Annotated in this window: 53 protein-coding genes and 6 pseudogenes; 45 read left to right on the top strand and 14 right to left on the bottom strand. The window is 47.4% G+C overall.

The genetic code is table 11. From position 1 onward, the window contains the following. From V7126_RS07585 to V7126_RS07600, 4 genes and pseudogenes are all read left to right on the top strand, one after another. Window positions 1-175, top strand: a pseudogene (locus tag V7126_RS07585) (ABC transporter substrate-binding protein); the annotation flags it as partial. Then, on the top strand, window positions 172-1068 hold the full coding sequence (locus V7126_RS07590; protein ID WP_438823798.1) for a carbohydrate ABC transporter permease: 897 nt from the start codon (window positions 172-174) through the stop codon (window positions 1066-1068). The pseudogene V7126_RS07585 and the gene V7126_RS07590, both read left to right, overlap by 4 nt. A gap of 6 nt (window positions 1069-1074) precedes the next feature. Beyond that, window positions 1075-1971, top strand: a complete 897-nt coding sequence (locus tag V7126_RS07595) for a carbohydrate ABC transporter permease (protein ID WP_046130182.1) — start codon at window positions 1075-1077, stop codon at window positions 1969-1971. 13 nt (window positions 1972-1984) lie between these two features. Beyond that, a complete protein-coding gene (locus V7126_RS07600) occupies window positions 1985-2815 on the top strand; it encodes a PfkB family carbohydrate kinase (protein WP_046130181.1) in 831 nt (276 codons plus the stop codon). Here V7126_RS07600 and V7126_RS07605 read toward each other — a convergent pair. Beyond that, window positions 2806-3534 carry a GntR family transcriptional regulator gene (locus tag V7126_RS07605; RefSeq protein WP_046130180.1) on the bottom strand — a complete coding sequence of 243 codons (729 nt, stop codon included), beginning with the start codon at window positions 3532-3534 and terminating at the stop codon, window positions 2806-2808. The two genes, V7126_RS07600 and V7126_RS07605, sit on opposite strands and share 10 nt — an antisense overlap. 110 nt (window positions 3535-3644) lie before the next feature. Between V7126_RS07605 and V7126_RS07610 the strand changes: the two genes are divergently transcribed. Then, a complete protein-coding gene (locus V7126_RS07610; protein ID WP_046130179.1) occupies window positions 3645-4736 on the top strand; it encodes an ABC transporter ATP-binding protein in 1092 nt (363 codons plus the stop codon). Between the two features lie 48 nt (window positions 4737-4784). Here V7126_RS07610 and V7126_RS07615 read toward each other — a convergent pair whose 3' ends face one another. Together V7126_RS07615 and V7126_RS07620 are read right to left on the bottom strand one after the other, a co-directional pair. Beyond that, window positions 4785-5600 carry an endonuclease I family protein gene (locus V7126_RS07615; RefSeq protein ID WP_335497415.1) on the bottom strand — a complete coding sequence of 272 codons (816 nt, stop codon included), beginning with the start codon at window positions 5598-5600 and terminating at the stop codon, window positions 4785-4787. 103 nt (window positions 5601-5703) lie between these two features. Continuing rightward, entirely contained in the window at window positions 5704-5904 is a 201-nt protein-coding gene (locus V7126_RS07620) for a hypothetical protein (RefSeq protein ID WP_052948506.1), read from the bottom strand. A 231-nt stretch (window positions 5905-6135) separates the two neighbouring features. Here V7126_RS07620 and V7126_RS07625 point away from each other — a divergent pair, with 231 nt between their 5' ends. Beyond that, window positions 6136-7536, top strand: coding sequence for a YfcC family protein (locus tag V7126_RS07625; protein WP_046130177.1), 1401 nt, complete (start codon window positions 6136-6138; stop codon window positions 7534-7536). Window positions 7537-8224: 688 nt separating this feature from the next. Beyond that, window positions 8225-9421, top strand: coding sequence for an MFS transporter (locus tag V7126_RS07630; RefSeq protein ID WP_175075389.1), 1197 nt, complete (start codon window positions 8225-8227; stop codon window positions 9419-9421). Between the two features lie 98 nt (window positions 9422-9519). Here V7126_RS07630 and V7126_RS07635 read toward each other — a convergent pair whose 3' ends face one another. Continuing rightward, window positions 9520-11121 (bottom strand): PucR family transcriptional regulator, encoded by a 1602-nt coding sequence (locus tag V7126_RS07635; protein WP_175075388.1) that lies wholly within the window; start codon window positions 11119-11121, stop codon window positions 9520-9522. A 178-nt stretch (window positions 11122-11299) separates the two neighbouring features. Here V7126_RS07635 and allC point away from each other — a divergent pair, with 178 nt between their 5' ends. The 3 genes and pseudogenes from allC (at window position 11300) to V7126_RS07650 (ending at window position 15178) form a co-directional block, all read left to right on the top strand. Further along, window positions 11300-12550: an allantoate deiminase gene (allC, locus tag V7126_RS07640; protein WP_046131655.1), complete on the top strand. Its 1251-nt coding sequence runs from the start codon at window positions 11300-11302 to the stop codon at window positions 12548-12550. Window positions 12551-12564: 14 nt separating this feature from the next. Then, window positions 12565-13818, top strand: coding sequence for a pyridoxal-phosphate-dependent aminotransferase family protein (locus V7126_RS07645; RefSeq protein WP_046131654.1), 1254 nt, complete (start codon window positions 12565-12567; stop codon window positions 13816-13818). After that, window positions 13815-15178: pseudogene (locus V7126_RS07650) on the top strand (allantoinase). The gene V7126_RS07645 and the pseudogene V7126_RS07650 overlap by 4 nt, the downstream one beginning before the upstream one ends. A 43-nt stretch (window positions 15179-15221) precedes the next feature. Here the strand turns inward: V7126_RS07650 and V7126_RS07655 are convergent. Beyond that, on the bottom strand, window positions 15222-15809 hold the full coding sequence (locus tag V7126_RS07655; protein WP_046131653.1) for a TetR/AcrR family transcriptional regulator: 588 nt from the start codon (window positions 15807-15809) through the stop codon (window positions 15222-15224). Window positions 15810-15899: 90 nt separating this feature from the next. Here V7126_RS07655 and V7126_RS07660 point away from each other — a divergent pair. From V7126_RS07660 to yunB, 6 genes and pseudogenes are all read left to right on the top strand, one after another. Continuing rightward, window positions 15900-16450 (top strand): annotated as a pseudogene (locus V7126_RS07660) (hypothetical protein). Window positions 16451-16573: 123 nt separating this feature from the next. Next, on the top strand, window positions 16574-17425 hold the full coding sequence (locus tag V7126_RS07665; RefSeq protein WP_046131651.1) for a DUF72 domain-containing protein: 852 nt from the start codon (window positions 16574-16576) through the stop codon (window positions 17423-17425). 18 nt (window positions 17426-17443) lie between these two features. After that, window positions 17444-18262, top strand: a complete 819-nt coding sequence (locus tag V7126_RS07670; protein ID WP_046131650.1) for a sulfite exporter TauE/SafE family protein — start codon at window positions 17444-17446, stop codon at window positions 18260-18262. A gap of 24 nt (window positions 18263-18286) precedes the next feature. Then, on the top strand, window positions 18287-19657 hold the full coding sequence (locus V7126_RS07675; RefSeq protein ID WP_335497418.1) for a bifunctional metallophosphatase/5'-nucleotidase: 1371 nt from the start codon (window positions 18287-18289) through the stop codon (window positions 19655-19657). Window positions 19658-19730: 73 nt separating this feature from the next. Next, window positions 19731-20036 carry a YunC family protein gene (locus V7126_RS07680; protein ID WP_046131663.1) on the top strand — a complete coding sequence of 102 codons (306 nt, stop codon included), beginning with the start codon at window positions 19731-19733 and terminating at the stop codon, window positions 20034-20036. Window positions 20037-20106: 70 nt separating this feature from the next. Next, window positions 20107-20868, top strand: coding sequence for a sporulation protein YunB (gene yunB, locus V7126_RS07685; protein ID WP_335497420.1), 762 nt, complete (start codon window positions 20107-20109; stop codon window positions 20866-20868). 27 nt (window positions 20869-20895) lie between these two features. Here yunB and V7126_RS07690 read toward each other — a convergent pair whose 3' ends face one another. Next, window positions 20896-21879: a M23 family metallopeptidase gene (locus tag V7126_RS07690; protein ID WP_335497422.1), complete on the bottom strand. Its 984-nt coding sequence runs from the start codon at window positions 21877-21879 to the stop codon at window positions 20896-20898. A 256-nt stretch (window positions 21880-22135) separates the two neighbouring features. On the opposite strand from V7126_RS07690, the gene lipA reads away from it, so the two are divergent. Then, window positions 22136-23032: a lipoyl synthase gene (gene lipA, locus V7126_RS07695; RefSeq protein WP_046131646.1), complete on the top strand. Its 897-nt coding sequence runs from the start codon at window positions 22136-22138 to the stop codon at window positions 23030-23032. Window positions 23033-23083: 51 nt separating this feature from the next. Here the strand turns inward: lipA and V7126_RS07700 are convergent, their stop codons facing one another. Then, a complete protein-coding gene (locus tag V7126_RS07700) occupies window positions 23084-23683 on the bottom strand; it encodes a YhcN/YlaJ family sporulation lipoprotein (RefSeq protein WP_335497424.1) in 600 nt (199 codons plus the stop codon). Window positions 23684-23787: 104 nt separating this feature from the next. Between V7126_RS07700 and V7126_RS07705 the strand changes: the two genes are divergently transcribed. Genes V7126_RS07705 through V7126_RS07715 form a run of 3 tightly spaced genes read left to right on the top strand, consistent with a single transcriptional unit; the run spans window position 23788 to window position 25317 of the window. After that, window positions 23788-24063 (top strand): YutD family protein, encoded by a 276-nt coding sequence (locus V7126_RS07705; protein WP_003184977.1) that lies wholly within the window; start codon window positions 23788-23790, stop codon window positions 24061-24063. A 24-nt stretch (window positions 24064-24087) separates the two neighbouring features. Beyond that, window positions 24088-24528 (top strand): DUF86 domain-containing protein, encoded by a 441-nt coding sequence (locus V7126_RS07710; RefSeq protein WP_046131644.1) that lies wholly within the window; start codon window positions 24088-24090, stop codon window positions 24526-24528. A gap of 18 nt (window positions 24529-24546) precedes the next feature. Beyond that, window positions 24547-25317, top strand: a complete 771-nt coding sequence (locus V7126_RS07715; RefSeq protein WP_335497455.1) for a TIGR01457 family HAD-type hydrolase — start codon at window positions 24547-24549, stop codon at window positions 25315-25317. Window positions 25318-25367: 50 nt separating this feature from the next. Here V7126_RS07715 and V7126_RS07720 read toward each other — a convergent pair whose 3' ends face one another. Continuing rightward, entirely contained in the window at window positions 25368-25868 is a 501-nt protein-coding gene (locus V7126_RS07720; protein ID WP_046131642.1) for a phosphatidylglycerophosphatase A family protein, read from the bottom strand. A gap of 135 nt (window positions 25869-26003) precedes the next feature. Between V7126_RS07720 and yutH the strand changes: the two genes are divergently transcribed. The 6 genes and pseudogenes from yutH (at window position 26004) to V7126_RS07750 (ending at window position 33648) form a co-directional block, all read left to right on the top strand. Continuing rightward, window positions 26004-27011, top strand: a complete 1008-nt coding sequence (yutH, locus tag V7126_RS07725) for a spore coat putative kinase YutH (RefSeq protein ID WP_046131641.1) — start codon at window positions 26004-26006, stop codon at window positions 27009-27011. A gap of 97 nt (window positions 27012-27108) precedes the next feature. Further along, window positions 27109-28069, top strand: a pseudogene (locus V7126_RS07730) (2-hydroxyacid dehydrogenase). 229 nt (window positions 28070-28298) lie between these two features. Beyond that, window positions 28299-29600: a homoserine dehydrogenase gene (locus V7126_RS07735; protein ID WP_046131639.1), complete on the top strand. Its 1302-nt coding sequence runs from the start codon at window positions 28299-28301 to the stop codon at window positions 29598-29600. Next, window positions 29600-30658 (top strand): threonine synthase, encoded by a 1059-nt coding sequence (thrC, locus tag V7126_RS07740; protein WP_046131662.1) that lies wholly within the window; start codon window positions 29600-29602, stop codon window positions 30656-30658. Before V7126_RS07735 ends, thrC begins: the two co-directional genes overlap by 1 nt. After that, window positions 30655-31573, top strand: a pseudogene (gene thrB, locus V7126_RS07745) (homoserine kinase). The gene thrC and the pseudogene thrB overlap by 4 nt, the downstream one beginning before the upstream one ends. 104 nt (window positions 31574-31677) lie before the next feature. Continuing rightward, window positions 31678-33648, top strand: a complete 1971-nt coding sequence (locus tag V7126_RS07750; protein WP_046131637.1) for a S9 family peptidase — start codon at window positions 31678-31680, stop codon at window positions 33646-33648. Window positions 33649-33689: 41 nt separating this feature from the next. Here V7126_RS07750 and V7126_RS07755 read toward each other — a convergent pair. Then, a pseudogene (locus V7126_RS07755) lies at window positions 33690-33952 on the bottom strand (NifU family protein). Window positions 33953-34110: 158 nt separating this feature from the next. Between V7126_RS07755 and V7126_RS07760 the strand changes: the two are divergent. Beyond that, window positions 34111-34440 carry a YuzD family protein gene (locus tag V7126_RS07760; protein ID WP_046131636.1) on the top strand — a complete coding sequence of 110 codons (330 nt, stop codon included), beginning with the start codon at window positions 34111-34113 and terminating at the stop codon, window positions 34438-34440. Between the two features lie 95 nt (window positions 34441-34535). Further along, a complete protein-coding gene (locus V7126_RS07765) occupies window positions 34536-34808 on the top strand; it encodes a hypothetical protein (RefSeq protein ID WP_046131661.1) in 273 nt (90 codons plus the stop codon). A 21-nt stretch (window positions 34809-34829) separates the two neighbouring features. Here the strand turns inward: V7126_RS07765 and V7126_RS07770 are convergent, their stop codons facing one another. Then, window positions 34830-35318, bottom strand: coding sequence for a phenolic acid decarboxylase (locus tag V7126_RS07770; protein WP_065894769.1), 489 nt, complete (start codon window positions 35316-35318; stop codon window positions 34830-34832). 244 nt (window positions 35319-35562) lie between these two features. Here V7126_RS07770 and V7126_RS07775 point away from each other — a divergent pair, with 244 nt between their 5' ends. From V7126_RS07775 to V7126_RS07785, 3 genes are all read left to right on the top strand, one after another. Next, window positions 35563-36669 (top strand): Rap family tetratricopeptide repeat protein, encoded by a 1107-nt coding sequence (locus V7126_RS07775; protein ID WP_046131660.1) that lies wholly within the window; start codon window positions 35563-35565, stop codon window positions 36667-36669. 5 nt (window positions 36670-36674) lie between these two features. Next, window positions 36675-36893 carry a hypothetical protein gene (locus V7126_RS07780; protein WP_202049493.1) on the top strand — a complete coding sequence of 73 codons (219 nt, stop codon included), beginning with the start codon at window positions 36675-36677 and terminating at the stop codon, window positions 36891-36893. Window positions 36894-36956: 63 nt separating this feature from the next. Continuing rightward, the gene (locus V7126_RS07785; RefSeq protein WP_335497458.1) at window positions 36957-37550 is read left to right on the top strand and encodes a dienelactone hydrolase family protein; all 594 of its coding nucleotides are present in this window, start codon (window positions 36957-36959) and stop codon (window positions 37548-37550) included. Between the two features lie 206 nt (window positions 37551-37756). Here V7126_RS07785 and V7126_RS07790 read toward each other — a convergent pair whose 3' ends face one another. Further along, a complete protein-coding gene (locus tag V7126_RS07790) occupies window positions 37757-38824 on the bottom strand; it encodes an NAD(P)/FAD-dependent oxidoreductase (protein ID WP_046131632.1) in 1068 nt (355 codons plus the stop codon). Window positions 38825-39096: 272 nt separating this feature from the next. On the opposite strand from V7126_RS07790, the gene V7126_RS07795 reads away from it, so the two are divergent. From V7126_RS07795 to V7126_RS07815, 5 genes are all read left to right on the top strand, one after another. Further along, on the top strand, window positions 39097-39333 hold the full coding sequence (locus V7126_RS07795) for a YuzB family protein (protein WP_046131631.1): 237 nt from the start codon (window positions 39097-39099) through the stop codon (window positions 39331-39333). A gap of 164 nt (window positions 39334-39497) precedes the next feature. Then, entirely contained in the window at window positions 39498-40352 is an 855-nt protein-coding gene (gene dapF / locus V7126_RS07800) for a diaminopimelate epimerase (RefSeq protein WP_046131659.1), read from the top strand. 76 nt (window positions 40353-40428) lie between these two features. Further along, window positions 40429-40794: a HesB/IscA family protein gene (locus tag V7126_RS07805; protein ID WP_046131630.1), complete on the top strand. Its 366-nt coding sequence runs from the start codon at window positions 40429-40431 to the stop codon at window positions 40792-40794. Window positions 40795-41024: 230 nt separating this feature from the next. After that, a complete protein-coding gene (locus V7126_RS07810) occupies window positions 41025-42056 on the top strand; it encodes a tyrosine-type recombinase/integrase (RefSeq protein ID WP_335497461.1) in 1032 nt (343 codons plus the stop codon). 157 nt (window positions 42057-42213) lie between these two features. Then, window positions 42214-42981: a helix-turn-helix domain-containing protein gene (locus V7126_RS07815; protein ID WP_335497463.1), complete on the top strand. Its 768-nt coding sequence runs from the start codon at window positions 42214-42216 to the stop codon at window positions 42979-42981. A 113-nt stretch (window positions 42982-43094) separates the two neighbouring features. Here V7126_RS07815 and V7126_RS07820 read toward each other — a convergent pair whose 3' ends face one another. After that, the gene (locus V7126_RS07820; protein ID WP_335497465.1) at window positions 43095-43301 is read right to left on the bottom strand and encodes a bacteriocin immunity protein; all 207 of its coding nucleotides are present in this window, start codon (window positions 43299-43301) and stop codon (window positions 43095-43097) included. 25 nt (window positions 43302-43326) lie between these two features. After that, window positions 43327-45210, bottom strand: coding sequence for a T7SS effector LXG polymorphic toxin (locus tag V7126_RS07825; RefSeq protein ID WP_335497467.1), 1884 nt, complete (start codon window positions 45208-45210; stop codon window positions 43327-43329). 295 nt (window positions 45211-45505) lie between these two features. On the opposite strand from V7126_RS07825, the gene V7126_RS07830 reads away from it, so the two are divergent. Beyond that, the gene (locus V7126_RS07830; protein WP_335497469.1) at window positions 45506-46627 is read left to right on the top strand and encodes a Rap family tetratricopeptide repeat protein; all 1122 of its coding nucleotides are present in this window, start codon (window positions 45506-45508) and stop codon (window positions 46625-46627) included. A gap of 221 nt (window positions 46628-46848) precedes the next feature. Here the strand turns inward: V7126_RS07830 and V7126_RS07835 are convergent, their stop codons facing one another. After that, window positions 46849-47094, bottom strand: a complete 246-nt coding sequence (locus tag V7126_RS07835) for a helix-turn-helix domain-containing protein (RefSeq protein ID WP_326081145.1) — start codon at window positions 47092-47094, stop codon at window positions 46849-46851. Between the two features lie 612 nt (window positions 47095-47706). Here V7126_RS07835 and V7126_RS07840 point away from each other — a divergent pair. From V7126_RS07840 to V7126_RS07875, 8 genes are all read left to right on the top strand, one after another. Further along, window positions 47707-47907 (top strand): hypothetical protein, encoded by a 201-nt coding sequence (locus V7126_RS07840; protein WP_335497472.1) that lies wholly within the window; start codon window positions 47707-47709, stop codon window positions 47905-47907. Further along, the gene (locus V7126_RS07845; protein ID WP_048350435.1) at window positions 47904-48242 is read left to right on the top strand and encodes a hypothetical protein; all 339 of its coding nucleotides are present in this window, start codon (window positions 47904-47906) and stop codon (window positions 48240-48242) included. Before V7126_RS07840 ends, V7126_RS07845 begins: the two co-directional genes overlap by 4 nt. Continuing rightward, window positions 48239-48781 (top strand): hypothetical protein, encoded by a 543-nt coding sequence (locus tag V7126_RS07850; protein WP_335497474.1) that lies wholly within the window; start codon window positions 48239-48241, stop codon window positions 48779-48781. Before V7126_RS07845 ends, V7126_RS07850 begins: the two co-directional genes overlap by 4 nt. Before the next feature lie 457 nt (window positions 48782-49238). Next, on the top strand, window positions 49239-49466 hold the full coding sequence (locus tag V7126_RS07855; RefSeq protein ID WP_048407078.1) for a helix-turn-helix domain-containing protein: 228 nt from the start codon (window positions 49239-49241) through the stop codon (window positions 49464-49466). Between the two features lie 101 nt (window positions 49467-49567). Then, complete coding sequence (locus tag V7126_RS07860; protein WP_048407079.1) at window positions 49568-49939, top strand: DUF134 domain-containing protein; 372 nt, start codon at window positions 49568-49570, stop codon at window positions 49937-49939. A gap of 64 nt (window positions 49940-50003) precedes the next feature. After that, on the top strand, window positions 50004-50816 hold the full coding sequence (locus tag V7126_RS07865; RefSeq protein ID WP_048407080.1) for a hypothetical protein: 813 nt from the start codon (window positions 50004-50006) through the stop codon (window positions 50814-50816). An 86-nt stretch (window positions 50817-50902) separates the two neighbouring features. Then, window positions 50903-51103: a hypothetical protein gene (locus tag V7126_RS07870; RefSeq protein ID WP_048407081.1), complete on the top strand. Its 201-nt coding sequence runs from the start codon at window positions 50903-50905 to the stop codon at window positions 51101-51103. Between the two features lie 114 nt (window positions 51104-51217). Further along, the coding region (locus tag V7126_RS07875; RefSeq protein ID WP_335497477.1) for a BRO-N domain-containing protein at window positions 51218-51681 on the top strand (464 nt) is incomplete at its 3' end.

A 51681-nucleotide genomic window follows, 5' to 3' on the forward strand; every position in this document is an offset into this window, starting at 1 on the left:
GCTCGAGGCCGTCGGCAGCCTCAATAAGGCAAAGGGGATGGTCGCATGGTTTGACATGGATGTTGACGCGGAAATCGCAGATGCTTATTTAATGAACGTTCAAAAGATGCTCGGGGGCGATATGACGCCCGGGGAAGTCATGAAAGAGGTGCAAAAAGCGGCAAAATCTAAATGAATGGAGTGAAATGCTTGGTTAATCGGAGTCGGTGGCTACCCTTTGTCTTTTTGTTTCCGGCTTTGCTGTTTCTTTTGTTTGTCTATATTCCGATATTGCAAAACATTGTGTTGAGCTTTTTTCAATGGAGCACGTTTGAGCCGCAAAAGGCGTTCATCGGTTTCGGCAACTACATCCAGCTGTTTCAAGATCCGGTATTTTTTCAAGCGCTGAAAAACAATGCCCTGTATGCCGCCGTATCCATCGTATTTCAAGTAGGCGGCGGATTGATCACGGCCGCCATCCTTGAGGACCGGCTGCTGAGAAGGAGCTCTCCTTTTTTCAGAACGGTTTTTTTCCTTCCTGTCGTCATTTCCATGACGGTTATCGCTTTATTATTCGATTTCATCTATAATCCCGATACTGGTTTGCTGAATCAGTTCTTGCAGGCCGTCGGACTCGATCAGTGGACGAGAGCCTGGCTCGGTGACAGAGAAACCGCGATGCTTTCCGTCATTTTCGTTTCCCAATGGCAGTCCGTCGGCTATATCGCCATGCTTTATATTGTGGCCATTCAGAAAATCCCGTCCGAGCTTTACGAAGCGGCGCTTCTTGACGGTGCAGGGAAAGTCAGGACGTTTTTTGCGATCACCGTGCCGGGGACGAAAGAGATGTCATTTGTCGCCGTCGTGATGACGCTGACGGGTGCTTTTACCGTATTTAACGAGCCGTATATTTTGACGGGCGGGGGCCCTGGAAATGCCTCAGAGGTGCTAAGCACGTTTTTGTATAAAGCGGCATTTTCAAAAGACATGATGGGCTATGCCTCAGCGATTGCGACCGTGATTTTATTGATAACGCTCAGCCTTTCCATCGTCCAGATGAGGCTGTTCAAAACGGGAAAGGGGGACTAAAAAATCATGCTGTCAGAAAAAACGGAGGCGTTTGTTCCTGAAGCTGCGCCGAACAGGGGCGTGAAGACCGGAAGCCGGAGGAAAAAGCGGCATGCCGGAGTGCCCGCGGTATACTTATATTTGCTGCTGTATACGGCAGCCGTCAGCTATCCGTTATTGTGGATGGTGATGAGCTCGCTGAAAAGCTCTGATGATATTTTTGAGCACAGCTGGTCCCTTCCGAAAGAATGGCATTTTGAAAATTATGCGGCCGCCTGGAATCAGGGGATATCGGCTTATTTTATGAACAGCGTCATCGTGACGTTTTTGACATGCGTGATCACCGTATTTGTCAGCGCATGGGCCGCCTACGGTCTCGCGAGGTTTGAATTTAAAGGAAAAACAGCGGTTTTTATTCTTTGTCTCGGCGGGCTGATGCTGACGCCCCAGATCAGCATCGTTCCCCTTTATTCGATCATTCAATCGCTCGGGCTCTACAATACGTATTGGGCGCTGATATTGCCGTATGCGGCGTACCGGATTCCGTTTACGGTCATTTTGATTCGTTCGTATTTTTTGTCGATCCCGAAAGAACTTGAAGAAGCGGCTTATATTGACGGCTGCACAAGCTTCGGCGTATTTTTAAAAATTTTCTTGCCGATGGGTCTGCCGATCATGCTGACATCGGGTATTTTGACGGCTTATCATACATGGAACGAATTTATGTTTGCGATTATTTTTATTGATGATGAGAACTTTAAGACGATCCCTGCCGGACTCATGCAATTCAGGGATGCTCTTTCGACGGATTGGGGCGTGCTGCTCGCCGGGCTGACGATTTCAGCTGCACCGATCGTCATTCTGTTTTTGTTCATGCAAAAGTATTTCGTCCGCGGCATTGCCGGCGGAAGCGTAAAAGGCTAAGGGAGGAATGGATGTGCAGTTGCTTGCGATTGGTGACAATGTCGTCGATTATTACGAAGATCAGGATATGTTCTATCCCGGAGGAAATGCGCTAAATGTCGCCGTTCTTTCAAAACGGGCGGGGGCCCGTGCTTCATATATCGGCATCCTTGGCAATGATGAAACGGGAGATCATGTATTACAGGTTTTGAAGCAGGAGGGAATCAACATCAGCAGAATCCGGCGCGCACACGGACAAAACGGAATGGCCGTCGTCAAGCTGAACGAACACGGCGACAGGGTGTTCGTCCGTTCAAACAAAGGCGGCATCCAGTCTGAGCTCGGTCTGATATTGACCGCAGAAGACGCCGCTTTCATCGCGCGCCACGATGTCGTGCACACGAGCGTGTACAGCCGGATCGAGCACGCGCTTCCCGAACTTTACCGGCTTGCTGCCGTTTCATTCGATTTTTCGACAACGCATGACAGGGAGTACATGAAACGGGTTTGCCCTCATTTGACATATGCTTTCTTCTCGGGGAGCGGTTTGACAAAGGAGGAATGCCTTCTCCTGCTTGAAGACGCAAGCCGGTTTGGCGCTGAGACGGTATGCGTGACAAGGGGAGAAGAGGGCGCTGTTTTGCGCCGGGGAGGAGATATCGCCGAACAGCCTGTCGTTCCGGTGCAGGCGATTGACACGCTCGGGGCGGGGGATTCCTTTATCGCAGGTTTTTTGACGGCTTATATGAACGGGAGCAGCCTGGAAAAGGCTCTTGGCAGAGCAGCCGAAGCCGCGGCAGACACATGTCTGACATACGGGGCTTTCGGCTGCGGACGCCCTTTTTCATTGAAGGATCATGCCTGAGAGCTGTTGATCGTGAATGTGACGCGGTTCGTATGCATCAGAAACAACGAGCAATAAATGGGGTCGTCTTCTGCGCCGTAGGCGACTTTATCAATTTCAAACAGCGCATCCCCGATGTCGCATGCCAAATGCTTGCTGTCTTCCGCTTTGGCAAAGACGACGTTTAACAGCTTTGTATTGTAAGCAGGGCTTACTTGATATTCGGTTTTTAAGATGTGGTGCATGGACACGGAATCGCTGATGAAACGGTCGATATCGGGAAACCGGCTGAGCGGATAGTGCGTGATATCAAATGTGAACGGCATGTCATCGTTGAACAAAATCCGCTTCAGCTCGAGCACAGGACTTTCCGGCGGTAATTGAAGCCTTTTCGCAATGTGCCGGGGGGCTGCTTTTTTCTCAGCGGAAATGACTTTATGCCTCGGAGTTTTCCCGGTTGACATCATATATTCGGAATAGCCGTTTACGGCAACCAGCTCCCGTTTCATTTTCGGGCTTTTTACGAAAGTCCCTTTTCCTTGCTGCCGTGTTAGATAGCCTTCTTCGACAAGATCGGAAATCGCTTTTCTGACGGTAATGCGGCTGACATTATAGATTTCGCAAAGTTCATTTTCAGCGGGCAGCTTTTCCGACGGCGAATAGATGCCCCGCTTGATATCGTCTGATATGATTTGTTTGAGCTGAACATACAGAGGTTTGGAACTATCGTTATTTAACAAAATGAACGTCCTCCTTCACGTATTCACCAATATTATAATGTATTATTACGTTATAATACAATTCGCTGATGACAGAGACGTAAAAATTGCTGCAAAAGGAGAGGGTATACATGGCTTCACTAACGTTTTGCCACGTCCATAAGAAATGCGGGCCAGAGCATTACGCTTTAAAAGATTTTCATTTAGAAGTAAAGGATAAAGAATTTCTCGTCATCGTCGGTCCCTCCGGATGCGGAAAATCGACGGCGCTCAGAATGACGGCCGGATTGGAAAAGCTGACAGAAGGAGAGCTTTACCTCGGGGATGAGCTGATGAATGACGTGCACCCGAAAGACCGCGATATTGCGATGGTCTTTCAAAATTATGCCCTGTATCCGCACATGACCGTGTTTGACAATATGGCGTTCGGCCTGAAGCTGAGGAAGTTTTCAAAAAAGCAAATCGAAAAGCGCGTTAATGAGGCTGCTGAGATCCTGGAGATCGGCCATTTGCTAAAAAGGAAGCCGAAAGCCTTATCAGGCGGCCAGAGACAACGGGTTGCGCTCGGCAGGTCGATCGTCCGCGAGCCCCAGGTATTTTTAATGGATGAGCCCCTGTCCAATTTGGATGCCAAACTGAGAACGGCAATGAGAACGGAAATCAGCAAGCTCCATCAGCGGCTTGAAACAACGGTCATCTATGTTACCCATGATCAGACAGAAGCGATGACGATGGGCGACCGGATTGTCGTGATGTACAACGGGGAAATCCAGCAGGTGGCAACTCCGCACGACATTTATCACCATCCGGCCAATCAGTTTGTCGCAGGCTTTATCGGCTCGCCCGGCATCAATTTTCTAAAGGGAGTCATCGAGGAGCAGAATGGTGAGTTGTTTTTCGCCAATTCGGAAATTCGTCTTCGTATCCCGAAAGAAAAAAGCGGTCGGTTAAAAAGAAAAGGCTACATCCGGAAGGAAGCGGTTCTCGGTATCCGGCCTGAACATATAAAAGAAGGGCAACCGGACGGGACAGGCTTTCAAGCGAAGGTCGAGTTAAGCGAAAATATGGGGCCTGAACAATTTCTGCACGCCGCAATCGGAGAAGCGCAGTTCGTTGCAAGGCTTGACGGAGAAAGAAGCCTTGCCCCCGGAGAGGTGATCTGTCTGTCCGTCAGCATGGAGCATGCCGTCTTTTTTGATCCCGAAACAGAGGCGTCCATCTAAAAAAGGCGCCGGAAAAGCGCCTTCGTTTGTTCCGCAAAGCATGCTGCTTTACGCCCCTGGCCCCCAGATTGCTTCGGCCCACTCCGGGTGGTCAATGAACGGATTGCGGTTATGCTGGTAGCGCTCATAGATGATATCGTTTCTTCTCCTTTCCAGGTTATCAACAGGGTCTTCTTTATGCCATTTCAGCAGGACGGCCATTTTGCCGTGGTACGGATTAGAGCCGTTGTTCGTCCTGTCGTTCATTTCAAGGTTGGGATATCCGTCATCGCCTTCATAGCGGACGTCCATATAAAAAATCATTCTGGCGACATCGCCTTTCACGCGGCTGTTCGGTTCCCATGAATCCCCGTCATAATAATTTCCGGGGGCATCGCGATACTCCGCGCCGCCTTCGTCAAAGTCAAGGTTCCCCCGCGCTGAATTCACTTGTACGTCGCTCGGCCTGATATGGTGCAGGTCTGTTCCGGGACCTTTAGATGTTCCAAATTCGCCGTGCGATTTAGCCCAGACGTGCTCCCGGTTCCAATCCCCCGTACTTCCCCCGCTTTCGTTTTTGGAGCGGGAATCCCCGGAATACAATAAAAGAACGTTGTTTGGGTTGGCCGGATCTTCATCGGTCGTTTTCAGCGCGTCCCATACTTGGCTGTACGTAAGCTGTGTATGATCGTCGATTGCATCGTGAAGCGCCTGTTTCAACGCCTTCCCGGTTTTTCCTTCCGCATCCGCGTAATAATCTTGCGGAGCGGAGGAGCTGTAAGACAATGGTTTCAGCGGAAGCAGGGAAAAAGCCTTCGCCTGTCCGGCAGGCATGCAAAGGAATGACAGCATCAGCATAAACGGCAGCACAGACATTCTGATCATCGAGCGATAACCTCCTTTTCGTTTCTTTTATTATCCAAACATATCATGAATAGGAAATGTCATTTTGTTTACGTTTTTCTTACTGTCTTGTAAATGACGCTCTTCAACTGTTAAGAACGTCCAAACACGCTTTCTCTTGAAGCTGGCGCTCTGCTGTCAGGGCGCCTTTTTCGGTCGGCGGGCAGTGTTCGAACAAATAGTAGCGAAGCGCGTAATTCAAGATGACCTGCTTTCTTTCGTATTGTGCGTCTGCCGACTGCTTCGCTTCCTCATAGGTAAAATCCACGGCGACCCTTTTTCCCATCGCCCACTTCTTTCATCCATTACCGCAATGTGTAGCCGCTCTTTTTTGTTTTTTCTTATGACTTTACACGAAAACAGAGGCTATGTTGAGAGAAAATCTTACGAGATGACTGGCCTTTTTAGATATGTTAACCGATAATCTGCGAAAATTCGGAGGATTTTTCAATGCTATTACGATTGGAAAACATTTAATATGTTAAAAAAGTTAACATGAAAGGGAGATGATCAAACCATGGGAGTGCCGGCTTATCAAACTAAGGAATTGAAAAAGAAGCGTAAAAAAGAATTTCCCCACATTTATGTCATCCTTGCCGCAATGATTATGCTCATGGCTCTTGCGACATACATCATACCATCGGGTGAATACGAAAGGATCAAAACCTCTGACGGCAGGGAAATGGTCGACCCGAATTCCTATCAGTGGATTGATCAGTCTCCGGTCGATTTGCTGACGCTTGTGTCTTCTGTGCCGAAAGGGATGACGGAGGCGGCTCCGATTATCTTTTTTACATTTACGGCGGGCGGGGTCTTTGCCGTTTTGCGGAAAGCGGCCGTCATTGAGCTCGGCGTCCGCCTGTTGGGAAATATGTTCAGGAGCAGGCCGGTTTTCATTATTCCGGCGTTAATGTTCGTTTTCTCCGGCATTGCCTGTTTCATCGGCACCCCTGAATTGTCGATCGTCTATGTTCCCGTCATCCTGCCGTTAATGCTGGCTTTCGGCTATGACCGGATGACGGCTGCCGCCATCGCGCTGTGCGGGACGATTGCCGGTTTTACGAGCGCATTGACCAATCCTTTCACAGTGGGCATCTCGCAAACGATCACAGGCGTTCCTCTGTATTCGGGGATGGGATATCGGACGGTCATTTTCTTTGTGATCACGGCGCTGGGCGTCATATATGTGCTCAAGTATGCGGAAGCCGTAAGAGCCGATCCGGAAAAAAGCTTGACGGAGAAAGAAGCGCCCGAACCGGCTCCCGCTTTTGAGGGAGGAACACGGATCAAATGTGCCGGGATTGCAGCTCTCGTGTTGTTTGCTGGATTGATCGGGTGTGTCATTGCCTTCAGGTGGGACATGACGGCGATGGCCGGCTATTTTCTCGCGCTCGGGATCGTCCCCGCAGTGATCGCCGGCTTGAATTCAAGGGAGATCGCCGAGTCTTTAAACGAAGGGTTTAAAGAAGTGATGGTCGGTGCGATGGTCTGCGGAATCGCAAGAGCTGTCGCTGTCGTGATGACGGAAGGACAGATCATGGATACGATTGTGTACGCCTTATCGCATGCCGTCTCACAATTCCCTTCATATTTGACGGTCACTGCGATGCTCTTTACACAGATGCTGTTTAACTTTTTTGTTCCGAGCGGAAGCGGCCAGGCATTGATCATGATGCCGATCATGGCTCCATTGGCTGACATCGTCGGGATTACGAGACAGACGGCGATCCTTGCCTTCCAATTCGGAGACGGTTTTTCAAACATCATATTTCCGACGTCAGGCTATTTTATGGCAACGCTTGCGATCAGCCGGATATCCTGGAACAAATGGCTGCGATTCGTCATGCCGCTCTTTTGCCTTTGGATGGCGGCCGCCGTCGTGTTCTTGCTGATCGCCCATGCCGCCCGCTGGTCGTAGTTTAAAAGACTGGCGTTAGGCGCCAGTCCTCCTCTAAAATCCATGATATTTTGCAAAACGGCAAGCTCGCGTGATAAGCCGGCTGTTGGCTCTGATAAAGGTCTGCTTTCTTTAAGCAGGTGAAGCGGAATTGGACGTTTTGCACAGGAATTTGAAGTTCATTTTTTTACATATGCAGTTTTGCAAAGTGGAAGCGGCTGAAATCCGCGTTTCAATGCTCCGTGTCCTGAGGAAAGCTCCGCTAAAATCCGAATCGCGGAGGCAGCCGGCGGGGAACCGTTCCTCGAGACGGATTTTTCTACCCTCTTGATTGAAATGTCCCCGATGATTCCAGACATATCCCTGATCGGGTCAATTCGTTATCGGTTAGTTTCAGACTTGTGCATCCCCTCTTTATATAGTCTTCATAAGTTTCTTCCAGATCGTGCACCAGCTCCCTGACGCCTTTCAATGCTGATAAGAAGCAAGTCTCCCGATATAGCAGATCAGTCATTTCTTCCTGTTCTCAACACCTGCGCATTTTATTCCTAATGACAAACCTATTGCGCTTTCGTAAAGAAAAAATATACAAAATAAATAAAATATGAAAAAACTAGACTTTAAATCCACCGCTGGATATACTGATTGAGTAGCAGTTTGACCTTGAAGAAAAAGTCCTGTTTTCGGACGAAAAGGAAGGGGTATGCGCATGAAAAATATGGCCAGATTATATATCCTTATGCTGAACGTATTTATCGTCATGCTCGGCATCGGGCTGATCATTCCGCTCATGCCTACATTTATAGAAAAATTCGGCGCCTCGGGAGGGACGCTTGGCCTGTTAATCGCGGCCTCCGGTATTACGCAACTGCTGTTTTCGCCTGTTGCAGGGGAAATGACGGATAAATACGGCAGGCGGAAAATGATCATACTCGGCATCGGAGCGTTTGCCGTTTCACAGCTCATTTTCGCCTGGGCCGGCCAGATGTGGCTCCTGTTTGTTTCGCGCCTTTTGGGCGGAGCGGGGGCGGCCTTTTTGGTTCCGGCGATGTTTGCCTATATCGCGGACATCACCTCAGAAAAGGACCGCAGCAAAGGGATGGGGCTGATCAGTGCGGCGATGTCACTCGGATTTGTCATCGGCCCCGGAGCAGGCGGCTATTTGGTGGCGTACGGGCTCGCTTTTCCGTTTTACGTGTCAGCCGGTTTAGCCTGCGTTGCAACAGTACTGTCGCTTTTCGTGCTTCCGGAAACGCTCAGCGAAGAAAAGATGCTTGAAAAGCGGCGGTCCGGCGAACGGCGCGAACCCCTGCTGAAGCAAATGACGCGGGCGCTGAAATCGCCGTATGCGTTTCTGCTCGTTTTGGTGTTCGTTTTGAACTTCGGCATCATGAATTTTGAAGCGGTCTTCAGTTTGTATGTCGATCACAAGCACGGGTTTACACCGGGAGACATCGCGTTTGTCATCACGGCGGCAAGCTTGATCGGCGTGTTTGTGCAAGCCGTTGCCCTTGGAATGCTCACGAACCGCTTCGGCGAAAAGCGTCTGATGAACATCACATTGATCGGCTCGGCTGCAGCGCTCGTCGTTTGCTCGCTGGCCGGATCGTATTGGCTTGTGTTCGGCGCGACGATCGTCTTCTTTATGCTGACATCCATCCTTCGCCCGGCGATCAATACCCTCATTTCGAAAATGGCCGGAGATGAGCAGGGCTTTGCGGCAGGAATGAACAATGCGTTCATGAGCCTTGCCAACATTGTCGGACCTGCGGTTGCGGGGCTGCTGTTCGACGTGAACATCGAAATTCCATACGTGTTTGGCGCGGCCGTCCTTGTCTTGAGTTTTTTGGCGGCGGTCGGCTGGGGACGGAAAAAGCAAACCAGAGCAATCCCGGAAAAAGTATAAAGCAGCCGGCAAATGCCGGCGTTTTTTTATGGCCGCATGTTGATTGAAATGATGTGCTGGCGTTTTCTCCATTTTTCCGAGCAAGCCGCAGCATTTTCTTACATGTTAAGCAGCATTTGAATTCTGAGAGCCAGCCGTAAGCGCAGCGTGGTGTCGGCATCCTTCAGGCTTTTTCCAAGGAGCTCCTCGCATTTTTCAAGCCTGTAAATGACCGTATTTCTGTGGACATACAGACGTTTTGCCGTCTCAGAAATTTGGCAGTGCGTTTCTAAATAGACGGATAATGTATGAATTAGCCCTTGATCATCGCGGGGGAGATGTGCCAAGTTTTGCAGCGTATATGTGCAAAACTTTTTTAAATCGTCGACCGGAATCATCCTCAGCAGCTCTGACACATCCTTCATATGGTATGTTTGAATGAATTCTGTGCCGCCGGAAAGGTGACCGGAGTGCAGGGCGTCGAGCGCTTCTTTGCAGATATCGGGGACAGCGGCAAGCTGATGGCAGAGATTGCTGATGCCAAAGGAAATCGTTCGCCGGAAGTGCTTTGCGGCATTTTGCTGAAACCGCCGTAAAAACGCGTAAACCGCCGCGTTCATTTCCGCCCAGCTGTCCGTTCCCTCGGCGAGGAGGAAGCACGTGTTTCCTTTGATAAACAGGTGCGGAGGAAACGGAAAACGACCGAGCTCTTCTTCCAAAAACTCGAACACGCCGTCAGATTCCAGCTGGTTCTCCGTGAAGCTGACCGCTTTTTCGTTGCGGTCCAATTTGCCGGCAATGCATAAATACTTTTGGTCCCACTTCAGCGCGAATTCTTTGGCGCGGTTTTTAATCTCGGCCGGCGAAGAAAAGGCTCCGTCCAAAAAATTGCTGAAAAACTCATTGCGCGCTCTTCTCGTATACTGCTTGAGCGCGTTTTCTTTCATCAGTTCAAAACCGATCACATTGGCTGCTTGTTCAATCGTTAACAGCAGGCCTTTGTCAGTGGCTGGAATCATCCCGCACACGACGAGAAAGCCGCATTTTTTTTCATGGGTATAGATCGGGAATACGGAATATGTTTTCTGTTTGGAAAGGGTTGAAAAGCACGTGAAAGCCGTTTTGCTGCCTCTGTGAAAAATGCCTTCATGAAGCGGCGGCCCTTCGGATCGATCCGCTCCTTGCGGGGATATCGGCTTGAGGTGCTGATTTAAAAGGAGAACGGGCATACCCAATATAAGTGACACATTTTTCACCAGCGACTGAATGCTTCTCCCGCTCATGATATGATCTGTGAATTGTTTTTGGGCATTTATCGCCTGTTCAAGCTCAAGAGTTCGCTTATCGAGAATATGGCTCAGCGTATGGTTGACAATGTCGCCGAGGCGGACGCTTTCGTTCAATTCGATTATCGGAAACGACTGCCGATCGGCAATGGCAATCACCTCTTCGGGAATTTCCCTCAAAAAGCGCTTCGTTTTAATGCCGAGTCCCGCGCAGCCTCGCTTGATCATCTTCTCGATCAATTCTTTTAATAAATGCGGACGGTCCTTTACATGATAAGCGGTCGTGACAAGCAGCTCGTCCGGATGAAGAAAATCAGCGATGTCCGGCGCATCCATCATATTGATGTGCTGAATGGTCCTGAAGCCTCCGGATTCCCCTGCGGCAAGCCTTGCACCTTTAAACACGGGGAGCTGCATGATGTCAAAAATGTTCATTTGATCTTTCAGCCTCCTTCGTAAAGAAACGTGACGACATTTTGGTTAAGATCAACAAAAAACGAATGAAATTGTGACAATTATGCCGATGTTTATTGTTTATATTATCAGTAAACTGGGATTTATATATAAAGTTGTAAAGAAATATAACAAGAAAATAGAAAGGAAGTTTCTTTACATGACTATGAATGCCCGTATAACCGGCAGCACAGCAAGCGAAATTGAAGAAATGATCACCTGGCTCGCTTCATTTGGCGACAGCGGGGAAGGGGGAGTGACAAGGCTTCTCTATACCAGGCCCTGGCTGGATGCCCAGCACGCTTTAAAAGAAAAGATGGAGGGCTGGGGAATGGATGCTTATTTTGACGACTCAGGGAATCTGTTTGGAAGAATAGAAGGAACAGAGACTCAACAAAAGGCGATATTGACCGGTTCGCATATCGATACGGTCACAAACGGCGGAAGGCTCGACGGGGCATATGGAATTCTGGCGGGCCTTCTTGCCGCAAAACGGCTCCGTGAAGCTTACGGAGCGCCGAAAAGGCCGATCGAAGTCGTTTCCCTGTGCGAAGAAGAAGGTAGCCGTTTTCCCCTTACATTTTGGGGGTCGGGAAATCTGACGGGCCTGTTCGACTGTACAAAGGCTCCCGCTGTCTGCGACCGCGACGGAATCTCGATCGAACAGGCGATGAAGCAGTGCGGCTTTGGGGAAGGGAGGTACAAGAAGCCGTTCAGAAATGATGCGGCATGCTTTATCGAGCTCCACATTGAACAAGGCGGCATCCTGGAGGCGAGCGGCCGGCAGATCGGAATCGTCACCGACATCGTCGGGCAGCGGCGCTATACCGTCACCGTCAAAGGCGAAAGCAACCATGCAGGGACGACGCCGATGAATACAAGGAAGGATGCGGTCGCGATATCGTCTCTTTGCATTTCATACTTGACGAAAAAAGCAAGAGCTGCCGATCCGCTTCTAACGGCCACGGTCGGACGGCTTGAAGCAAAGCCGAATGTCCCGAACGTCATTTCGGGTGAAGCCGTTTTTTCTCTTGATCTTCGGCATCACAGCGAAGCGGTGCTGGATCGATTCGGCGAAGATATTTTCAGATATTTCACAGAGCTCTCCGAAGTGTCGGGCGTTCAGATCAGCGCGGTGCAGACGACGGATGCAAAACCTGTGAAAATGGATCGGGAATTGACGCGCCTCTCCAAGCGGGCGGCTGAGAAAACAAACGTATCCTATCGGGAAATGGTCAGCGGAGCGGGGCACGACGCCCAAATCTTCGGGACGCATTGTCCGACGACGCTGCTGTTCGTTCCGAGCCGGAACGGGATCAGCCATTCGCCAGAGGAATGGACGAATCCGGATGACCTCAATTCGGGGATCAGGCTGCTCGCCAATCTGCTATATACTTTGGCTTATGAATGAGAGGAGAAAAGGTGATGACAATCGGAGAAATCAATATTCCCAAACGGACGATTATGACGCCGGGACCGGTCGAAGCCGACCCAAGAGTGCTGCGGGCCCTTTCAAACCCTGTGCTCGGCCAGTTTGACCCGGCATTCACGAATATGATGAACGAGGTCATGGAACTGCTGCGGCAGATTTTCCGGACGAAAAACAAGTGGGCGTTTCCGGTCGACGGGACGTCGAGAGCGGGGCTTGAAGCGGTCCTCATAAGCATCATCAGACCCGGCGATAAGGTGCTCGTTCCGATATTCGGAAGGTTCGGCCATCTGCTTGTCGAGATATGTGAACGCTGCCGCGCCGACGTACATACGATGGAATGCCCTTGGGGAGAGGTGTTTGATCCTGAGGACGTCATTCGGGAAATTAAACGCGTCAAGCCGGAAATCGTGGCAATCGTACACGGCGAGACATCGACGGGATGCATGCAGCCGCTTGAGAAAATCGGCAGGTTCTGCCGTGAGCTCGGCGTGCTGTGCGTGGTCGATGCGGTCGCAACGATCGGCGGGACGGACGTGAATACGGACGAGTGGTGTTTGGACGCCGTCATCGGCGGAACGCAAAAGTGTTTATCCGTTCCGTCCGGCATGGCGCCGATTACGTTTAACAGCCGGATCGAAGCGCGGATCAACGAAAGGAAAAAAGTCGAACGCGGCATTGCTACAGAAGAAGACATGAAGCGGGAAAGGGACCATCTGCCGATATACAGCAACTATTTTGACATCAGCCAGCTGATGGATTACTGGAGTCCGCGGCGACTGAATCACCATACGGAAGCGACATCCATGCTGTACGGCTTGCGGGAAGGCGCGCGCGCCGTTCTCGAAGAAGGGCTGTCCGAGCGCTTTGAAAGGCACCGGCTTCACGAAGCGGCCTTAACAGAGGGAATCAGGGCGATGGGGCTCGAATTGTTTGCGGAAGGAGAGAAAAAGCTTCCTACGGTCACCTGTGTCAAGGTGCCTGAACGGGTCGATGCAGAAGAGGTGCGCAACATGATGCTTAAGGAATTCGGCGTTGAAATTGCAAGCTCATTCGGCCCCCTCTGCGGAAGAATCTGGAGAATCGGAACGATGGGCTACAGCTGCCGCAAAGAAAATATTCTATTTGCGTTAGCGGCGCTTGAAGCGGTCCTTATTCGTGTCGGAGCCCCTGTTCAGCCGGGCCGCGCTCTTCAGGCCGCGCTCTCCTTTTATCATGGAAAAACGGCTGTGAATCGAGGGGTTTCATGAACGTGTACGATCTCGTGTTGAAAGGCGCTTATGCCGTACTGCCGGAGGGAGCGGAAAAAGCCGATATCGGCGTAAAAGACGGGGTGATCACCGCGATCGGCGAACTGGACGAAAAAGCTGCCGGAACGGTATGGCGGGCTGACGGTCGGTACGTCTTTCCCGGAGCCGTCGATTGCCACGTCCATTTCAGCGAGCCGGGCCGTCCCGATTGGGAGGGAATTCATACGGATCACGGATGCTGGCTGCGGGAGGGTGCACGACCTATTTTGACATGCCGTTAAACGGCATCCCTTCAACCGTCACCGTTCAGGCGCTCGAGGAGAAAGCGGCGATCGCCGAAGAAAAATCGCTCGTCGACTTTGCCCTTTGGGGCGGACTCGTCCCCGGAAAAATCCATCACCTTAAAGGTATGGCTGATGCCGGGGTCATCGGTTTTAAGGCGTTTCTTTCCGAAGCGGGAAATGAAGAATTTCAAGCCGCAGACGATTTGACCCTTTTGGAGGGCATGAAGGAAATTGCCGCCTGCAACAAAATATTGGCGCTTCACGCCGAAAGCGATCCAATGATCAAATTTCTGCAGCAGGAAGCCGAACAATCGGGGAGGACGGATGCTGATGCGTATGCGGCATCGCGGCCGCCGGAGGCTGAAGCTGAAGCCGTTTTCCGTGCCCTCCGGTTTGCCGCTGTCACGGGCTGTTCTCTTCACTTTGTCCATATGACGACGAAAGAAGCACTCGATTTGATCTTTGAGGCGAAACGAGATGGAATCGACGTTTCCGCTGAAACCTGTCCACATTATCTTCTGTTTGACCATGGGGCGCTGCTGGAAAAGGGCGCGGAAGCGAAATGCGCTCCGCCGCTTCGGTCAAAAGCGGGAAAATCCGCGCTTATCGAGGCGCTCGTCGAAGGCAAAATCGACATAATATCATCAGACCATTCTCCATGTCCTCCCGAATTAAAAGGAGGCGGCAATCTGTTCCGCTCGTGGGGCGGAATCAGCGGCGGCCAGTTTACGCTTTTGGCGATGATCGAGATCGCTTTGACATACAAGCTTCCATTTGAGAAGGTGGCTGACTGGACGGCGCGGACGCCCGCACTCCGTTTCGGCCTGGGCGGGAAAAAAGGCGAGATCAAAATCGGCTGTGACGCCGATTTTGCCGTCATCGACCTGAATGATTCGTACACCGTAACAAAGGACAGCATGTTTATGAGGCATAAGCAAAGCCTTTACGAAGGACACGTTTTCCCCTGCCGCACAGCGGCGGCATTCAACAGAGGGCGGCTCGTTTATGACGGAAGCGGGCCGCTCCGTCACAACGGGGGGGAATGGCTGAAAACGGTACAATATTCCAATGTTTGAAACGAATGAAACCAGCCTGACTGCACCGTCAGGCTGGTTTTTGTCACATGGCCAAGGACTTTAAATGGCTTGTCAGCACGGAATCGATCACTTCTTGCGACACTTGTCCGGGCTCCAGGAGCGAGTGGAGCGCAAGTCCGTCGATAAGGGCGTACAGCCGCTCCGTTTCCATCGGCACATCAATATCCGGATTCCCGGCGGATTGCGTCAGCGCTTCAACAGCCTTTTGGCAGGCTGAATAAATTCCTGCGTTCATCTCCTTTCGTAACGGCTGGAGCTCCGGATCGCTGAGCGATTTCGCCGTAAATGACAGCCATGCCTCCATTTCCAGCTTTCTTTCTTCATCTACGGGCAAAAACTGAAGAAGAAGCTGTTTCACATCGTCGGCAGGCGTTCCCGTCCATGTCATCCGTTCGATGCGCGCCTTCACCCTGTTTGTGACCAGCTGCATAGAATAGATGAACAGCTGGGACTGATTCGGGAAGTAATGGCGCATCGCCCCTGCGGAAAGCCCCGCCTCCTCCGCGATTTTTCTGACGGTGCAATGGTCAAGTCCCTCTCTGTGGATCACCTTCCAGACGACCTCGGCAATTTTTTCTTTTTGTTTTTCGTGATCAACGATTTTTGGCATATATTCATTATAACACAGTTGTATTATTTCATACATTTGTGTTATTATTTTTTTAGCACAAATGTATGAAAAAAGGAGCGGGAAACATAGATGATTGGATTGCTGATTATTGCTTGTGAAATCGGATTTTGGGTGTTTATTCTGTTAGGTCTGTTTTTTCGATATATTGCCGGGATGAAAAAAATCGGCTTGTTGTTTCTAGCCGCAACGCCTGTACTAGATTTGCTGCTGCTTATAGCGACGGCCGTCGATTTGCACAATGGGGCAAAAGCGGATACTCTGCACGGGCTGGCCGCCGTCTACATCGGGGTCAGCGTCGCATTCGGCAGCCGGATGATCAAATGGGCGGATGTCCGGTTCGCCTATCGCTTTGCCGGAGGTCCGAAGNNGCCGGAGGTCCGAAGCCTGACAAAGGGCCGCGGTACGGAAAGGAACACGCCAAAAAAGAGCGGGCAGGCTGGCTTCGCCATTTTGCCGCCTGGGCGATCGGAGCGGCGCTTTTGGCGGGATTGCACGTGTTCATCGGCGATTTTGACAGAACCGAAGCTTTAATGCGCACTGCTGCTTTATGGTCCGTCATTCTCGCCATCGATTTTCTCTATAGCTTCAGCTTTACCTTTTTTCCGAAGAAAACGCCTTAAGGAGCCGGGGTGCCGGCTTCTTTTTTATGATAAAGATTCGGGAGAAGGAAATGCTAACATGCAGGCCGAAATAAAGGATTCTCGAAAAAACCTGTGATAAACTAAAAAGAGAGGTGAACGAGATTGATTTATATCGGATTAACCGGATGGGGGGATCATGACAGCCTGTATCCGCCCAAGACAAACAGCCAAAAAAAGCTGCTGCACTATTCGTCCCATTTTCCGATCGTCGAGCTTGATGCAAGCTTTTACGCAATCCAGCCCGAAAAAAACAACGAAAAATGGGTAAAAGAAACGCCGGAGTCCTTTCAATTTGTCATAAAAGCCTATCAGGGAATGACCGGCCATCAGCGCGGCGACATTCCTTTTGATTCAAAGGATGAGATGTTTGACGCCTTTAAACTGTCGCTCGCCCCTTACATAAAAGCCGGGAAGCTGGCGATGGTTCTTTTCCAGTTTCCGCCCTGGTTTGACTGCAGAAAAGAAAACGTCAATTACTTAAGGTGGTGCAGGGAGAAAATGGGGGACGTGCCGTGTGCCCTTGAATTCAGGCACAGGTCATGGTTCATGCCCCAATTCCGCGATAAGACGCTTTCCTTTATGACAGAACAAGGCTGGATACACAGCATTTGCGATGAACCGCAGATCGGGGAAGGGAGCGTTCCGACCGTTCTTCATGCGACAGACAGCGAAAAGACGCTCGTCCGTTTTCACGGCCGCAATAAGGAGGGCTGGGCCCGGCCGTCTTCGGGGCAAAACTGGCGGGAAGTCAGATATTTGTATTTATATAATGAACAGGAATTGAAAGATTGGACGAAAAACCTGGAACTTTTAAAGCGGCAGTCGAAAGATCTTTACGTGCTGTTCAACAACAATTCAGGCGGCGATGCGGCCGCGAACGGAAAACAAATGATGGAGCTGCTCGGCCTTGAATATCAAGGGCTTACGCCAAGGCAGCTCGATTTATTCAGCTAAAGAAAGAAGGACTTATTCATGGAATATTTTATACTGATCATACTCGGTTTGATCGCGGGAACCATCGGCAGTCTCGTCGGCCTTGGAGGCGGGATTGTCATCGTTCCTTCTTTGCTTTTTTTGTCAGGCTTTACGGGGTTATTTCACCACGTTACGCCCCAAATGGCGGTGGGCACTTCGCTTTTTGTCATCATCTTTACGGGCCTGTCTTCGACGATCGCTTATATGAAATACAAAACCGTCGATTATAAGAGCGGGCTTCTTTTTTTTATCGGATCTGGACCGGGAAGCCTTATCGGCGCCCATGTGTCAAAATATTTCAGCACGGATTCGTTTTCCCTCTGGTTTGGAATATTTATGATTTTGATATCTTTGTCGCTCATGATCAAGAAAAAAGCGAAGCCGTTGGACAAGAAGCACGCCGGCATCATCAGAACGTTTAAAGATGACGAGGGGAACGATTACACGTATTCCTACCAGCCTTGGGCAGGAATCGCAATCGCGTGTTTCGTCGGTTTCCTCGGCGGTTTATTCGGAATCGGCGGAGGCTCTTTAATGGTGCCGGCGATGATGCTCCTGTTTTTAATTCCGACGCGGGTCGCAGTCGCCACATCGATGTTTATCATTTTCCTTTCTTCGATTGCGGGATCTGCCGGCCACGTTATAAGCGGCCATGTCAACTGGCTTTATGCTTTGGCGCTCATTCCGGGCGCCTGGTTCGGAGGGCAGCTCGGCGCCTTTATCAATAGAAAGATGCAATCGAAAACGATCGTTTTCATCATGAGGCTCGTTCTGATTCTGGTCGGACTCAGACTTATCTATCAAGGCGCATTTTAGTCTATACGTTAGGGAGAGATTTGCATGCGGGAAAAGCTCCATATCTATCATACAAATGATCTGCACAGCCATTTTGAAAACTGGCCGGCCATCGTTGATTACATCGGGAAACAAAGGCAAAAACACACAGCGGAAGACGAGGAAGTGCTTCTGTTTGATATCGGCGACCATGTCGACAGATTTCACCCGATATCTGAAGCAACTTTCGGAAAAGCGAATGTGGAGCTTTTGAATCGTCTGCGATATGACGCGGTCACGATCGGCAACAATGAAGGAATCACGCTCCCGCACGAGGAGCTTGATGCGCTTTATCGTCATGCGGAGTTTCCGGTCATCGTTTCCAACCTGTTTGATACAAGCGGAAACAGGCCGTCATGGGCAGAGCCGTATTGGATCAAAACGCTAAAGAGCGGAATCACCATCGCCGTACTCGGCGTGACGGTCCCGTATTATCCGATCTATGCACAGCTCGATTGGAAAGTAACCGACGCCTTTGAAAGCATCGCCCGGGTACTGAAAGAGGTCAAAGGAAAAGCCGACATCACGATTCTTCTTTCTCATTTGGGCATCCTGGACGATCAAAAGGTAGCGGAGAGGTTTCCCGAAATCGATCTGATCCTCGGTTCCCACACACACCATTTGCTGGAGGACGGCATGATGAAAAACGGCGTTTTGCTCGCTTGCGCCGAAAAGTATGGAAACTATGCCGGCCATGTCGAACTGACGGTTGATCTTGACAGGAGGACCGTTTTCGAAAAAAAAGCGAGTGTACAGAAGACTTCAGATTGGAATGGAGAATCGGAGGAAACGTCTGCTTTCCTCATGGGAAAAATGGAGCAAGGCCGGACTGTGCTTCGGGAGGAAGTGGCTCAATTGGATCATCCGATTACAGCCGAATGGTTTCAAGCTTCAGCTCTGCCCCAAATGCTTGCCGATGCGCTTAAGGAATGGTGTAATGCCGAAATCGGCATGGTCAATGCCGGAATTTTGCTCGGCTCCCTTTCAGCCGGACCTGTGACTAGAGGCGACATCCACCGTATTTGTCCGCATCCGATCAACCCGGTCAAAGTGAAGCTGACGGGAACCGAATTGAAGGAAACCGTACTCCAGGCTTCCGCAGAGGAAATGGAGCAGCTTCATATCAAAGGCCTCGGCTTCCGGGGAAAGGTGATGGGAAAAATGATGTACTCCGGTCTTGATGCAGAAAAGCTCGCGGTCGCCGGAGCCGAAATCGAGCCGGGCAGCACGTATACGCTCGCAACCATTGACATGTTTACGCTCGGGACCCTTTTCCCTGCGATTCGCGATGCCTGTGACATCGAGTATTTCATGCCGGAATTCCTGCGGGACCTCCTGGCCTGGAAGCTGGATAAGACATGCCGAGGCGATCGTTGAAAAAGCTTCTTCGGGTAAACCGGAACAAGTCCCCCGCTTTCGCCATACACTAATGGTAAAGGGGGGGTTGAAAGTGGTGAATGTAACTCCGGTTATAATCGAAGACCGGCCGTTTATCGCTGTAACCGTCAAACTGCCGAAAACGAACTTTATGGCGGTAACGACCGATCATGGATATATTATGTGCGGGGCGCTTGATGTCGCCCTGCTGAATGATAAATTAAAGGAACGGAAAATCGTCGCCGCAAGAGCAGTCGGCGTCCGCACGATCGATGAGCTTCTCAGCGCCCCGCTCGAATCGGTTACAGACGCGGCAAAAGAGCTCGGGATACACGCCGGCATGAGCGGCAAAGAGGCGCTTTTAAAAATGGCGGAATAAAAGTTGTCTGTTTGAAGCGTATATCCCCTCTTACAAGCATACACATTGTGATGTAAGGGGGGATTTTGCATTGCGGAGATTTCGCGGCCCTCTTTCTAAAAGAGGACCTTTGCCTTTTCGGTATGTCATGCTCCTTTCTTTTGTGATATTTATATTTTCAACAACGGTCAGCTTATTGATCATCAACTCCTCGATCAAGCCGACGCTGTTGAACATTGCGGAAATGGAAACGAACAGAATTGCGATGCACGCCATCCAGGAAGCGGTCGAAAGCTATATTAGCAAAGATAAAAATGTACAGAACATGATCGAGATGAAAACAAGCGAAAACGGAAAAGTAACGACGGTCGATTTTAACTCCCACGTTGTTAAGGATATGCAAAGCAAAATTACAAAAGCGCTTCATCACAATCTTCAGGAAACCGAAACAGAAGAGTTTAATTCTTCAGCAAAAACGAAGAAAGGGCGGGATGCCGGCGTCATTTATCAAATTCCCCTCGGCCAGACCACCGGCAACTCGCTGCTCGGAAACCTCGGTCCAAAAATTCCCGTGCGCCTCAACATCGTCGGAGACGTCTTTACAGACGTGAAAGAGAGCGTCAAGCCTTACGGGATTAACAACGCCTTAATTAACATCGGCGTGCTTGTCGAAGTAAAGGTGAGGGTCGTCATTCCGTTTGCGACAAAGACGGCGGTTGTCAAAAATACGATACCGGCGACGATTCAGGCGATACACGGAGATGTGCCCGATTTCTACAGCGGCAGCGGAAGCCAGACGTCCCCGTCGATCCAAATTCCTTCCAAAGGCGAAAAAGCCGATGAAAAAGAGTAAAAACATCCCGGGGAAAACGGGATGTTTTTATTTTTTCCTCTGCCTGAGCTCTTTTCGCTCCCATGCTTTTAAATAAGGATACGGATCAAATGACCACTCGCTTCTGCCGTTGTCCTTGTACATGCCGTAGTGGAGATGGGGCGGAAACTTTCCCGATGTGCCCGGCGGCCCGTATCCGGTGTTTCCGACGGAGCCGATCACCTGGCCGGGCTCGACGATCTGCCCGACCTTTAAACCTTTGCTGAATCCGTTCAGATGGGCGAAGTAGTGATACGTATTATGGATGTCCCTGATTCCGATTCTCCAACCGCCAAAGCGGTTCCAGCCTTTCATTTCGATGATTCCGTAGCATGTCGACCGAACCGGAACTCCGTGATGGGCAAACAGGTCGGTTCCTTCGTGGATGCGCCTGCCCCCGAAGCCGCGGGCGTCTCCCCACGTGCTTCTGTAGCTGTAATCCGACCGGATGGGGAGGGGAAACGCGTGCGCGCCTAAATCAATGTGGCCGTATTTGCGAAAAAGTTTGATAAATCCCGTAATGATGCCGACCGACTGATCCCTTTCATAAAACTCCCACAGCCCGATGCGGATGTTTGCGAGATCGTTTCCATATGTCGTCAAATATTTGCCGAACGTATACAGGACATCTTCGTCATTATCAGCTTCCGCCCGGCCGTCTCCATTGCCGTCCATTCCGATTCCGTCAAATACCTTAATGCTGAGCGGAGATGTATCATTTTGGTTTGGATTTTCAGGACCGCTCCAGATGTCCTGCGGAATGTAGATCCCTGTATACCCCTTTTTTTTCGGCAGGTCTTTGCGGTTCTTGCGAATGTTGATTTCGTATTGATCAACGGCAGCGAAAACGTACCAGGGGATTTGGGTCGCAGCTTCCGCTCTATGGTAAAGCGCCATCCTTTTTTTTAGAACTGACGCTGTCTGTTCCTTTCCCAAAGCGCAAGGCTGAACGATGACTAAAAGGAGAATGAGAACGGATAATACGACTTTCACAGTATCATTGGCTCCTTTCCGTTTAATTGTGTATAGTGTGCGACAAACGGTAGAAACGATAATAAGAAAATGTTAACAATTCGATATTGCAAAAAATCAATGCCTTGTCCGCAAATCTGTCGTATGTTAAAGTGACTAAAGACAAGTTTTTAAGTTTTTTAAGCGGTTCCAAATGGCAAGGGACGAAATCCATCGCCCAAGTCCTTACATTTTCGCAGCAAAACTTGATTACTATCCACGAGTGGAGTTGATGGAATTGGCAAAGAAAGACGAACACCTCAGAAAGCCCGAATGGCTGAAAATAAAGCTTAATACGAATAAAAACTATACGGGCCTTAAGAAATTAATGAGAGAAAACAACCTGCATACGGTGTGCGAGGAGGCGAAATGTCCGAATATTCACGAATGCTGGGCGGTCAGACGGACTGCAACGTTTATGATTCTCGGATCCGTCTGTACGAGAGCCTGCCGCTTTTGTGCGGTGAAAACCGGCCTGCCGACAGAGCTTGATTTGCAAGAACCGGAACGCGTCGCAGATTCCGTCAGTCTCATGAATCTGAAGCATGCGGTCATTACAGCCGTCGCCCGGGACGATTTGAAGGACGGGGGAGCTGGCGTATTCGCAGAAACCGTGCGCGCCGTCCGGAGAAAAAATCCTTTTACGACAATTGAAGTTCTTCCTTCCGATATGGGCGGAGACTACGATAATTTAAAAATGCTGATGGATGCCCGGCCGGACATTTTGAATCACAACATTGAGACGGTCCGCAGGCTGACGCCGAGAGTCCGTGCAAGAGCTACATATGAACGATCTTTGGAATTTTTGCGCCGCGCCAAAGAAATGCAGCCCGATATCCCGACGAAATCGAGCATCATGATCGGTCTTGGCGAAACAAAAGAAGAAATCATTGAAACGATGGATGACCTGCTGGCCAACAACGTCGACATTATGGCGATCGGCCAATATTTGCAGCCGTCCAAAAAGCATTTGAAAGTACAGAAATACTACCATCCTGATGAATTTGCCGAACTGAAAGAGATCGCCATGGAAAAAGGCTTCAGCCACTGTGAAGCAGGGCCTCTTGTCCGTTCTTCCTACCATGCCGATGAACAGGTCAATGAAGCGTCCAAAAAACGGCAGGCCAATGCCTGATTGTCTCGGCCAAATTAAAAACGCCAGAATATCTGGCGTTTTTTTCGTGCGCTAGGATTCGGCGTTTTTTCCTTTTCCGTCCGTCGAAACGCTTCCTTGAGGCGATTTTTTCATTTCCTCGATCGTATCGGCCATCAGCTGATCGACGTTTCTTGAATTGGAGCCGAGCGAGCTGAAGTTGGCGATGGACTGCATCAAATTCGGATTGTCCGATATATAGATATGGTAATATCTCGGAACGACGGAGGCCGCCGTTTTTTTCACCTGATCTGCGGTTTCCTCGCGCCGCTTTGAACCTGTCCGGTAGACGACAAGCGCCTCTTCATCCGTTACAAGCGCCGAGGCATCTTGAATATTGGGAAGCTGAACCGTTAAACTAGATATAATATGGGCCATCTCTTCCCTGTTGATTTTTGGCGCCTGTGTTTTATCTTTGTTTTTAACTGGAGTCGCCTGATGGCGCGCATAACCGAACCTGCCTTTTCGATCATCGTTTCTGAAGCTTTGGTTGTACTGGCGGTTCCGATCAGCGACATGGACGGTGTTGCCGTCTTCATCATAAATATCTTTGTGATTCGGATCTTTTAAAGCCTGCTGGCATCCGGCCAGCGGAGCCAGCAGCAAAATGGTTAAAAGCATTTTTGTTTTCATCCTGCATTTCCTCCTTATCTATAGCTTTTCCAAAGAGGAAGATTTATTCTTAGCAATTGATGGCGGCTGGTGTTTGAATTATCATATAAAAGAGGTGAAAAAGAATGATTGTCGTTCAGAACGCTGCATTTGAAGTCGTCAAAGATGTGAAAAACGGATTTAATGAAGAAGCGTTTAAAGCAAGATACTCCGATATTTTAAATAAATACGACTACATTGTCGGGGACTGGGGATACAGCCAGCTGAGGCTGAAAGGCTTTTTTGATGATCAAAATCAAAAGGCGACCTTTGATACAAAAATCAGCACCCTTGATGAATATATTTACGAATACTGCAATTTCGGCTGTGCGTATTTTGTGTTGAAACGCTTGCGAAAATAATCGGTCATAAAAGGGGATGCCGCTATGTATTTTGTCGATCGAAACAAAATTGAAAACACGCTGAATTTTTTTGAAGAACAGCTCCGGCTGTTTCATAAGCAGACTGAATGGGCGTCAGACATCGAAAAAAAAGCGCTTGAAAGGATCGGTCATACGCTGATCGAAAGTATCCTGGACGTAGGAAACGATATGATTGACGGCTTCATTATGAGAGATCCGGGAAGCTATGACGACATCATGGATATACTGGCTGATGAGAAGGTCGTCAGTCAAACGGAAGGCGAAGATCTGAAACAGCTGATCGCCTGCCGGAAAGCGCTCGTTCAGGATTACTTGAATGTCAGCCACGGGGAATTGGAAAACTTGCTGAAAACGCACGCGGAAGCGCTTGAGGCATTTCCCGTCCGTATCCGCGATTATTTAAACAATGAGCTCGGACCTGTATCAGCATTTAAACCGCATTAATAAACTGGAGTGTAACACATGAAAACATACAAAGGATATTTAATCGATCTAGACGGAACAATGTACAAAGGAACGGAAAAAATCGACGAAGCCTGCGAATTCGTGAAAAAGCTGAAGGAGCGGGACATTCCATACTTATTCGTGACGAACAATTCATCGCGCACGCCGAAACAGGTGGCGGACAAGCTTGTATCTTTTGATATTCCGGCAACGGAAGAGCAGGTGTTTACGACAAGCATGGCAACGGCGAACTTCATCGCCGAGAAAAAGCCGGATGCTTCCGTATATGTGATCGGAGAAGAAGGAATCCGCCGGGCCATCGAAGAAAAAGGCCTGGCGTTCGGCGGGGAAAACGCCGACTTTGTCGTCGTCGGCATCGACCGCGGCATTACATACGAAAAGCTTGCCGTCGGCTGTCTGGCGATTCGGAACGGAGCGACGTTTATCTCAACGAACGGCGATATTGCGATTCCGACCGAAAGAGGCCTTTTGCCTGGAAACGGGTCATTGACGTCAGTGTTGACCGTGTCAACCCGCACAGAGCCGATTTTTATCGGAAAGCCTGAGCCGATCATTATGGAGCAGGCGATGAAAGTCCTCGGAACTGACATCAGCGAGACGCTGATGGTGGGCGACAACTATGACACCGATATTATGGCCGGCATGAATGCCGGAATGGATACGCTTCTTGTCCATACAGGAGTGACGAAAAAAGAACACCTTGAAGCTTACGCCAAAAAGCCGACTTACACGGTCGAATCGCTTACAGAATGGATGGACCGCATCTAAAAATGAAAAACACTTGCCCTTGTAAGAAGGCAAGTGTTTTTTTGGGGGCTTTATTCGGCGTCTTTCGCCCGGTGCGCGAGCCTGCTTGAGGCCGCGGCCGCAATGGCGCCGACGATGTCGTCCAAAAAGGTATGGCATTCCCCCGTTGACTTGTCGTTTAAGCGGGCGAGCACCCCGGGCTTTATTTTATCGATATAGCCGTAATTGGTATAACCGATCGAGCCGTACAAATTGATGATCGAAAAAGACAAAATTTCATCGACGCCATAAAGGCTTTCATCTGTCTCAATTAAGGATTGCAGAGGCTCCAACAGCTTTTTCTGCTCTCCCAGCATATCGAGCTGAATACCGGTAAGCACGGCGTTTTGAACCTCGCGCTTCTTCAAGACCCGGCTGACATTCGCTTCACATTCTTCTTTTGTAATGTCAGGATGGTATTTCTTTTGTAAAAGGTAGACAAGATCCGCAATCTCGGAAATCTTGACGCCCCGTTTTTCAAGCCACTCTTTTGCTGCTGATTCTATTTTGTGCATGCTGTTGTTTTCCGGCATCGTGTTCACCCAATCTTTTTTACTTAGTGTATACAAACGTCCTGCAAAACGTAACGATTTTAGAACGTTTTCACTCATAAATGGCTTCTAGATGGATTACGATGTGTAGAAGGCCATTTTTTAAAGGAGTGTTGTATGGTGAAAGATTTGATCAAAGAAAAATTCGGAATCCACATTCGCGAACTTTCGTCATATCTCTCTTATCAGACTTTTCAAACACCCAATTCCATGTTCTTGATCGCCCCAGTTTCCCATTTAAGCCAAGCCGAACTTGCGGAGCTGTATTACATGAGTCAGTATTTGCAAGAACAGCGCGACCCATACGTTTCCTCTTTTTTGTTCACAAAGGACGGGGAGATGACTTTTAGGGACGGAAAAACGGCATATGTGCTGCTTCAAGCGGCGCCCCGTTTTACGAACCGGTCTTTTCCGTTCGGTACGGAGCTCGCCGAATTTCATCAAAAGGGGAGGGGCTATCCTTATGAAGTAAAAGAAACGACAAGGATCGGCCAGTGGAAAGAATTGTGGGGGAAACGCCTCGACCAGCTCGAGCAGTTCTGGATTCAAAAATCGCAGTCACAGCCATTGCAGCCTTTTGAAAAACGGTTTATCGAATCGTTCCCTTATTATCTCGGCTTAACGGAAAACGCCATTCAATATTTGGCAGATACCGAATTAGATGACAAGCCCCAGGCTGCTGATTCCGGGACGATCTGCCAGCAGCGCCTCACCTGTGAGACATGGAAGCAGGAGCCTTTGGTCAAGGTTCCCGTAGAATGGGTGTTTGATCATGCGGCACGGGATCTTGCAGAATACGCCAGAAGCCTGTTTCAGCAAAAAGGCGATCTCAATGAGGTGATGCTATTTCTTCAGCAATATGAACAGGTCAGTCCGCTTTCTTCCTTTTCAAAGCGGCTCATGTACAGCAGGCTCCTGTTTCCGCTTCATTACTTTGAAACGGTTGAAGGCTATTATATCTCTCCTGAATCAGAGCACCACTATTATGAGAACAAGCTCGACCATCTATTGTCCCAGGTGCCGGCGTATGAACGGTTTCTGAGCGGATTTCAGGAGATGGTCAGCATAAGATCGGGAGGATTGGCTGTCATGCCTTCCGTCAATTGGCTGAAAAGGACACCTTAAGGCGGGGTGTTCTTTCTTAGTCGCATGAGGCTCTTAACTTTTGCCGCCTTTTTCGATATGCTAAAAGAAATCAGCTCTTAGAAAGGAACGTGGCACAATGGACAAACCGTTTGTATACGTGACGAGGAAATTACCCGAAGAACAGCTTTCTCCATTAAAAGAACTGGCTGATATCGAGATGTGGGAAAAAGAGGATGAGCCGTGTCCGCGGGACGTCCTGCTTGAAAAAGCAAAAACGGCCGACGGGCTTTTGACGATGCTGTCGGACCGGATCGATGCGGAGCTTTTGCAAAAAGCCCCCCGATTAAAAGCGGTCGCCAACTTGGCGGTCGGATTTGACAATATCGATGTGGAAGCAGCAAGAAAACGGGGCGTGATCTGCTGCAATACGCCGGATGTATTGACGGAGTCGACCGCCGATTTAACCTTTGCATTGTTGCTTGCGGCAGCGCGCAGAATCATTGAGGCGAGCGACTGGATCAAGCAAGGAAAATGGACGGGCTGGGGACCGCTTTTGCTGGCAGGCGCCGATGTGCATCATAAAACGATCGGCATCGTCGGCATGGGAAGCATCGGACGGGCTGTGGCAAGGCGGGCAAAAGGCTTTGGCATGAATATTTTGTACCACAACCGGAAACGAAATCCCGAAGCTGAAAAAGAACTGGGCGCTTCTTACGCACCGTTTGATGAGCTCATTGGACAAGCCGACTTTGTCGTGTGCCTGACGCCGCTGACAGAGGAGACGAAGCATCTGTTTAACCGTTCAGCTTTTCAAAAGATGAAGAAAAGCGCAATTTTCATCAATGTCAAGAGGACAGGTCGTCGATGAACGGGATCTGTATGATGCGCTCATTCACAACGAAATCGCCGGTGCAGGCCTTGATGTCTTTGCCGAAGAGCCGATTTCAAAGGAACATCCGCTCGTCGGTCTCCCGCAGGTGACCGCACTTCCTCATATCGGAAGCGCCAGCAGAGAAACGAGGGAAGAAATGATGAGGCTTTGTGCGGAAAATATTGCGCTCGTCCTGAGCGGCAAACCGGTGAAAACGGAGATTTAGCTCTCCTCTTCCGGCTTTTTTAGTCCGGAAGATTTTCTTACAAAAATATTTCTGAATATATAGAATCTTATTATATCAGAAACTAAAGCGTTTACAAACGCCATTTTTCAGCAATCGTCATCTTGTCAAAACAAAAATCCCCCATTATAATGTTTGTAACTCAAATGTCTGCGTTGCAATTACAAATGTCCTTTTAGAATGGACGATCGGATAGAAAGGTGGAATTTTAGTGAAGGCGATACGAGTCGGGCTTCTTGGTTTAGGAACAGTCGGGAGCGGGGTGGTGAAAATCATCCAGGATCATCAGGACAAACTGGTGCATCAGGTCGGATGCCCTGTCACCATCCAAAAAGTGCTAGTTAAAGATAAAGATAAAAAAAGAGATGTCGAGCTTCCCAAAGAGGTTTTGACGACGGAAGCCTATGATGTGATAGAAGATCCGGAAGTGGATGTCATCATCGAGGTCATCGGGGGCATCGAACAGACGAGGCGGTATTTGCTTGACGCTCTCCGCGCAAAAAAACACGTCGTGACGGCGAATAAGGATTTGATTGCCCTTTACGGGTCAGAGCTTTTAGCTGCGGCAAAGGAAAACGGCTGCGACCTTTATTTTGAGGCGAGCGTTGCCGGAGGAATCCCGATTTTACGGACGCTTGAGGACGGCCTTGCTTCAGACAGAATCACGAAAATGATGGGAATCGTCAACGGAACAACCAACTTCATCCTGACGAAGATGAACAAAGAAAAGGCCCCATACGAAGAGGTGCTGAAGGAAGCGCAGCGGCTCGGCTTCGCGGAAGCTGATCCGACCGCCGATGTGGAAGGCTTAGATGCCGCAAGGAAAATGGCGATTTTGGCAAGGCTCGGCTTTTCCATGAATGTCGACCTTGAAGACGTTAAAGTAAAGGGGATTTCCCAGGTATCTGATGAAGACATCAACTTCAGCAAACGGCTCGGCTATACGATGAAGCTGATCGGCATCGCCCAGCGCGACGGCCAAAAAGTCGAAGTCAGCGTTCAGCCGACATTGCTTCCCGATCATCATCCGCTGTCTTCGGTTCACAACGAATTCAATGCGGTCTACATATACGGGGAAGCCGTCGGAGAGACGATGTTTTACGGACCGGGGGCGGGCAGCATGCCGACTGCAACCGCCGTTGTCTCAGATTTGGTGTCCGTCATGAAAAACATGCGCCTCGGTGTAAACGGCCGCAGCTTTGTCGATCCGCAGTTTGAGAAAAAAATGAAGTCGCCTGCTGAAATTTTTGCCCAGCAATTTTTAAGAATCCATGTCAAAGACCAGGTCGGCTCATTTTCAAAAATCACCGCGATTTTTTCGGAAAGAGGGGTCAGCTTTGAAAAGATCCTGCAGCTTCCGATCAAAGACAATGACGACCTGGCTGAAATCGTCATCGTCACGCATCATACGTCTGAAGAAGATTTCTCAGACATTTTGAAAAAGCTGGACGATCTTGAAGTCGTTCATCAGGTCAAAAGTACTTATCGAGTAGAAGGGAACGGTTGGAGCTAATGTGGAAAGGACTCATTCACCAATATAAAGACTATCTTCCTGTAACAGACAAGACGCCGGGGCTGACATTGAACGAAGGAAACACGCCGCTCATTCACTTGAAAAACTTATCTGCAAAGCTCGGCATCGAGCTTTATGTGAAAACCGAAGGCGTCAACCCGACAGGTTCCTTCAAAGACCGCGGGATGGTGATGGCTGTTGCTAAAGCGAAGGAAGAGGGCAATGATACGATCATGTGCGCCTCGACGGGAAACACGTCAGCTGCCGCTGCGGCGTATGCGGCCCGCGCCAACATGAAGTGCATCGTCATCATTCCGGACGGAAAAATCGCCTTTGGAAAATTGGCTCAAGCCGTCATGTACGGGGCTGAAATCATCGCAATCGACGGTAACTTTGACGATGCCTTGAAAATGGTCCGCAGCATTTGTGAAAAAGAGCCGATTGCATTGGTGAACTCCGTAAACCCTTACCGGATCGAAGGGCAAAAAACGGCTTCGTTCGAAATCTGCGAGCAGCTTGGCACCGCCCCTGATATCCTTGCGATTCCGGTGGGGAATGCGGGAAATATTACGGCATACTGGAAAGGTTTTAAAGAATACCATGAAAAACACGGCACAGGTCTGCCCGTCATGCGCGGCTTTCAGGCGGAAGGCGCTGCTCCGATCGTAAAAAACAGGGTGATAGAAAATCCGGAAACCGTTGCGACGGCGATTCGAATCGGAAATCCGGCAAGCTGGGACAAGGCGGTCAATGCGGCAAACGAATCAAACGGAAAAATCGATGAAGTATCAGATGAGGAAATCCTCTCCGCTTACCGGCTGTTGGCGAGGGAAGAGGGCGTATTCGCCGAGCCGGGCTCCTGCGCGTCAGTCGCCGGCGTGCTGAAGCAGCTGAGAACGAAAGAAATTCAGCAGGGGGCAAAAGTCGTTGCCGTCTTAACCGGAAACGGCCTGAAAGATCCAAATACAGCCATCGATGTCTCAAACATCAAACCGGTCACACTGCCGACAGATGAGGAAAAAATTCTTGAGCACTTAAAAGGAGCCGCACGTGTATGACAGAGGCTGACATGCTGATTTCCATTACGGTTCCGGCAAGTACTGCCAATCTGGGTCCGGGTTTTGATTCAGTCGGAATGGCGCTATCACGCTATTTAAAGCTGTCTGTTTTTCCTTGTGACGAGTGGCGGTTTGAAGCTGAAACAGACATCGTGGCAGGTATACCCGCCGGAACGGAAAATTTGATTTATCAAGTAGCCAAGCGGACTGCCGCCCATTTTGGAAAAGAGCTTTCGCCGTGCNNGCGACATCCCGCTTGCCCGCGGGCGCGGCAGCAGTGCGGCTGCGATTGCCGCTGCCGTGGAGCTTGCAAACGAACTGGCTGACTTAAAGCTGTCTGTACGCGATAAACTGCATTTTGCAAGCCTTGAAGAAGGACATCCCGACAATGCCGGGGCTTCGCTTTCAGGAGGCCTTGTCATCGGACTTCACGAGAAGGACGAGACACAGCTTGTCTCGATCAAGGACGTAGACATCGATGTCGTCGTTGTCATTCCTTTTTACGAAGTTCTGACAAAAGATGCGCGGGACGTTCTTCCGGAAAGCCTCACATTTTCAAAAGCGGTCGAGGCAAGTGCAGTCAGCAATCTGCTTGTGGCCGGGCTCATGTCAAAGGACTGGCACCTCGTCGGACACATGATGAAAAAAGACCTTTTTCATCAGCCGTACAGGAGGGCGCTCGTTCCCGAACTTGCCAAGGTCGAGCATGAAGCCGGGTTGTGCGGCGCATATGGAACGGCTTTGAGCGGCGCGGGACCGACGATTCTCTCCTTTATTGAAAAAGGAAAAGGAGAAGAACTGAAAGCCAGGCTCGCGTCAAAGTTTCCGCATTGTGAAGTCGACTGCCTCCATGTGCCGGACACAGGAGCAGCCGTCGAAAGAAAACCGGTGAAAAGCGCATCCCCAGCCGACTAAAAAGAGCTTTTACAGGCTCTTTTTTAGTTTGCCGGGAAAACAAGGATTTTTATTTAGGAAGTCGAAATAGAGTATAGACACTGAACAAGAGAGGAGAATCGCGATTGAAGCAGCTCATAACGGAAGCAGACATTACGAGGCTCGCATCGGTTACAGATCCCCAATATTCGCCTGACGGCAAAAAACTCGCTTATGTACAAACAAAAGTGAACAAAAAACAAGATTCGTATGATGCGCATATCATGGTCTTTGATACCGAAACAGAGGAAACGGCGCAATGGACGTTCGGAACAGGAAGAAATCAGCATCCGCGATGGTCGCCTGACGGCAGGATGCTCGCATTTACATCAAACCGGGATGATTCGTCACAGGTATATGTGATCCATACGGCTGGAGGCGAAGCGAAAAAAGTGACAGACATTCCTTATGACGTCGTGCAGCCTGAATGGTCGCCCGACGGAAAATACTTGCTTTGCTCTGTCAAGCTGACGAAAACCGAAAGCGTCAAAGACGAAAAAAAGCCCGAAATCGAAGACCACGAACCATTGGAAGTCGATTCCTTAACATATAAAGCAGACGGGCAGGGCTTTAAAAGGGGGAAATATACGCAGCTTGTCCTCGTCCAGATCGAAACGGGGGACATGAAGCAAATCACCGCATGCGAAAGGGATCATGTCAGCCATGCGTTTTCACCTTGCGGGGAGAAAATCGCTTTTTGCGCCAATTTGACCGAAGAAGATGACAACCGTGTAAACGACGTCTACTTGATGACGCTGTCAAGCGGAGAGCTCAAACGCCTGACGGGACAAAACGGGATCTTTTCATCCCTGTCTTTTTCTCCTGACGGAAAACGCCTTGCCTTTTTAGGGCACGAAAAAGAGTTCCAAAATGCGACGCTTGATAAAGCCTGGATGTACGATTTTGAAAAAGACGAGCTGACATGCCTAACCGAGATGCTTGACGTTCATTTAAACGATGCGGTCGCAGGGGACAGCCTTGTCGGAGGTGTACTGCCAAAACCGGCTTGGACGAAGGATGGCAACGGTTTTTACGTGATCGGGACCGATCAGGGAGCAACGGGCATTTATTACATATCAACAGAAGGCCTCGCCTACCCGGTCCGCCTGGAAAAAGAGCATCTGAACGGATTCAGCCTCCGTCCGGATGAAACGGGGTTTGCCGCTTCGATCGCCCTGCCCGTTTGGCCGAGTGAGCTGTATGATATTGCATTGGGCGAAGATAAAGCGAAGCGCCTGACGGATGCCAATGAGGATTTCGTTAAGGAGCACATCATCTCAACACCTGAAGAATTTCAATTTGAGACGGCCGACGGCTTAATGGTGCACGGGTGGCTGATGAAGCCGGCCGGCTTTGAGGAAGGAAAAAAATATCCGCTCATTTTAGAGGTTCACGGCGGACCGCACGCGATGTATGCGAACGCCTATTTTCACGAATTTCAAGTGCTCGCCGCCAAAGGCAGCGCAGTCGTCTATGTCAATCCGAGGGGAAGCCACGGCTATGGCCAGGACTTCGTCAACAAAGTGAGAGGCGACTACGGAGGCGGAGACTTCGGCGATGTCATGGCAGCCGTTGACCATGTTCTCGCGCATCACGATTTTATTGATCAGGACAGACTCGGAATCACAGGCGGAAGCTACGGCGGCTTTATGACAAACTGGGCCGTCGGCCATACGAACCGCTTTAAAGCCGCGGTGACGCAGAGGTCGATTTCCAACTGGGTCAGCTTTTACGGCGTAAGCGACATCGGCTACTTTTTCACGGATTGGCAGCTTGGAGCAGACCTTTTTGAAGATCCGGACAAACTATGGGACCGTTCGCCGCTGAAATATGCCGAAAGGGTTGAAACCCCGCTTTTGATCCTTCACGGCGAACGCGATGACAGATGTCCGATTGAACAGGCTGAACAGCTGTTTACAGCGCTGAAAAAAATGGGGAAGAACGTAAAGTTTGTCAGATTTCCGAACGCGTCCCACGACTTGTCGCGAAGCGGCCACCCGAAGCAGCGCATCAAGCGGCTGCAATATATCGCCGGATGGTTTGACAGCCACTTGTAAATAAAAAAGGCTGCCACTTTTGTTTGGCAGCCTTTTTGCTATTAAAATACTTGTTCTACTTCAATAACGCCCGGAACTTCTTCCAAGAGCGCGCGCTCGATTCCGGCTTTAAGCGTGATCGTGGAACTCGGGCAGCTTCCGCATGCGCCGAGAAGACGAAGCTTTACGATGCCGTCTTCAACGTCGACAAGCTCGCAGTCACCGCCGTCACGAAGCAAAAACGGACGAAGTTTGTCCAGCACTTCCTGCACCTGTTCTTTCATTTCGACTTCTGTCGCCATTCATATCGCTCCTTTCAAATCATACAACCATTATATTCAGTCGAACAATAAAAAGCTATTGTTTAGTTTCAGCGTTTTCCCACCTATTATATCATATTTGCCCCCAAAGACAAAAAACGATTTTTATGGAGAGCGGGGCGAAAATAGACTAAAATAAAAAAAGGGAAAGGAGCGTGTTGATATGACAAAACAAGCCGAACTTTTTGTTTACGGCGCAGATGTTCTTTGTCCGAGCTGTGTGAACCTTCCGTCATCAAAAGAAACGTACGAATGGCTCGAAGCCGCACTCAAAAGAAAGTATCCCGGCCAGCCGTTCACGATTACGTACATCGATATTCATCAGCCTCCTGAGAATGATCCGAAAAAACTGGAGATAACGCAAAAAATATTAAATGACGAATACTTCTATCCGTTGGTCCTCGTCGGTGACCAAGTCGTCGGCGAAGGAAATCCGAAGCTGAAGGACGTGTATAAGGAAATGGAAAAGCAGGGATATAAGCCGGCGATATAAAAAACAGCAAGGGTGTCATAACCTTGCTGTTTTTTTTATGGCTCTTTTTTGAGAAAAACGGGCAAACTGATGAAAAACGTGCAGGAGTGGTACACATGTCTTTCATCGAAGGGCAGATCGTCTCCGGTGATTTTGATCAGGAGATGAACGTCTTTTCTCTTAAAAAAGTTAAGCAGTTCCACACGCAGACCAGTTTAAAGGAAAACCAGCTTGAAGCCTTGCAGCAATATTTGAAGCAGCATGAAGATGAAGCAGACGGGCAGATCATCACCCTTTACGACCAAATGCTTGTACCTTTGTCACAGGCGGACATTAAAGCGCTGCTGAACGATTTGTCAAAAGTCCAGTCCTTATATAAAAAAGGCTGAAGGGATCCTTCAGCCTCATGTTTACACCCGTTTTCCGGCGCGAATGTCATCCGTCATTCCTGGATACGGCGCTTTGGAAATCAGTTCTTCATTATTTGCGCCTGCGTTTTCCATAAACGTGATGTCCGCAAACTCAGGAACGACGTATTTTGGATATGTCTCATATTTTTCACGGGACTCTTCCATTAAATCAATATAATCGTTTTGGTAGCAGACGGTAATGTCCGGGCGTTCGTGAACCCATTTTGGAAAGAAAATGATGCCGTGCATGCGTTTTTCTTTTGGCATAAAGTTCAGCGAAACATCAGTGCCTGTCGGTTCTGTCCAAGATACCTTGTACACGCCTTCAGTAAGTTTGACGAGGTTGACTTCCTGATCCCGGACCCAGCGGCCTGCAACCATGCCGCTGTGAATGCGGTAATCGATCGTATGATCATTTTTAATGTAAATTTCGTACTCCCAGCCGTTTTCATAAGTATAGATCATGTGGCTTCCGACAAAATCTTGCACATCCTGATTCATATGAACAGCTCCTTTTCAATGTAAATATAAACATGTAACACTTTACATATATAAGTTTAAAGCATCGCTTATGATATTGTCAAAAATTAAGTGATGGAAAAGAATTATAAGTGATATTAGGAAATTTTGCTAATATTTAGAAAAATGGATTGTCAAAAAATGCTCGATTCTGTAAAATGAAAGACAACCCATAAAAAGGAAAATGAATAAAGAAGAAGGGAATGATAATCGATTGAAAACAAAAATTGCGTATGAAGAAGTCGCCAAAATGCTGAATCAATGGTACGTCATGATCAAGCGCCATGAAATATCCCAGGCGGTCTCCATAAAGTATGACATCGAGAATCAGCTTCCGAACATGGAGGAAAATCAAGATTTGCTGCTCTATTTTAACCTTTTAGACTACCGGCATAAGCTGCTGACAGAAGAATTTGCCGCCTCAAACAGGCTGTTTGAAGACATTCAGCATCAAAAAGCAGATATGCAAAGCACGGACGACATGATCGAATACTATTTTTTCTTTTTTGCCGGCATGTACGAATTTCATAAAAAGGACTACACAAATGCGATCAATTATTACAAACTCGCAGAGAACAAGCTCAGAAAAATCCCCGATCAGATCGAAAATGCCGAATTCCACTACAAAATGGCGGTCGCCTACTACCAAATCAAACAAAATTTCTTCTCCTTAAACCACGCGACAGCTGCCTTAAAAACCTTCAAAACGCATGATGACTATATTCAAAAAGCGATAAGCAGCGAAATGATTTTAGGTGCGAATAAACTCGATTTATTTCGTTTTGACGAAGCGGAAAAACACTACAAGCAGGCTTTAAAAGACGCAACACAGATCGAAAATAACACCCTCATCGGCATGGCTCATCACAATTTAGGGTTGAGCTGCGTCAGCCGCGACCTTCTCAACATGGCGGAAACGCACTTTAAGGAGGCGCTTCGCCTGCAAGATCATGAAGAATCTGTATACGGAATCCACTCCATGTTTGAATTGACGCATGTCCTGTACAAATCAGAACGTTTTCATGAAGCCCGCGAATGGTATAAAAAAGGTTTTTCTCGTGCAAAAAAAGCAGGAGAAAGGGAATATTTGTCGAAATTTAGACTTATCCATGCTCTGTATGATGAACACGATTCGCTTACAGTCGAACATGCTTTAGAATACCTCAAAACGATTAATCTTTGGACGGATATAGCAGAATTAACATTGGACATTGCGCTTTTCTATAAAAAAAATGGTGATGCAAAACATGCGGCCGAATACTTTGAAGAGTCTCATCATGCAAGAGACCAAATCCTGAAAAGAACGGAGGAGTTAAAGTGAAGAAGATGCTTGCCGCCGTGTCGGCGGCCGTTGTCGCCAGCCTTGCCGCAGCCAGCTTTGTGCCCCAACCAAAAGGAAACGCCGAGTTTGCCGGACGAGCCATTTTTCTTGAGCATTCATCCACAAAGCAGCTTGCAGGAAGAGCGATATTTCTTGATCGCTTCACAGGAACTGCATCAGCCGATCCTGTCAAAGAAAAAACTGCAAAACCGGCATTAAGCTGACGCCGTCCATTTTGAGGTGCCTTCACGGCGCCTTTTTTTGAGGTAACGGGAGGCCTTTACAATATGATGCATTTCCAGAAAAATTCCGATTCAGCCATCATCGTACTGCACGAAATATACGGCGTAAACCGGCATATATTGGATTTTGGGCGAGCGCTTTCTGATTATGGCTTTGACGTGTTTTGCCCGAATGTATTCAATCAGGAAACAACATTCGATTATGCCGACGAGAAAGCCGCATACACACACTTCACAGAGAATGTCGGTTTTGTCGACGCCTCCCAAAAAATAAAAACGATCATCAGTCAATTGAAAAACAGATATCAAAAAGTGATCATCGTCGGTTTCAGCGTGGGGGCGACGGCAGCCTGGCTGTGCAGTGAAGAAGACCATGTCAGCGGAATGGTCGGATACTACGGCTCCCGTATAAGAGATTACTTGGACATGACGCCTGCATGCCCGGTGATGCTGTTTTTTCCAGAAGAGGAGCGGTCATTTTGCGTTGATGAATTGCGAGCTGCGTTAAAAGAAAAAGGGATAGAGACGCACAAATTAGCGGGCTTGCACGGATTTGCCGATCCGTATTCCATGACATACGATCGGCAGTCTGCACAAACCGCTTTCGGGCACATGATGCGCTTTTTAAAGGGATTGTGATGAATGGATTGATATGAAAAAACTGAATATGCGGGCCGTGTTTAGCGCTGATCGGAAATAAGCTTTAGAATGATTGAAAAGCGTTACATTGCAAAACAATAAGTAAAACGAATGACTGAAGGGAAAGAGCCGCTGAACGGCCTGCAAAAAAAAGCTCATCATGACAGATGAGCTCTTTTTGCCTGAATTAAAAATCCCGCGAAACCTTATCCGTTATGATGCTTATACATCCACAGCAGCCCGGATTTCAACAGGCGCGGAACCCTTCCGATCAGCGGTCGTTCAGCTACCAATCCGAAGCCGGCTTTTTTCCCGAGCGAGCCGAGGACGCCTTTCAGCTTGAATTTCGGCATCGTTTCAGGAAGAGCTTCGCCTTTCCAGCGCCATTCAAGGACCTGGACGATTTGTTCCGCTTGTGCCTCGGCAAGCTGTGCGCTTGGGGCGTGCGGAAGGCTTGCACAATCGCCGACGACATAGACGTGCTCATCTCCCGGCAAATTGTGGTGCGGCGTCAGGACGACGCGGCCCTGTGCATCCTTTTCCACGTCGAGGTCGCGGACAATCTGATTCGGCTGGATGCCGGCGGTCCAGACAATCGCATCGGCGCGAATCGGATCATCGTGGTTGTAAACGATGCCTTCCTCCACCTTTGTAATGTTGGCGCGGTTAATGATGTTGACCCCGTGCTCTTCGAACCAGCTTTGAACATATTTGCTGAGCCGGGTAGGGAAGCTGGACAAAATAAATTCCCCCCGGTCAAAGAGGATAATATTCAAGTCCTCCCGGCTTTCTCTCAATTCGCTTGCGAGTTCCACGCCGCTAAGTCCTGCCCCGACGATAGCAACGGTCGCTTCAGCGCATAAATTGTTGAGCGCCTGGTACGTGCTGCGGGATTGGTCGATCGTTTGAATGCTGTACGTATATTCAGCCGCTCCGGGAACATTGTGATATTTATCCTCACAGCCGAGGCCGATCACTGCATCGTCGTAGGAAATCGGCTCTCTGTCATGAAACAGCACTTTTTTTTGCTTCAAATCGACAGCGGAAATATTGCCGTATTCAATCTGCAATTTAGGGTGATCCGGGAAGGACACTCTGATATGATGATCAGAAATCGTTCCTGCAGCAAGCGCATAATACTCCGTTTTTAAACAATGGTAAGGGTTTTTGTCAATTAAGGTGATCATCACATCATCAGGCAGCTGATTTGGCAACAGGCGGTGCATGACGCGCATATTGCCGTAACCGCCGCCAAGCAAGACTAAGTTTCTCATGCTAATTCCCCTTTTCCCCTCAGATTCAAGTAAGTTATCTTTTTACATTGCAAAAATAAAAAACTACGTAAATACCCTCTAGAATTATATCTAATTTGATGCAAAATCACAATATTTCTCGGAAAATAACCTACAAATACACCATGATAACAGAATTAGTAAAACTTTTTTACGGAATTGATATGTTACAAAAGCTTTATTCATCAGCTCAATGTTTTGACTAACCGGAGAGGATTAGGGTACGATAAAAATGCGATGTGAGGTGAATGATAGTGTTTCCAATTGTTGAATTTTGCGTCAGCAATCTTGCCCAAGGCTCTCAAAAGGCAAAAGAAATATTGGAGAAAGACCCGAATTTAGACGTTATCGAGTACGGCTGTCTAAGTTATTGCGGTCAATGCATGCAGACATTATTCGCCCTTGTAAACGGGGAAATGGTCTCAGGGGATAATCCGGCCGAATTGGTCGAAAACATATATAAATTCATCGAAGAAAATGAATTTATCTAAGCGGGATCAAAAGGCGATCCCGTTTTCTCATGTTGCCGCATGATAAAAGCTCCCTGCTAATGGAAGCAGAGAGCTTTTATGTATGAAAAACGGGGGATATTCATATTGTGTCCGATCCTTTCAGCTTTTATACTAAAAGAAATAAAAAAATGTTGGAGGCCGCTATGAATTTTTTTCGCTTCACGAAAATGCACGGTTTAGGAAACAGTTATATATATGTTAACCAATTTGAAGAAAAACTCCCTGAGGAGATGCTGCCGGAGCTTGCCGTCAAAGTATCCTCGGTTTACACGGGCATCGGTTCGGACGGAATGATTTTGATCTGCCCATCTGACAAAGCGCCAGTTAAAATGCGGATTTTCAACAGCGACGGCTCTGAAGGCAAAAATTGCGGAAACGGATTGCGCTGTGTCGCAAAATATGCTTATGAACATAAACTTGTAAAAGAGAAGACATTTTTCATTGAAACTCTGTCAGGTCTTGTGACAGCCGAGGTCGAGGTAAAAGACGGAAAAGTCGTTTCGGCTACGGTCGATATGGGTGAGCCGCGCCTCCGCAAATCCGATCTTCCGATGCTCGGAGACGGCGAGTCTGACACGATCAACGAACCGATGGAATTCGGCGGCCGGGAAATGAGAGGAACCGCTGTTTCGATGGGGAATCCACATATCGTCTTTTATTTGGACGATATCGAGGAGGCACCGCTTAATACGATGGGACCTATGATCGAAAAAGACGAGAGGTTTCCGGAAGGCGTCAATGTTGAATTTGTCGAAGTGGAGAATGAAAACGAGCTGCACTTCCGTGTATGGGAAAGGGGATCAGGGATTACCCAGGCCTGCGGAACAGGGGCTTGTGCGGCAGCGGTTGCATCGGTATTAAACGGATTTGCCAAAAGGGAAACGGACATTACCGTCCACCTTGCCGGAGGCGATCTCGTCATCAATTGGAAGCACGACGGCCGCGTCATGATGACGGGCCCGGCGGAAACGGTGTGTGAAGGCGTATTTTACGTTTGAAAACAGCCTGTTTGAGAAATAAATGACGGCCCTTTATAATAGAGGTGCACATGACAGCCGGAGGAGGTGCTAATTCATGAGCGAAAAAACGATTACAATTACGGAAGCGGCTGCCCTTCATATAAAAGATATGATGAAAGAGCATGAAGAGGAAAATGCTTTTTTGAGAATCGGTGTGAAAGGCGGCGGGTGCAGCGGTCTTTCATACGGAATGGGATTTGAACACGAAAAAAACGACGATGACAATGAATTCGTTCAGCATGGGATCATCGTGCTGATCGATCAGGAAAGCCTCGATATCATGAACGGAACGGTCATTGACTTCAAACAATCGATGATGGGCGGAGGCTTTACGATCGACAATCCGAACGCCATCGCATCGTGCGGCTGCGGTTCTTCATTCCGGACGGCGGCGAACGCCGGGAAGCCGGAAGAGTGCTGACGTTTAAAACTGGATAAACCAACGTTTACAAGACGTCGGTTTACCGATGATATGTTTCGATCATCTAAATCGGAAACTGACACATAGGATTGTTAATTGCGCCGGAAAATCCGCGATTAACCGTCATTGTTCGAAATAAAAACGACCCTAATTTTAGGTCGTTGTGGTTGTTAATAACGCCTTTCTTAGCGATGTATCTTAATACATTCGTTAGGGGAGGCGTTTTTATTGTGGCGTTAAAAAAGAAGCGCAAAAGGGCGACAAGGGTTTCGGGATCTGAAAAGGGGTATCCCCGTTTGCTACTTAACGAAGCCCTAGAGATCGCATTAGCCGGGAAAAGAACGGAAGGGTTGCGCGACAGGACACTTATTGATTACAGAAAGACATGGCGGTATTTTACCGATTGGCTAAACGACAACTATGAAATTACATACATTGACGAGATAACGACGGAAATATTACGGAACTATATAAATTACATGAAATACGATAAGCCGCGTTATCATGGACACAAATTTATAAAATCGGACGATAATCGCTTAGGACTAGCCGACACGACGATTAATATTAATTTGCGAACTATAAAAGCGTTGTTTAATTACCTGGATCGCGAAGAGTTGATCGAGGTAAATCCGACCGAACGCGTTAAATTGATTCGGCAGGACATAGACCTTACGAACTGTTTTACGGACGACGAGATCAAGGCGATATTACGGCAACCGAATTTAAGGGATTATGTAGGATTCCGTGATTATTGCGCTATGAGCTGCCTATTAGACTCCGGACTTCGCATCGAGGAATTGTTGAGTCTTCGCGAAAGGGATATCGACTTCAGAAGCCGGTTCATTACAGTTAATGCCGACGTAAGCAAAAACAGAAAACACCGCCTAGTGCCTATATCCGCACATTGCGTAAAACTGTTGTTGCAACTTATTAGCGAAAATAAATTACACTTTACGACGGACCGCATTTTCTTGTCGAGTTACGGTGAACCTCTAGGCGCGAATCACTTTAATAAACGTTTAAAGTACTATGCAGAAAAAGCAGGAGTTAAAGATAAGAAGGTTACTGCGCACGTATACCGTCATACATGGGCCAAAACAATGATTTTAAATGGCTGTGATCCATTCACCTTACAGAAAATCGGGGGATGGGTCGATATAAGAACAATGCGCCGTTATATACAGATGGATACCAAGGAAATGCGAAGAAGTCACGACGATTTTTCGCCGTTGACATCGATAAAAAAGAAAAGAACCTAAAACAAAAAAAAGACGACCATCCGTCGGAAATAAATCCGATAGATAGAACGTCCTAACCCTACGTCTATCATATCGGAAAAAAGCGTTCAAGTCAACGCTTATTTGAGTGTGCCTAATTTTCCGATAGGTCGGTACGTCTCCAAGGGGAGAAAAACGAATGTATACGAAAGAATCCGCTAAAATGGCGTCAGTCTGTTCTGTGGACGAGCTTAACGACGCCATCCGCACGCATATCTACCACAATAAATCCGCACTAACGCCTGCCGCTATCGAGGTTCTCAAGGTGCTGTCGCGTCATGCCTGCAAAACGCCGGGCGTCGCGTATTTGAAACTGCAATCGATCGCGGACCTGATTGGCCGACACCGCACCACAGTCATCCGGGCAATTAAGCGACTAGTAGCTTGCGGCATCATTCGCAAGGAAACGAAATTCAGGCCGGTATCCGGCGGAAACGGCGCCAATATGTACGTGATTTTGCCGGCTTATACTAGCGCCATGAACCCGAATAAACCGGCTGACAATGGCGATGCTACTCCGCAAATGCAACCCCGTTCGACATCGGACAAGCCTACGGGGACAACGGCCGCCGCGCCGAAAAGTACAGGCGAAGCTGTTATTCCTAAAAGCGTAAATAAATTACTACGTAATACGTATAGTGCGTTCAAAGCTGCTGTCGAATCGTTTGTAAGCGATCGGAAGCTAACGAATCGGCTATACGGTATTTACCTTGCGCATACGTCGTTTTTAAAAGGCGTCTATGATTCCGAGACGCTAGAAGAAATCGGCCTACATGCGGTACGTCAAACGTTCACCGCAACGAAACGAAAGCATGTTCGAAATCTGGCCGGCTATTATAATGGCGTGCTGGACCGGATGTTAGATCGGTTATATGAAACGCGTTTTGATGAGTTGACGTGTTCCTAACCGGTAAACAGAAGGACAGGACGTCCCTTTGCCGAAAGACAGGCCAGCGATTCAATATGAAGCTCTGTTCGTGGATATAAAATAAGACGCCCATAAGGACGCCGTTAGTCGTTCTATTCTTCTTTGTAATTGAGGGCTATCTCTACAATCTGTTCGGCAGTATAATCTTCGTCACTCCAAAAAATGAGGTCACTTGGTGCGGGGTGCGGGACGTTTTTTTCTAATAAGTCGATATATTCGCTCGCAGTATCATCATCTAATTCAGGATTCATGATTTTCTTTACAAGAGATATTAATTCTTCTTTTGACAGTTCACTCATTATTTGATACTCCTTTCGGACTTCTTTACTTCCCTTTTTTGCCGAAATGATAGGCCGGGTCTAGTATTTCTTGGTGCATTTTAGGGGAAGTGATGATTAAATTGTCAAAGTCGTATACCTCCCCGCCTTTATCAATCGGCTGTTTGTGGTGGAGAATATATGACTTGTGTTTTCCATAATGCTCTTTTTTAGGAGCAATAGGTGAATTGCCGTTTTTCATCCTGGCAATGTTATTTTTATTAAATTCTTTTGCGTATTCTGTATTGGCAACTGCTTTCCAGAATTCCTTTCTAAAGTCATCAAAAGAATTAAATTTTTTTCCAATTAGTTGCTTTCGAACTTCATGTGGTATGACACCTAATTTACCACCATTGTACATTAATTTCTTTTGGGAAAGTAGGCTTCTACTTGGAGTTGCTTTTCCGGCAGCTATCCCTGGGACGTTCCTAGAGAATAAGACACCTGTCTTCGCTTCATCGATCAGTTTACGCAGCAAAGGCGTATTTTTCACATTAGGGACTTCTCCCGCCCTTTGAAGCATCCCTTCTAATGCAGGAACATACCGATTGATAGGCGATTTAATATGCCTTTTTACGGATTTGACACTTTTCTTTGTGGCCTTAGTTGCCGTCTTTCCAGCCTTGTTAAGACTTTTTGCGCCAGTTGAAACAGTAGGACCGGCCTCTGCCAACCCCCATATAGTCCCAATCGCATAAGCAAGATAGTGTCCGCGAGAATAAGAATCTCCGTGTACCATTTGTTTATCCCACGAGTCAGCGATTGAGTTCAACATACTTTCAAAGGCGGCTTTGTAATCGTACTCAAATACTGAATTTACAGTTGCTTTTGGGTTTTTAATAAAATCGTCAGCGCGTTCCGTAAGAGATTTGGCTGTTTCGACCGTTCCCACGACAGTATCTTTTGCGAAATCGTATGCTCCACCGACAAAGCCTATCATGCTTTCTAAAATATGTTTTCCATCTTCCAGAGTTCCTTTAATAGGATCGGCTCTGAACTTTTGGGATTCTTCGATGGCAGTAACATAATTCATCTCTTCAGATGTAAGTTTGTCATAACCGATTTCCTTGGCAACTTTAAGATACTCGTCGGGGTCATCATACAACTGCTCAAGTTTTTTCTTTAACTTGTACATTTTAACATCTTGTTCGCTTACTTCGCTAATCTCTTTTTCAAGCTTTGATTTGTTGTCAAGCTTATCCAACATGACTCCCATCGCTGTCTCTTGATTCCCACCCAAAGCATCCATCTCATCCGGTTTTAAAATCGAGCCTTTTTGATAGGTTTCAATCTCAATTGTAGGGCCTGTATACATTTTTTCAAGTCTGGCGATGTATCTTTGCATCGTATCAAGATCGTTTTCAGCGGTTTTGAGCGCGGTAGTCTGTTCCCGGTCAAACGTATGCAGCTTTTCAATCGTCTGATTGATGTCGGTCAATGCTTTTCGATTCTGTTCATGAAAATCATTGTCATTCAAAGCCGGTAGATCGACAATATGGCTGACTTTCGCGATCGCAGCGTCAGCTTTTGAAACCAACATAGACGTTTTAGTATTAGCCTCGTTCAAGCCTTGTTCCAGATCATGTTCGAGAAAGGCTTGCGAAATATATCCGTTATGATTCGGTTCAAGGGAGTTCAGTGCATTTTTGATTTTTTTCAATGCCGATTCGTATTCATCGATGAAAGTTTCGTAGAACTGAAGAAACGGACTGTGGCATTCTTCGTAGAAAGCACGAATCGCATCTCCCCCTTTACCTTTTAAAGCATCATCAAGAGACGTAAGAGCATCGACGCTTTCCTTAACTTTTGCGAATTCTTCCGACTGTTTTTTTAATTGCTCTAGCGTTTGGTCAATCGCATTATGCAACGCTTGAACATCCAGAGTCTTCATGGCATTCTCCTCTAATACTATAGTTACAATCAGTATATAGTTTACCACTATTCGGAAAAGAATTGGTGAATAAATCCTGACCACCCATGAAAATGAATCTTATAGGTCAGGTCTAAAAACTTATTCTACTTAATTTTTAATTTGTTTCCATATTAGAGTTTATAGAGGGAATGATAACAATATATGGTTGTAAATAATAGGCTTATTTTGTAGAATAATTACTATGCAGATAAAGGAAGTTTAATATTTTAATTTTTCTAAAAACTTTTAATCTCGAGAGAAAGGAAGAGACGGTGTGGATGTTATTCCTTATGATTTAGTTGCGACGAAAATGAATTTTTGGTATACGGCTTTAAAAAACAATTGGCCAGGCCGGGCGGAGGATACTAGGAAAGAAGTTGAAAGAGAATTAGAGCGAATGGAACAAAACCAAGACGTGGTTGTCTATTATAATTTATTGTTGTTCCGACACAACCTTCAATTTGATTATATGTATTCTGATTCTGGCGGTAATTTAGCTAGTCGATTTGAGGAGTTCAAAAAAATTCGAGATCAGAACAACCTTGAAGGAATGTTGGAATATTATTATCAATTCTTCGCTGGAATGTATCATTTCAGACAAAAAGAACTAATACTCGCGTTAGATTTCTATAGGAATGCCGAAAAACAACTTGATTCTTTTGAATGTGATGATCTAGAGAAGGCTGAATTTTACTTCAAGGTATCCGAAGTTTATTACCATATGAAACAGACATTTTTTTCAATGAATTATGCGAGTCGCGCCTATAATATTTATAAAAAGTATGACACTTATGGAGAACGTAGAGTTCAATGTCAATTCATTCTTGCCGGCAATCGTCGAGATCAAATGCTTCCTGAAAAAGCCTTGCCTAGCTTAAATCAAGCATTGAGTGAATCAACAAGATTAGACTCCCCTCATTTAATTGGTTCATCGCATTTGAATCTTGGGATATGTTATAATCAACTTGAAGAACTTGAAAAAGCTACCGATCATCTCCAAAAAGCCCTTGAAGTGTATAGAGAGGTTAATCATAGTTTTTTACCAAAAGCCTTTTTTAACCTTGCACACGTTAGAGCGAAGCAGGCTGAGTTGGTAACAGCCCACGACCTTTATTTTGAAGGAAAAGAATATGCCGAAAAAATTTGTAATTCATATGACCTTGCAAAGCTTGAAATGCTAAAAGGGCTTTACTTGATTCATGATCTGGATTTAGTTAGAGACTCTTTTAAGTTCTTCAAGGAAAACGGTTTGTATGCAGATGCGGAAGATTACGGAATCATTGCGGCGGAAATTTTGGAAACTGAAGAAAAGATTCGTGATGCCTGTGATTTTTACCGTATTGCATGCGACGCAAGAAGACAAATTCAAAGGAGTGGTTATGTAAATGAAAGCTAAATTTTTGATTTGCGCTGTTTTATTATTGGGGACAGTAAGCGTGCTTAGTTCCACACATGTTCAAACAGATAACACTTCTTTTAAAGTCGCAGAAAGGTTCGCATCTTAATTTAGATATATCGCTATTCCGTTTTCGTAAAAAAATAGCATTAAAGCCCAACTCTCATGAGAAGGGCTTTTTTATTTGAGATTAATTTCAAGTTCTTTTCCTCGTTGTTTGATTAATCGTCATTGTTTTCTGCGCGTTCAAATTGGACGACTTCCTCGATCGGGCAATCCAAGTATTCACATATTTGCGCGATCACCTTCAAGGCAACAAACTCTCCGGCAGTCATCTTCGCCAATGTTGACGATGATATACCCAAGTCGTTTCTAAGATCCGTTTTATTCTTCTTCCGTTTCGCGAGCGTCACCTCTAACGGATGGTATGTCGGTTTTAGGTTAACGATTTTTTCTTTTCTTGCCATATGTATCACTCCGAAAATATTGTTTGTCTTATTATATCACAAATAAAACGAAAAAAATATTCGATAAATTAAACATTTTATTCGGAAAAGTCTTGACGACAGAAAAAGGATGGGATATACTATGTTTAACAAGTCGAACAAATTGTTCGATTAATGAAAGGAGGGCTGATGGATTGATTGAACTGACAACGAAGGTTTCCGTAATCATCGCTTCGTGGCTTTCAATATTTCAAGCTATTGTTAGAACTTAACAAAATAAGAAAAGAAGCGAAAACGGAAAAAGAAAAGCGACGGGTTCCTCCCAAGAATCGCCGTCGCCGATTATAACCAAGACGGGGCGCAAGCCCCGGTTCAATCAATTATACCACAAATGAGGAAGATTAATACAACCGAAATTTTTCTAATCGTTGCCCTTAGTTTTTGGATCGCAAGTATGAACTTTGCTTCACTTTCTGTTCTGGACTTCATCGGATTTGGTACGGCAGCTATCTACTGCGGACTGATTTTGTGGAAGCTGCTATCTCGATGAATGAAGAAACCGGCGTGCGGCGTCGTTGCAGTTTTCGTCGCACGTCACTAAAACAGTGTGTCCAATTTAAAGGAGGTAACAAAATGAACGTTTACTATAGAAAAACAGTTGTAGGTTGGTGGAACATCTATCCTGCAGGCTCAGACGATCAATTTGTCAATTTAAACCCGGAGGAATTCGCTGCACTCCTGCCGCAAGTATCCCGGAGAGCATTCGCAGGCTGCGCCGAAATCGGCGTCACGGCAGCGCGAGAACTATTCGGTGAGGAGGTGCAGTCGGCATGATGGATACATTTCAACCGCAAGCAGTAAAGCTGCATTATCACGGGGAAACATTCGATACAAAACAGGAAATACATGAAATTTCGGACGCCTGGTTAATCGCAGCCGACGTCGTTGGGACTTATTCGGATGACTGGCTGGTGTTTTACGATACTGGCCGATTAGAAAAAAAGAGCGATGGGTACCATCTTTACGAAAACAACTACCCTCGATTTTTTACGGTAGACACGCCAAAGGTAGGCGCAGACCTCCGCAAAATCGATGTTTCTGAACTTGCAGGCATGTCATTTACGGATTTCGTTCGAATTGGTTTTTCACTAGGGGAGGGTTCACGATGATGCAGTATACAGTTTCTAAAGCGGCAGTTAAAAAAGCAACGGCGCGCCTCGGCCTTTCAAAAGCGCAGGCACAAAACGTATTACCGAAGTATGCTCAAGGCGCTTCGTTCGTCTGGTCGCTCGAATCAACAAACGGCAGCCAGTCCGTTTATGATAATCCTCGCGAACAGGTGCGCCTGGTCATTGCGGAAAATGGCACAATCTTAGACGTTTTCCCGGCGGACTATGCGCTTCAGTCTCCGCAAGCTTTGTCTGATGACGTCCTGCAAACGTTGAAAGAAGCGACACGTAACGCCTTAATTGCGGAAAGAGACGCAGTTCATCGCAAATGGTGCGAGATTGAGGTGGACTTCCACGCAAACAGTTACGAGATCGCTAAGGTGCGGCTTGCCTTGACAGACGCGGCGGACGATGAACAGGTGGAATTAAACAGGAAATTGGCGCAGCTCTGCCCCGAAAACAAACGGCTGCACAACGAAAGGTCTGCGTTGAGGAAGGAAAGGACCGAGTTGGAACGCGCACTTGTGCCTTATATCTAAACCGGTATGTGCCAATCCGGAAGTGTATACGCAACCTTATATGAGGACAAAAACCTTGCCACTTTGAAAATAGATACACAGTTACTAAATGAGAGCATTTTTTCTTCGATAGGGTGTCTAGATCCGGAAGTTACCTCGCAGTTATTCTTGAGAGCAACTTTTGAATCGAAATGCTGTCCGTTCCAAAAAGTTTATACGCATCTATTATTGAACGCAGAAAAAAAATTCGAAGTCGATGTCCCAAAATCGAACGCTACCTACCCATTGTATAAGTGAAAGCGAAAAAATTTTCGAAATTGATGTCCCAAAAATGAGGGTTAGATACCCGGTATATAAGTGAAGGCGAAAAATTTCGTATTTATTGTGCGGTTTTGAAATGACGCGGGTATTATTTCGTGAAAGATATTTCTAAAGCTTTTGTAGACTTTCGTTACTTTTCAATTAAAGGAGGTGAGAAATGGTGTACATTTCTAAAGAATTATTTGTGATTATACGCATCTATAAAGGGATGACTCAGGAGCAGTTTTCTAAGTTATTGGGGATCAGCAAGCAAACAGTAAGTGCAATCGAGAGGGGAGAAAGGACGGTTTCAAAAAGAACGCACCGTAAGATTATTGAAAAGGTTGAAATCACAGATGAATTTTTGCAGTTCAAAGAAAAGCATGAAAAACTAATTGAAATTTAAGTCTAATTCAGGATCGGAGGTTAGTCGAATTGTCAACTATATTATCTAAAAAACCATAAAATAACCTAATTATAATATACGATAAAAATGGAGGAGATGCAATGGGGTCAGCGACAAATAGACCGGACCAACACCGCCGCTATGATGCGGAATACAAGCTAAATGATGCAGAAGGTATTCGCGCCTTATTGCGTGACTACGACAAGCTTTTTCAAAGGCGTTTTGAAGGCGATACTGCAGCGTCTGACATCTTACTAGACTTAGAGGATGCTATCGATGCCGCCGAGCTAACAGCGCTTCAGAACGAGGCTATTCGCCTTATTTATATGGAAGATTTAACGCAACAAATGGCGGCTGAACGCTTGGGGATCGAAAGGAGTGTAGTATCAAAGCATTTAACAGCCGGCGTTAACAAAATCGCGAAAATTTATGCGTATTGGGCGAACCGAGGCGAGGGGTACTGCGCCAGTTAAAAAACGGGAGTGTATTGCCGCACTTAACGAAAATAAAACAATTCAAAACAGGGGGAATTCTATTATGAAAAAATTTACTGAGCTTGAGCGCAATCTAATTACGGTTATCTTAGACGGACGTCGCAGCGACTTCAAAAAGGAACGGGATTTCGTTAAGGTCTTCGGAAGAGACGCGAACATTGATCTCGTAGAGGGTCGCAGCTACTTTCTGGAAGATGCATTGTTTGGGGAAGACGCAGAGGTTCCGGATATTATTGGCGAACTTCTTTACGAAACAGAAGCCGGAAACATTCACTATGACGTCATGATTGACGCTCTCGAAGCAGCGGTAAACGAAGATTGGGCTAACGTGCCGAGCGTTGATGAGGCTGTATCAAAAACATTTCATCAGGAAGAATCTATAACATCACTTAAGGACTTTTTGGAAGCTTACAAAGCCATGCATACCTACGCTGGAGAAGAAGGAGTGTATTTAGATCATGAGATAGATTGTGTGGCTAACTCGGTACTTAAGGGGATCGGAGTAAATAGTGAAGACTTTAGGGAGACATTAACTGAGTATATTATTGAGGCACAATCGACAGACGAAGTAATGCAATCGTTATTGGATAAAGTAGACTGGTCCGTAGGACTAGGAGACTTTGATTTTCTTACACAAGCTCTTGAGGCAACTAGAACATTAGATTGTCGAGCAGCGGAAAAAGGTTTAGATTTGATGCCCTATATTTTCGATGTTGAAAGGATAGTTTTTAATGCGGCCGGTTTCGATTCTTTATTCCGTGAGATGAGCGACAATTACCTCGATTTGTATTACGAAGGGAAGAAGTCTCTAAAAGACACAATGAACGATATTAAGAAACTGGCTGAATCATTATGACAAAACTTTAGGCGTAGGATATGACACTCACCCGATCATCGTCCAAGCTTTACAAAATACAGTTTCTATCGAGGAGGTACGTGAAGATGGAAGAGAATAACGGAGTAGGAGTTTCACTGACAAGGGAAGGTAAGACACTGATGATTTCGAATAACCCGTACTACTATAACAAAATGATCGAATTAAAGGCGGACGGCCCAACGCACCAGGCCGTTCCCCTCCCGCGTTTTATACGATACTTGGTCGATATATTTGGGTATGACGCAATAAAAAAAAGCTGTCGATGAGTTTCCGCAAGAAATTCGGTATAAAACTGCTCTCGAAAGGGTTAACGGTGATGCGGAATACAAGGCGAAGCAGGACGAGGCTATGGCGAAATTAAAGCGGGAGGTCGAGCGATGATGAACGAATTACAAAAAGTATTCAATTATCAAGATCAACAGGTGAGAACAGTCGTTAAGGACGGTGAACCTTGGTTTGTTGCAAAAGATGTCTGCGATGTTTTAGGGATTACAGACGCTCGAAAATCAGTGAATTTACTTGATGAAGATGAGCGGAATAGTATTCCGGTCACTGATTCATTAGGGCGAAATCAAGAAACATTCATTATCAACGAACCGGGTCTTTATTCTCTGATTTTAAGAAGCCGCAAACCAGAGGCCAAACAATTCAAAAGATGGATCACTCACGAAGTCATTCCGACAATCAGAAAAACGGGCGGCTATGTAGCGAATGACGATCTATTTATTCAAACGTATCTGCCGTTTGCAGACGACCAAACAAAACTTTTATTTAGCGCAACTTTAGAGACTGTACGCAAGCAAAACGAAGTAATTTCCGAAATGAAACCGAAAGCGGAGGAACA

Origin of the sequence: Bacillus sp. JJ675 (assembly GCF_036963165.1) — a bacterium.
Taxonomy (GTDB): Bacteria; Bacillota; Bacilli; order Bacillales; family Bacillaceae; genus Bacillus; species Bacillus glycinifermentans.

What these genes read in the sequence shown, in the direction of transcription:
- V7126_RS07635 (WP_175075388.1), bottom strand. Translation starts at nt 11,121, where the DNA reads ATGAACATTTTTGACATCATGCAGCTCCCCGTGTTTAAAGGTGCAAGG.
- allC (WP_046131655.1), top strand. Translation starts at nt 11,300, where the DNA reads ATGACTATGAATGCCCGTATAACCGGCAGCACAGCAAGCGAAATTGAA.
- V7126_RS07815 (WP_335497463.1), top strand. Translation starts at nt 42,214, where the DNA reads ATGTATACGAAAGAATCCGCTAAAATGGCGTCAGTCTGTTCTGTGGAC.
- V7126_RS07805 (WP_046131630.1), top strand. Translation starts at nt 40,429, where the DNA reads ATGAGCGAAAAAACGATTACAATTACGGAAGCGGCTGCCCTTCATATA.
- V7126_RS07710 (WP_046131644.1), top strand. Translation starts at nt 24,088, where the DNA reads ATGTATTTTGTCGATCGAAACAAAATTGAAAACACGCTGAATTTTTTT.
- V7126_RS07590 (WP_438823798.1), top strand. Translation starts at nt 172, where the DNA reads ATGAATGGAGTGAAATGCTTGGTTAATCGGAGTCGGTGGCTACCCTTT.
- V7126_RS07625 (WP_046130177.1), top strand. Translation starts at nt 6,136, where the DNA reads ATGGGAGTGCCGGCTTATCAAACTAAGGAATTGAAAAAGAAGCGTAAA.
- V7126_RS07825 (WP_335497467.1), bottom strand. Translation starts at nt 45,210, where the DNA reads ATGAAGACTCTGGATGTTCAAGCGTTGCATAATGCGATTGACCAAACG.
- dapF (WP_046131659.1), top strand. Translation starts at nt 39,498, where the DNA reads ATGAATTTTTTTCGCTTCACGAAAATGCACGGTTTAGGAAACAGTTAT.
- thrC (WP_046131662.1), top strand. Translation starts at nt 29,600, where the DNA reads ATGTGGAAAGGACTCATTCACCAATATAAAGACTATCTTCCTGTAACA.
- V7126_RS07645 (WP_046131654.1), top strand. Translation starts at nt 12,565, where the DNA reads ATGACAATCGGAGAAATCAATATTCCCAAACGGACGATTATGACGCCG.
- V7126_RS07790 (WP_046131632.1), bottom strand. Translation starts at nt 38,824, where the DNA reads ATGAGAAACTTAGTCTTGCTTGGCGGCGGTTACGGCAATATGCGCGTC.
- V7126_RS07655 (WP_046131653.1), bottom strand. Translation starts at nt 15,809, where the DNA reads ATGCCAAAAATCGTTGATCACGAAAAACAAAAAGAAAAAATTGCCGAG.
- V7126_RS07675 (WP_335497418.1), top strand. Translation starts at nt 18,287, where the DNA reads ATGCGGGAAAAGCTCCATATCTATCATACAAATGATCTGCACAGCCAT.
- V7126_RS07840 (WP_335497472.1), top strand. Translation starts at nt 47,707, where the DNA reads ATGAACGTTTACTATAGAAAAACAGTTGTAGGTTGGTGGAACATCTAT.
- yutH (WP_046131641.1), top strand. Translation starts at nt 26,004, where the DNA reads ATGGTGAAAGATTTGATCAAAGAAAAATTCGGAATCCACATTCGCGAA.
- V7126_RS07870 (WP_048407081.1), top strand. Translation starts at nt 50,903, where the DNA reads ATGGAAGAGAATAACGGAGTAGGAGTTTCACTGACAAGGGAAGGTAAG.
- V7126_RS07700 (WP_335497424.1), bottom strand. Translation starts at nt 23,683, where the DNA reads ATGAAAACAAAAATGCTTTTAACCATTTTGCTGCTGGCTCCGCTGGCC.
- V7126_RS07715 (WP_335497455.1), top strand. Translation starts at nt 24,547, where the DNA reads ATGAAAACATACAAAGGATATTTAATCGATCTAGACGGAACAATGTAC.
- V7126_RS07760 (WP_046131636.1), top strand. Translation starts at nt 34,111, where the DNA reads ATGACAAAACAAGCCGAACTTTTTGTTTACGGCGCAGATGTTCTTTGT.
- V7126_RS07670 (WP_046131650.1), top strand. Translation starts at nt 17,444, where the DNA reads ATGGAATATTTTATACTGATCATACTCGGTTTGATCGCGGGAACCATC.
- V7126_RS07765 (WP_046131661.1), top strand. Translation starts at nt 34,536, where the DNA reads ATGTCTTTCATCGAAGGGCAGATCGTCTCCGGTGATTTTGATCAGGAG.
- V7126_RS07865 (WP_048407080.1), top strand. Translation starts at nt 50,004, where the DNA reads ATGAAAAAATTTACTGAGCTTGAGCGCAATCTAATTACGGTTATCTTA.
- V7126_RS07845 (WP_048350435.1), top strand. Translation starts at nt 47,904, where the DNA reads ATGATGGATACATTTCAACCGCAAGCAGTAAAGCTGCATTATCACGGG.
- V7126_RS07620 (WP_052948506.1), bottom strand. Translation starts at nt 5,904, where the DNA reads ATGGGAAAAAGGGTCGCCGTGGATTTTACCTATGAGGAAGCGAAGCAG.
- V7126_RS07835 (WP_326081145.1), bottom strand. Translation starts at nt 47,094, where the DNA reads ATGGCAAGAAAAGAAAAAATCGTTAACCTAAAACCGACATACCATCCG.
- V7126_RS07615 (WP_335497415.1), bottom strand. Translation starts at nt 5,600, where the DNA reads ATGATCAGAATGTCTGTGCTGCCGTTTATGCTGATGCTGTCATTCCTT.
- V7126_RS07720 (WP_046131642.1), bottom strand. Translation starts at nt 25,868, where the DNA reads ATGCCGGAAAACAACAGCATGCACAAAATAGAATCAGCAGCAAAAGAG.
- V7126_RS07595 (WP_046130182.1), top strand. Translation starts at nt 1,075, where the DNA reads ATGCTGTCAGAAAAAACGGAGGCGTTTGTTCCTGAAGCTGCGCCGAAC.
- V7126_RS07610 (WP_046130179.1), top strand. Translation starts at nt 3,645, where the DNA reads ATGGCTTCACTAACGTTTTGCCACGTCCATAAGAAATGCGGGCCAGAG.
- V7126_RS07820 (WP_335497465.1), bottom strand. Translation starts at nt 43,301, where the DNA reads ATGAGTGAACTGTCAAAAGAAGAATTAATATCTCTTGTAAAGAAAATC.
- V7126_RS07860 (WP_048407079.1), top strand. Translation starts at nt 49,568, where the DNA reads ATGGGGTCAGCGACAAATAGACCGGACCAACACCGCCGCTATGATGCG.
- V7126_RS07855 (WP_048407078.1), top strand. Translation starts at nt 49,239, where the DNA reads ATGGTGTACATTTCTAAAGAATTATTTGTGATTATACGCATCTATAAA.
- V7126_RS07630 (WP_175075389.1), top strand. Translation starts at nt 8,225, where the DNA reads ATGAAAAATATGGCCAGATTATATATCCTTATGCTGAACGTATTTATC.
- V7126_RS07780 (WP_202049493.1), top strand. Translation starts at nt 36,675, where the DNA reads ATGCTTGCCGCCGTGTCGGCGGCCGTTGTCGCCAGCCTTGCCGCAGCC.
- V7126_RS07850 (WP_335497474.1), top strand. Translation starts at nt 48,239, where the DNA reads ATGATGCAGTATACAGTTTCTAAAGCGGCAGTTAAAAAAGCAACGGCG.
- V7126_RS07785 (WP_335497458.1), top strand. Translation starts at nt 36,957, where the DNA reads ATGATGCATTTCCAGAAAAATTCCGATTCAGCCATCATCGTACTGCAC.
- V7126_RS07705 (WP_003184977.1), top strand. Translation starts at nt 23,788, where the DNA reads ATGATTGTCGTTCAGAACGCTGCATTTGAAGTCGTCAAAGATGTGAAA.